At 62.7% G+C, this 54302-nt stretch carries 50 protein-coding genes (1 of these 50 only partly in view); 23 read left to right on the forward strand and 27 right to left on the reverse strand.

The window, feature by feature from the left end; translation table 11 throughout:
- The 4 genes from ACIQUS_RS08185 to rpsU form a co-directional block, all read right to left on the reverse strand.
- Positions 1–1183: the start of an EAL domain-containing protein gene (locus tag ACIQUS_RS08185; protein WP_403045278.1), read on the reverse strand. Its footprint begins 2561 nt before the window's first position; the window shows 1183 of its 3744 coding nt (coding positions 1–1183); the start codon lies at positions 1181–1183; its stop codon lies off the left edge, out of view.
- Between the two features lie 107 nt (positions 1184–1290).
- Complete coding sequence (rpoD, locus tag ACIQUS_RS08190; RefSeq protein ID WP_403045280.1) at positions 1291–3141, reverse strand: RNA polymerase sigma factor RpoD; 1851 nt, start codon at positions 3139–3141, stop codon at positions 1291–1293.
- Positions 3142–3208: 67 nt separating this feature from the next.
- Complete coding sequence (gene dnaG, locus ACIQUS_RS08195) at positions 3209–5179, reverse strand: DNA primase (protein ID WP_403045282.1); 1971 nt, start codon at positions 5177–5179, stop codon at positions 3209–3211.
- 304 nt (positions 5180–5483) lie between these two features.
- Positions 5484–5699: a 30S ribosomal protein S21 gene (gene rpsU / locus ACIQUS_RS08200; protein WP_002551877.1), complete on the reverse strand. Its 216-nt coding sequence runs from the start codon at positions 5697–5699 to the stop codon at positions 5484–5486.
- Positions 5700–5900: 201 nt separating this feature from the next.
- Between rpsU and tsaD the strand changes: the two genes are divergently transcribed.
- Positions 5901–6926: a tRNA (adenosine(37)-N6)-threonylcarbamoyltransferase complex transferase subunit TsaD gene (gene tsaD, locus ACIQUS_RS08205; protein ID WP_403045285.1), complete on the forward strand. Its 1026-nt coding sequence runs from the start codon at positions 5901–5903 to the stop codon at positions 6924–6926.
- A gap of 23 nt (positions 6927–6949) precedes the next feature.
- Here tsaD and plsY read toward each other — a convergent pair whose 3' ends face one another.
- Positions 6950–7519 (reverse strand): glycerol-3-phosphate 1-O-acyltransferase PlsY, encoded by a 570-nt coding sequence (gene plsY / locus ACIQUS_RS08210; RefSeq protein ID WP_403045288.1) that lies wholly within the window; start codon positions 7517–7519, stop codon positions 6950–6952.
- Positions 7520–7593: 74 nt separating this feature from the next.
- Between plsY and folB the strand changes: the two genes are divergently transcribed.
- Both folB and folK read left to right on the forward strand, forming a co-directional pair.
- On the forward strand, positions 7594–7947 hold the full coding sequence (gene folB / locus ACIQUS_RS08215; protein ID WP_403045291.1) for a dihydroneopterin aldolase: 354 nt from the start codon (positions 7594–7596) through the stop codon (positions 7945–7947).
- Positions 7938–8447: a 2-amino-4-hydroxy-6-hydroxymethyldihydropteridine diphosphokinase gene (gene folK, locus ACIQUS_RS08220; RefSeq protein ID WP_403045294.1), complete on the forward strand. Its 510-nt coding sequence runs from the start codon at positions 7938–7940 to the stop codon at positions 8445–8447. Before folB ends, folK begins: the two co-directional genes overlap by 10 nt.
- 49 nt (positions 8448–8496) lie before the next feature.
- Here folK and ACIQUS_RS08225 read toward each other — a convergent pair whose 3' ends face one another.
- From ACIQUS_RS08225 to ACIQUS_RS08275, 11 genes are all read right to left on the reverse strand, one after another.
- On the reverse strand, positions 8497–9726 hold the full coding sequence (locus ACIQUS_RS08225) for a multifunctional CCA addition/repair protein (protein ID WP_403045297.1): 1230 nt from the start codon (positions 9724–9726) through the stop codon (positions 8497–8499).
- Between the two features lie 56 nt (positions 9727–9782).
- A complete protein-coding gene (locus tag ACIQUS_RS08230) occupies positions 9783–11345 on the reverse strand; it encodes a SpoVR family protein (protein ID WP_403045299.1) in 1563 nt (520 codons plus the stop codon).
- On the reverse strand, positions 11342–12613 hold the full coding sequence (locus ACIQUS_RS08235) for a YeaH/YhbH family protein (RefSeq protein WP_403045302.1): 1272 nt from the start codon (positions 12611–12613) through the stop codon (positions 11342–11344). Before ACIQUS_RS08235 ends, ACIQUS_RS08230 begins: the two co-directional genes overlap by 4 nt.
- Before the next feature lie 104 nt (positions 12614–12717).
- Entirely contained in the window at positions 12718–14640 is a 1923-nt protein-coding gene (locus ACIQUS_RS08240; protein ID WP_285862850.1) for a PrkA family serine protein kinase, read from the reverse strand.
- 282 nt (positions 14641–14922) lie between these two features.
- Positions 14923–15252, reverse strand: a complete 330-nt coding sequence (gene glpE / locus ACIQUS_RS08245; RefSeq protein ID WP_403045306.1) for a thiosulfate sulfurtransferase GlpE — start codon at positions 15250–15252, stop codon at positions 14923–14925.
- Positions 15253–15266: 14 nt separating this feature from the next.
- The gene (locus tag ACIQUS_RS08250) at positions 15267–16142 is read right to left on the reverse strand and encodes a symmetrical bis(5'-nucleosyl)-tetraphosphatase (protein ID WP_403045308.1); all 876 of its coding nucleotides are present in this window, start codon (positions 16140–16142) and stop codon (positions 15267–15269) included.
- Complete coding sequence (gene apaG / locus ACIQUS_RS08255; protein ID WP_403045310.1) at positions 16142–16522, reverse strand: Co2+/Mg2+ efflux protein ApaG; 381 nt, start codon at positions 16520–16522, stop codon at positions 16142–16144. Before apaG ends, ACIQUS_RS08250 begins: the two co-directional genes overlap by 1 nt.
- Positions 16523–16626: 104 nt before the next feature.
- On the reverse strand, positions 16627–17433 hold the full coding sequence (gene rsmA, locus ACIQUS_RS08260) for a 16S rRNA (adenine(1518)-N(6)/adenine(1519)-N(6))-dimethyltransferase RsmA (protein ID WP_285862854.1): 807 nt from the start codon (positions 17431–17433) through the stop codon (positions 16627–16629).
- Positions 17430–18419, reverse strand: coding sequence for a 4-hydroxythreonine-4-phosphate dehydrogenase PdxA (gene pdxA, locus ACIQUS_RS08265; RefSeq protein WP_403045313.1), 990 nt, complete (start codon positions 18417–18419; stop codon positions 17430–17432). Before pdxA ends, rsmA begins: the two co-directional genes overlap by 4 nt.
- Positions 18416–19735 carry a peptidylprolyl isomerase SurA gene (gene surA, locus ACIQUS_RS08270; protein WP_403045315.1) on the reverse strand — a complete coding sequence of 440 codons (1320 nt, stop codon included), beginning with the start codon at positions 19733–19735 and terminating at the stop codon, positions 18416–18418. The genes pdxA and surA overlap by 4 nt, the downstream gene beginning before the upstream one ends.
- Entirely contained in the window at positions 19716–22565 is a 2850-nt protein-coding gene (locus ACIQUS_RS08275; protein ID WP_403045318.1) for an LPS-assembly protein LptD, read from the reverse strand. Before ACIQUS_RS08275 ends, surA begins: the two co-directional genes overlap by 20 nt.
- A gap of 129 nt (positions 22566–22694) precedes the next feature.
- Here ACIQUS_RS08275 and ACIQUS_RS08280 point away from each other — a divergent pair, with 129 nt between their 5' ends.
- From ACIQUS_RS08280 to ACIQUS_RS08290, 3 genes are read left to right on the forward strand one after another with little or no spacing between them, the layout of a single operon-like run.
- Entirely contained in the window at positions 22695–23720 is a 1026-nt protein-coding gene (locus ACIQUS_RS08280) for an aminoglycoside phosphotransferase family protein (protein WP_403045321.1), read from the forward strand.
- Positions 23717–24388 carry an N-acetylmuramate alpha-1-phosphate uridylyltransferase MurU gene (gene murU, locus ACIQUS_RS08285; protein ID WP_403045323.1) on the forward strand — a complete coding sequence of 224 codons (672 nt, stop codon included), beginning with the start codon at positions 23717–23719 and terminating at the stop codon, positions 24386–24388. Before ACIQUS_RS08280 ends, murU begins: the two co-directional genes overlap by 4 nt.
- Position 24389: 1 nt before the next feature.
- Positions 24390–25154 carry a TerB family tellurite resistance protein gene (locus ACIQUS_RS08290; RefSeq protein ID WP_403045326.1) on the forward strand — a complete coding sequence of 255 codons (765 nt, stop codon included), beginning with the start codon at positions 24390–24392 and terminating at the stop codon, positions 25152–25154.
- On the opposite strand, the gene ACIQUS_RS08295 is transcribed toward ACIQUS_RS08290, so the two are convergent.
- A complete protein-coding gene (locus tag ACIQUS_RS08295) occupies positions 25151–26155 on the reverse strand; it encodes an alpha/beta hydrolase family protein (protein ID WP_403045329.1) in 1005 nt (334 codons plus the stop codon). The two genes, ACIQUS_RS08290 and ACIQUS_RS08295, sit on opposite strands and share 4 nt — an antisense overlap.
- Positions 26156–26249: 94 nt before the next feature.
- Here ACIQUS_RS08295 and ACIQUS_RS08300 point away from each other — a divergent pair, with 94 nt between their 5' ends.
- From ACIQUS_RS08300 to trpE, 9 genes are all read left to right on the forward strand, one after another.
- Positions 26250–28640 (forward strand): PAS domain S-box protein, encoded by a 2391-nt coding sequence (locus ACIQUS_RS08300; RefSeq protein WP_403045331.1) that lies wholly within the window; start codon positions 26250–26252, stop codon positions 28638–28640.
- Between the two features lie 7 nt (positions 28641–28647).
- Positions 28648–29280 (forward strand): response regulator, encoded by a 633-nt coding sequence (locus ACIQUS_RS08305; protein ID WP_403045402.1) that lies wholly within the window; start codon positions 28648–28650, stop codon positions 29278–29280.
- A gap of 270 nt (positions 29281–29550) precedes the next feature.
- Complete coding sequence (locus ACIQUS_RS08310; protein WP_285862863.1) at positions 29551–30675, forward strand: ABC transporter ATP-binding protein; 1125 nt, start codon at positions 29551–29553, stop codon at positions 30673–30675.
- Between the two features lie 40 nt (positions 30676–30715).
- Positions 30716–31747 carry an ABC transporter substrate-binding protein gene (locus ACIQUS_RS08315; protein WP_403045334.1) on the forward strand — a complete coding sequence of 344 codons (1032 nt, stop codon included), beginning with the start codon at positions 30716–30718 and terminating at the stop codon, positions 31745–31747.
- Positions 31748–31811: 64 nt separating this feature from the next.
- Entirely contained in the window at positions 31812–33059 is a 1248-nt protein-coding gene (locus tag ACIQUS_RS08320; RefSeq protein WP_403045337.1) for an ABC transporter permease, read from the forward strand.
- Positions 33060–33070: 11 nt separating this feature from the next.
- Entirely contained in the window at positions 33071–33898 is an 828-nt protein-coding gene (locus tag ACIQUS_RS08325) for an ABC transporter permease (protein WP_403045340.1), read from the forward strand.
- 143 nt (positions 33899–34041) lie between these two features.
- The gene (gene rpe / locus ACIQUS_RS08330; RefSeq protein ID WP_403045342.1) at positions 34042–34716 is read left to right on the forward strand and encodes a ribulose-phosphate 3-epimerase; all 675 of its coding nucleotides are present in this window, start codon (positions 34042–34044) and stop codon (positions 34714–34716) included.
- Complete coding sequence (locus ACIQUS_RS08335) at positions 34713–35531, forward strand: phosphoglycolate phosphatase (protein ID WP_403045345.1); 819 nt, start codon at positions 34713–34715, stop codon at positions 35529–35531. Before rpe ends, ACIQUS_RS08335 begins: the two co-directional genes overlap by 4 nt.
- Positions 35532–35600: 69 nt before the next feature.
- On the forward strand, positions 35601–37082 hold the full coding sequence (gene trpE / locus ACIQUS_RS08340) for an anthranilate synthase component I (RefSeq protein WP_403045349.1): 1482 nt from the start codon (positions 35601–35603) through the stop codon (positions 37080–37082).
- Between the two features lie 48 nt (positions 37083–37130).
- Here trpE and estP read toward each other — a convergent pair whose 3' ends face one another.
- The gene (estP, locus tag ACIQUS_RS08345) at positions 37131–39026 is read right to left on the reverse strand and encodes an esterase EstP (RefSeq protein ID WP_403045351.1); all 1896 of its coding nucleotides are present in this window, start codon (positions 39024–39026) and stop codon (positions 37131–37133) included.
- 387 nt (positions 39027–39413) lie between these two features.
- On the opposite strand from estP, the gene ACIQUS_RS08350 reads away from it, so the two are divergent.
- The 4 genes from ACIQUS_RS08350 to ACIQUS_RS08365 are packed head-to-tail and all read left to right on the forward strand — an operon-like array spanning position 39414 to position 42668.
- Positions 39414–40007 (forward strand): aminodeoxychorismate/anthranilate synthase component II, encoded by a 594-nt coding sequence (locus tag ACIQUS_RS08350; RefSeq protein ID WP_403045354.1) that lies wholly within the window; start codon positions 39414–39416, stop codon positions 40005–40007.
- Between the two features lie 9 nt (positions 40008–40016).
- Complete coding sequence (gene trpD / locus ACIQUS_RS08355) at positions 40017–41066, forward strand: anthranilate phosphoribosyltransferase (RefSeq protein WP_403045357.1); 1050 nt, start codon at positions 40017–40019, stop codon at positions 41064–41066.
- On the forward strand, positions 41063–41911 hold the full coding sequence (gene trpC, locus ACIQUS_RS08360) for an indole-3-glycerol phosphate synthase TrpC (protein ID WP_403045360.1): 849 nt from the start codon (positions 41063–41065) through the stop codon (positions 41909–41911). The genes trpD and trpC overlap by 4 nt, the downstream gene beginning before the upstream one ends.
- A gap of 52 nt (positions 41912–41963) precedes the next feature.
- Positions 41964–42668: a biotin/lipoate A/B protein ligase family protein gene (locus ACIQUS_RS08365; RefSeq protein WP_403045363.1), complete on the forward strand. Its 705-nt coding sequence runs from the start codon at positions 41964–41966 to the stop codon at positions 42666–42668.
- On the opposite strand, the gene crp is transcribed toward ACIQUS_RS08365, so the two are convergent.
- Complete coding sequence (gene crp / locus ACIQUS_RS08370; RefSeq protein WP_403045366.1) at positions 42665–43309, reverse strand: cAMP-activated global transcriptional regulator CRP; 645 nt, start codon at positions 43307–43309, stop codon at positions 42665–42667. The two genes, ACIQUS_RS08365 and crp, sit on opposite strands and share 4 nt — an antisense overlap.
- 191 nt (positions 43310–43500) lie before the next feature.
- On the opposite strand from crp, the gene ACIQUS_RS08375 reads away from it, so the two are divergent.
- Entirely contained in the window at positions 43501–43923 is a 423-nt protein-coding gene (locus ACIQUS_RS08375; RefSeq protein WP_285862878.1) for an OsmC family protein, read from the forward strand.
- A gap of 49 nt (positions 43924–43972) precedes the next feature.
- On the opposite strand, the gene ACIQUS_RS08380 is transcribed toward ACIQUS_RS08375, so the two are convergent.
- From ACIQUS_RS08380 to hemJ, 6 genes are all read right to left on the reverse strand, one after another.
- A complete protein-coding gene (locus ACIQUS_RS08380; RefSeq protein WP_403045368.1) occupies positions 43973–45013 on the reverse strand; it encodes a DUF2157 domain-containing protein in 1041 nt (346 codons plus the stop codon).
- Between the two features lie 8 nt (positions 45014–45021).
- Positions 45022–45669 (reverse strand): 2-polyprenyl-3-methyl-6-methoxy-1,4-benzoquinone monooxygenase, encoded by a 648-nt coding sequence (coq7, locus tag ACIQUS_RS08385; RefSeq protein ID WP_403045371.1) that lies wholly within the window; start codon positions 45667–45669, stop codon positions 45022–45024.
- 65 nt (positions 45670–45734) lie between these two features.
- A complete protein-coding gene (locus ACIQUS_RS08390; protein WP_403045373.1) occupies positions 45735–46073 on the reverse strand; it encodes a histidine triad nucleotide-binding protein in 339 nt (112 codons plus the stop codon).
- 71 nt (positions 46074–46144) lie between these two features.
- On the reverse strand, positions 46145–46918 hold the full coding sequence (locus ACIQUS_RS08395; protein ID WP_403045375.1) for an SDR family NAD(P)-dependent oxidoreductase: 774 nt from the start codon (positions 46916–46918) through the stop codon (positions 46145–46147).
- A gap of 47 nt (positions 46919–46965) precedes the next feature.
- Positions 46966–47922 (reverse strand): NAD(P)H-dependent flavin oxidoreductase, encoded by a 957-nt coding sequence (locus tag ACIQUS_RS08400; RefSeq protein ID WP_403045378.1) that lies wholly within the window; start codon positions 47920–47922, stop codon positions 46966–46968.
- A gap of 33 nt (positions 47923–47955) precedes the next feature.
- Positions 47956–48381, reverse strand: a complete 426-nt coding sequence (gene hemJ, locus ACIQUS_RS08405; RefSeq protein ID WP_285862884.1) for a protoporphyrinogen oxidase HemJ — start codon at positions 48379–48381, stop codon at positions 47956–47958.
- Positions 48382–48523: 142 nt separating this feature from the next.
- On the opposite strand from hemJ, the gene argC reads away from it, so the two are divergent.
- Both argC and erpA read left to right on the forward strand, forming a co-directional pair.
- Positions 48524–49558, forward strand: a complete 1035-nt coding sequence (gene argC / locus ACIQUS_RS08410; RefSeq protein ID WP_285862885.1) for an N-acetyl-gamma-glutamyl-phosphate reductase — start codon at positions 48524–48526, stop codon at positions 49556–49558.
- Positions 49559–49717: 159 nt separating this feature from the next.
- Complete coding sequence (gene erpA, locus ACIQUS_RS08415) at positions 49718–50068, forward strand: iron-sulfur cluster insertion protein ErpA (RefSeq protein WP_010221479.1); 351 nt, start codon at positions 49718–49720, stop codon at positions 50066–50068.
- Between the two features lie 60 nt (positions 50069–50128).
- Here erpA and ACIQUS_RS08420 read toward each other — a convergent pair whose 3' ends face one another.
- A complete protein-coding gene (locus ACIQUS_RS08420) occupies positions 50129–51220 on the reverse strand; it encodes an anhydro-N-acetylmuramic acid kinase (RefSeq protein WP_403045383.1) in 1092 nt (363 codons plus the stop codon).
- A gap of 3 nt (positions 51221–51223) precedes the next feature.
- On the reverse strand, positions 51224–52675 hold the full coding sequence (locus tag ACIQUS_RS08425; protein ID WP_403045386.1) for a peptidoglycan DD-metalloendopeptidase family protein: 1452 nt from the start codon (positions 52673–52675) through the stop codon (positions 51224–51226).
- Between the two features lie 209 nt (positions 52676–52884).
- Between ACIQUS_RS08425 and tyrS the strand changes: the two genes are divergently transcribed.
- Positions 52885–54084 carry a tyrosine--tRNA ligase gene (gene tyrS, locus ACIQUS_RS08430; protein ID WP_403045389.1) on the forward strand — a complete coding sequence of 400 codons (1200 nt, stop codon included), beginning with the start codon at positions 52885–52887 and terminating at the stop codon, positions 54082–54084.
- Positions 54085–54302: the final 218 nt, after the last annotated feature.

Consider the following 54302-nt stretch of genomic DNA (forward strand, 5'->3'; position numbering starts at 1 on the left):
CGTCGGCGCAGATCACCCGGTAGTCGAGGCTGTGGTCGCGACCGGCCGCGGTTTCGCTGTCGCAATAGGCCTGGGCCCAGAGTGCGTCGTCGGGGTGGATGATGCTGCGCCAGAAGCCCGGACGCAGCCACTGGCTCAGCGGATAGCCGAGCAGGTCCTCGGCATGGGGCGACACGTAGCTGTAGGTAAAATCGTTGGCATCGGCCTCCCAGGCGATGGCTGACAGGCTTTCGACCAGGCCGCGGTAGTGATATTCGCTGCTGCGCAGTTCCTGTTCCAGGGCGATTCGGCGGGAAATTTCCGAGCTCAGTCGCCGGTTGATCCGGATGACGGCCGCCAGGATGGCCACCAGCAGCAATATGCCAGGCAAGCCGTAGAGCAACAGGTCGGACCAGAGGTTACGGTGGTCGATCACCTTTCCGACCCAGCGCTCCTGGATATCGCTGATTTCACTGGCGCTCATGTCGGCCATGACTTTGTCGAGAATGCCCACCAGGATTTTCTTTTCCTGGGGCACGGCCATGGCCAGTTGGTAGCGGTACGGGGTTTCACCGCTGACGTAAAGGCCTTCGAGCTTGAGCTGGCGCAGGCTCCAGATGCTGGAGGCGAGGTCGCCCACTACTGCATCGACTTCATCGGTGGCCAGCGCCTGCAGGACCGAACTGACATTGGCCAGGGCCACCAGGTTCAGGTCGGGATGACGGGAGCGCAGCAGTTCATGGGGGGCATAGTTTTCCACCACGGCGACTTTCAGCCCGTACAGGTCCTTGAGGGTGCGAGGCTGGGGGCCACCCTTGTGGGCCAGGATGACAATCGGGAAGTCCAGGTAGGGGCGGGTGAACGCCAGGTAGCTTTGCCGCTCCGGGGTCGACATGATGCCCGGGAGCAGGTCCACTTTGTTCTGCCGTGCCTGCTCCATGACAGCCGTCCAGCTGGTCGGCTCGACCGGCGTGAAGCTGACACCCAGGCGTTCCTGGATAAGGGCAATGTAATCGGCGGCCAATCCCTGGTAGCGGCCATCCTGGTCACGGTATTCAAAAGGTGGCCAGGACGCGTCGACGCCCAGGCGCAGCTGTGGGTGAGCGCTGAGCCAGGCGTGCTCTTCGTCGGTCAGGGTCAGGGCGCCGGCCGTTGCGCTCCAGCACAGCTGAAGCAGTAACAGGAGGGCCGGCATTCTGGGCATAGCGGCCTCGTCACACAGATGAATTGATTCGAGTGTAGACGGGTCGGTGAAGGTCCAGATGTTTTCTGTCGCGCAAGAAAAACCCCGGCCTGGGCCGGGGTTTGTCATCACTCGTCGAGGAAGGAGCGCAGGTGCTCGCTTCGCGTCGGATGGCGCAACTTGCGCAGCGCCTTGGCTTCAATCTGACGGATCCGCTCACGGGTCACGTCGAACTGCTTGCCGACCTCTTCGAGGGTGTGATCGGTGTTCATGTCGATACCGAAACGCATGCGCAGCACCTTGGCTTCGCGCGCGGTCAGGCCCGAGAGCACGTCACGGGTCGCTTCCTTGAGGCTTTCGACCGTGGCGACATCGATTGGCGACTGCATGGTCGAGTCTTCGATGAAGTCACCCAGGTGCGAATCTTCGTCGTCACCGATCGGGGTTTCCATGGAGATCGGCTCTTTGGCGATCTTCAATACCTTGCGGATCTTGTCCTCTGGCATTTCCATGCGCTCACCCAGCTCTTCCGGGGTCGGTTCGCGACCCATTTCCTGGAGCATCTGCCGGGAAATACGGTTGAGCTTGTTGATCGTCTCGATCATGTGCACCGGAATACGGATGGTGCGCGCCTGGTCGGCGATCGAGCGGGTGATCGCCTGGCGGATCCACCAGGTGGCGTAGGTCGAGAACTTGTAGCCGCGACGGTATTCGAACTTGTCCACCGCCTTCATCAGGCCGATGTTGCCTTCCTGGATCAGGTCGAGGAACTGCAGGCCGCGGTTGGTGTACTTCTTGGCGATCGAGATCACCAGACGCAGGTTGGCTTCGACCATTTCCTTCTTGGCGCGACGAGCCTTGGCTTCACCGATCGACATGCGACGGTTGATGTCCTTGATCTCGGCGATGGTCAGGCCGGTTTCGCTTTCGAGGTCGATCAGCTTCTGCTGGCAGGCCACGATGGCGTCGCTTTTCTCACCCAGTGCAGCGGCCCACTTGGTGCTGCGCTTGGCCAGGTCGCTGGCCCAGGTCTGGTCGATTTCGTTGCTCGGGAACAGGCGCAGGAAATCGGCACGCGGCATGCGCGCATCACGGACGCACAGTTGCATGATCGCGCGCTCTTGCTGACGCAGGCGGTCAAGGGAGCTGCGTACGCGCTCGACCAGGCTTTCGAACTGCTTGGGTACCAGCTTGATCGGCATGAACAGCTCGGCCAGATCCAGCATTGCCTGGAGGCTGTCCTTGTGCGTGCGGCCGTTCTTCTTCAGCACCTTGAGGGTGGCGGTCAGTTGTTCCTGAACGGCACCGAAACGCTGGCGTGCGACTTCTGGATCGGGACCGCTTTCGGTCTCTTCCTCGTCATCGCCACCTTCTTTCTCTTCGTCCTCGTCGTCCTCGGCTTCGGCCTTGGCCGGTGCCTTGGCGTCGAGCGGCGGCGGCACTTCAGCAGGCGGCGCAATGCCATCGTCCGGGTCGATATAACCGCTCAGGACGTCGGACAGGCGGCCACCTTCGCTGGTGACGCGATCGTATTCGGAGAGGATGTACTCGACGGTACCGGGGAAGTGGGCGATGGCGCCCATGACTTCACGGATACCTTCTTCGATACGCTTGGCGATTTCGATCTCGCCTTCACGGGTCAGCAGCTCGACGGTACCCATTTCGCGCATGTACATGCGCACCGGGTCTGTCGTGCGACCAATATCGGTTTCCACAGCCGCCAACGCAGCAGCGGCTTCTTCAGCTGCGGCTTCGTCGGTGTCGGCTTCGGCCAACAAAAGGGCATCCGCATCCGGAGCACTCTCGAATACGTTGATCCCCATGTCGTTGATCATGCGGATGATGTCTTCCACCTGCTCCGGATCTGAAATATCCTCTGGCAGGTGGTCGTTGACCTCCGCGTAAGTCAGGTAGCCCTGCTCACGACCGCGGGTGATCAACTCTTTGATGCGAGACTGCTGTTGCGCTTTTCCGGACATAACACCCTATCCACTGAAGGTCTTGGCGGGCAAAAAACAAGCCGAGGATTATACCCGAGCATGGACCTCACGCGCCAGTTGAGGTCGGGGTTTGTGCGGGAACATTCCGGCTTAGCAGGTCACGCAGCTGATTTTTTTCCTCTGCGCTCAACTCACTTTGACGTGCTTTCCTGAGCAGATGTTCCAGGCTGCGCTCGCGTTGGCGAGCGGACAAGCTAGTTATAGTGTCGAAAAACTGTTGTTCAAGGTTGTCGGCATCGATCAGCCATTCCTTTTCCGCCAGTGCCCGCAACAGGCGCCCCTGTTCGGTGCCGTGCCAGCGTGCGATCAGCTGTAAAGAGCGTAGCTCAGGATTCTTTTGCAAGGCCTCGAGCAGGGCTACCAGCAGCTGGGCGTAGACGTGTTCCTCCGCGGCGAAATGGCCGGCATCCTCGACTTTCTTGGCCAGCTGCGGATGGTGCAGCAGAGTGCGCAGGGCGCTCAAGGTCGGTGGTTCCACCGAGGTCGGTACCCGCGGCGGGGCGTCCTGGCGCTGGCCATTGCGCTCCCAGGGTTTGCCTTTCTTGTCCCACGGCTTGCCGTCCCATTTCTTCTTGCCGCCCTTGTTGGGCGTCCACTGCTGCTGGGGTGGCGCGTACTCCGGCTGGTGAAAATCGCCGTAGTCCGGGGTGTAGTCGGGAATGGCGTCGTAATCGATGCCAGGATCGTAGCTGGGCGGCGCTTCGACCGGCGCACTGTGGCTCAGTTGCTCGACCTGCTGGTTGTCCAGCCCGGTGATTTCCTTGAGGCGATTGCGCATCAGTGCGCGCAGGTTGGCGCCTGGCACTTTTTCGATCAACGGTGCTGCCAGGGTGGCCATGTGCGCCTTGCCTTCGAGCGAGCGCGGGTCGGCTTCCTCGGTCAACTGCTGGAAGAAATAGTCGGCCAGGGGCTGGGCGTGCTGGTTGATCCGGGCGCGGAAGGCATCGGTGCCTTCCGCGCGGATCAGGGTATCCGGGTCTTCGCCTTCGGGCAGGAACAAAAAGCGCGCCTTGCGGCCATCCTGCAGGCTCGAGAGGGTCGCTTCCAGCGCGCGCCAGGCGGCATTGCGGCCGGCCTGGTCGCCATCGAAGCAGAACAGTACGCTGGGTACCACGCGGAACAGACGCTTGAGGTGCTCTTCGCTGGTGGCTGTGCCCAGGGTCGCCACCGCGTTGCGCAAGCCTTGCTGGGCCAGGGCAATGACGTCCATGTAGCCTTCGACCACGATGATCTCATCGAGGTTGCGATTGAACTTGCGCGCCTCAAACAGTCCGTACAGCTCCTGGCCCTTGTGGAACACCGGGGTTTCCGGGGAGTTCAGGTACTTGGGCTTGTCATCGCCCAGCACCCGGCCACCAAAGGCGATGACCCGGCCGCGGCTGTCGCGGATCGGGAACATCACCCGGTCGCGGAAGCGGTCGTAGCGCTTGCCGGTTTCGGCGTTCTCGATCAGCAGGCCGGCATCGATCATGGCCTTCTGCTGCAGCGTGTCGCTGCTCAGGTGCTTGAACAGGTTGTCCCAGCCCGGCGGGGCGTAACCCAGGCCGAAATCGCGCGCGATTTCACCGGACAGGCCGCGACCCTTGAGGTATTCCACGGCCGAGCGGCGCGTAGGATGGCCTTTCAGTGCCTGGCGATAGAACTCGGCGGCGGCTTCCAGCAGCGGGTACAGCGGGGAGTCGACCGGTTGGCGGGGTTTGTGCCCGCGGCCGCCTTCCTCGCGCGGTACTTCCATGCCGGCGGCCTTGGCCAGTTCCTCGACTGCCTGGGGAAAATCCAGGTTGTCGTGGTCCATGATGAAGCCAAGGGCGTTGCCGCCCGCGCCGCAACCAAAGCAGTAATAGAACTGCTTGTCGGGGCTGACACTGAAGGACGGGGTTTTTTCCTTGTGGAACGGGCAGCAGGCGGTGAGGTTCTTGCCGGCCTTTTTCAGTTGCACGCGCGAGCTCACCACATCGACGATGTCGGTACGGTTGAGGAGGTCGTCGATGAAACTCTGGGGGATCAGCCCGGCCATGGCTTTCTCGTCATCAGGCGATAAACAAGTGTAATCGCTAATGCTGCAGGAACGACGGCGCGTTCGAGCGATGTCGAATGGCGTAACACAAAATTCGGAAAGACGTGCTCGTCTGCAGCCGGTGAGGGCTCGTCAGTAACGACGTGCACAGCTGGCGTTGAGGCCAGTTCTGACGATTCAGGCAGGTTGTCCGCATTACAGGGTAACGGGACGCCTCTGGTCCGAAGACCCGAGGGTAAAGCGGCGACTGCCGGCAGCCCGGCTTTGGGCCGGGCGAGGCAGAAGCTTGCGTCGAGCGTCTGTATTAGTACAGACGAACGGCGCGGCGCTGTTCGCGCTGAACTTTCTTGGCGTGACGTTTGACAGCGGCTGCTGCCTTGCGCTTACGCTCGGAAGTCGGCTTCTCGTAAAATTCGCGGCTACGAACTTCAGCCAGAACACCGGCTTTTTCGCAGGAGCGCTTGAAACGACGCAGAGCTACGTCGAAGGGTTCATTCTCTTTAACTTTGACGGCTGGCATCCAGAGCTACCTTCATTCATTACCGGGGTCAACGAACTCGTGGCAAAAACGTGCACTGGAGATCGTCGGTTTTTAAGGGTTGCGGATGTTAACCCTTAGACGGCCGGAATGCAAAGCCTCTGATCGAAAACCGCTGGTCGGCACCCGGAGTGGGGACTATCATGCGCGGCTTCGAATTCAGCCTCAACAAGGCACAGACCCATGCTAGTACTGGGATTGGAAACATCCTGCGACGAAACCGGCGTCGCATTATACGACAGCGAACGCGGCCTGCTGGCCGATGCGCTGTTCAGTCAGATCGACCTGCACCGCGTCTATGGCGGCGTGGTGCCGGAGCTGGCCTCGCGTGATCACGTCAAGCGTATGCTGCCGTTGATCCGCCAGGTGCTGGACGAGGCCGGCTGCGTGGCCACCGAGATCGATGCCATTGCCTACACCGCAGGCCCCGGCCTGGTCGGTGCATTGCTGGTGGGCGCCTCCTGTGCCCAGGCCCTGGCGTTCGCCTGGGGTATCCCGGCGCTGGGCGTGCACCACATGGAAGGTCACCTGCTGGCGCCGATGCTCGAGGAGCAGCCGCCGGAATTTCCGTTCGTCGCCTTGCTGGTGTCGGGCGGGCATACGCAACTGGTGCGGGTGGACGGTATCGGCCGCTATGAGCTGCTCGGCGAGACCCTTGACGATGCGGCGGGCGAGGCGTTCGACAAGACTGCCAAGCTGATGGGCCTGAATTACCCGGGCGGTCCGGAAATCGCCCGCCTGGCGGCCCAGGGCGTTGCCGGGCGTTTCGTCTTCCCGCGGCCGATGACCGACCGGCCGGGCCTGGATTTCAGCTTCAGCGGCTTGAAGACCTTCGCCCTGAACACCTGGCAGCAGTGCCAGCAGGCTGGAGACGACGGCGAACAAACCCGTTGCGACGTGTCGCTGGCCTTCCAGCAGGCGGTGGTGGAGACTCTGACCATCAAGTGCAAGCGGGCCCTGAAGCAGACCGGCCTCAAGCGTCTGGTGATCGCTGGCGGCGTCAGTGCCAACAAGGCCTTGCGCGCCTCGCTGGAAGAGATGCTTGCGGGTATCAAGGGCAATGTGTACTACGCCCGTCCGCAGTTCTGCACCGACAACGGCGCCATGATCGCCTATGCCGGTTGCCAGCGCCTGGCGGCGGGGCAGCAGGAAAGCCTGGCGATCAGCGTGCAGGCGCGCTGGCCGATGGAGCAGCTGGCGCCGCTGTGATGAACCGGGCTCATGCCGTGGATTCAGAAATGCCGTTCGCGGCCGGCAAAAAGGTCGCGTAGATTGCCGCGGTGGCGCCAGACGATCAGCACGGTCAGCACGCTGATCGGCAGCAGGGCCGCAGGCTCGCGCCAGGCCAGCAGTGGCAGGGTCAGGGGCGTGGCGATCAGTGCGGCCAGCGAGCTGGTGCGGGTCAGGTAGAAGGTCAGCAGCCAGGCGCTGATGGCCAGCAGGGCGGCTGGAGGGTAGAGCCCCAGCAGCATGCCGGCGGCGGTGGCGACACCTTTGCCGCCGCGAAAGCAAAAGTACAATGGGAACAGATGGCCAATCACCGCACACAAGCCGATCCAGGCCTGTTGTTGCAGGTCGAGGCCGGCAAGATTGGCGATCAGCACGGGCAACAGGCCCTTGCACAGGTCGCCCAGCAGGGTCAGGACCGCCAGTTTGCGGCCGGCCAGGCGCAGCATGTTGGTTGCTCCGGCATTGCCTGAACCGCTCATGCGTGGGTCCGGGCTGCCATTGAGGCGGCTCAGGACAATGGCGAAGGACAGCGAGCCGAGCAGGTAGGCGAGCAGCGCCAGTAACCAAAACATGCTAACTATTCCGGGCGAGGACGCCCTGATTCTAACGGCGCCAGTCGCCCTTGTCGTGCAGTGGAGAGAAGTGCTTGGACAGAGTGTTCATCGAAGGCCTGGAAGTCGATACCGTGATCGGTGCCTATGACTGGGAGCGTGGCATTCGCCAGTGCCTGCGCCTGGACCTGCGTTTTGCCTGGGACAACCGCCCGGCAGCGGCGGGCGACGACCTGACCCTGGCCCTGGACTACGCCAGTGTCTCGGCCCGGATCCAGGCATTTGCCGAGCAAGCCGAGTTCGAACTGGTGGAGACCTTTGCCGAGCGTCTGGCGGCCGTGCTGATGAGCGAGTTCCAGATCCCCTGGCTGAGCCTCAAGCTGACCAAGCCCGGCGCTGTCGCGGCCGCCACCGGCGTGGGTGTGGAGATCGAGCGCGGATGTCTCTGAACCGGGTTTACCTTGGACTTGGTAGCAATGTCGAGCGCGAGCGGCACCTGTGTGCAGGGCTTGAGGCGCTGGCCGGCCTGCTGACCGACATGCACTGTTCGGCGGTGTTCGAGAGCCAGGCGGTGGGGATCAAGAGCGGCCCGTTCTTCAACCTGGTGGTCACCGGGTTGACCGCGTTGCCGCTGATGGAGCTGGATCGCCGGCTCAAGTTCATCGAGGCCGACAACGGTCGCTATGCCCCTGATCGCAAGGGCTTGCCGCTGGATATCGACGTGCTGATGTACAACGATCTGCATGGCACCTTCGACGGGCTGGTGTTGCCCCGGGCCGAAATTCTCAAGAATGCCTTCGTGCTGTGGCCCCTGTCGCTGATTGCACCGCAGCTGGTGCATCCGGGGGCAGGCAAGCGCATGAGCCAACTGTGGGATGAGGCGCGGATCGAGCAGGAGCTTGCGCCGGTACCGTTCGAGTGGCGTGGGCAGCAGTTGACCCGCATGTGAGTCCGTGTCGTATTCAATCGCGGGGCAAGCCTTCCTGCCCCGCGATGATTCACCCCCTGGCAGCGTCCCGGAAGGCCTTCAGCGCCTTCAATCGCTCGCCCTTGAGTGCTTCCCCCAGTGCCTGCCCGGTCAGCCCCTGCTGCACCAGCGGCTGTACCTGCACCGCCCGTGCTGCCGCCGCCGCCCCGCGCAGGTAATCCGCCTGTGGATAATCCCGCTGTTCCAGCCCCTTGCGCCCACGCGCGTCCATCTCGCAGGCGGCGATGAATTCCTCGAAGCGTTGCGGGCGCCGATAGACATCGAAGCTCTGCAGCAATTCGAGCAAGGTCGAAGCCTTGAGTTCCAGGGCGCGGTGGCAGTGGGTGTGGTACTCACCGACCAGCATGGCCAGCTCCTGGCACTCCCGTGGCGCCTTGAAGCGCTGGTTCACCGCCTTGATCAGCTTCAGCCCGCGGTGCTCGTGAGCGATATGCCGTGGCCATTCCTCTTCGGGGGTTAGGCCTTTGCCCAGGTCATGCAGCAAACAGGCCCAGCGCACGCTCAGGGGCTGCTGGTGCAGGGCGGCTTGCTCCAGGACCGACAGGGTATGGATACCACTGTCGATTTCAGGGTGATGGGCCGCCGGTTGCGGCACGCCGAACAGTGCATCGAGCTCGGGCATCAACGCCTTGAGGGCGCCGCAGTCGCGCAGCACCTGGATGAACACCTGAGGTTGATCCTCCATCAATGCCCGGGCGATTTCCTTCCAGCTGCGTTCGGCGGTCAGCGCCTGGAGTTCGCCGGACTCGCTGAGCTGGCGCATCAGCTCGATCGTTTGCGGGGCTACCCTGAACCCCAGTCCGGCGTAGCGGGCAGCGAAGCGCGCGACGCGCAATACACGCAAGGGATCTTCGGCAAACGCCGGGGATACATGGCGCAAGATGCGAGATTTTAGGTCTTTCTGGCCGTGATAAGGATCGTAGACCGTGCCCTGTTCGTCTTCGGCCATGGCGTTGATGGTCAGGTCGCGACGGATCAGGTCCTCTTCGAGCGTCACCTCGGGGCTGGCGTGGAACGTGAAACCACCGTAGCCACGACCGCTCTTGCGTTCGGTTCGCGCCAGGGCATATTCCTCGCCGCTCTGCGGATGCAGGAACACCGGGAAATCGGCGCCGACGGGCCGGTAACCCAGCGCCTGCATCTCTTGCGCCGTGGCGCCGACCACGACCCAGTCGATGTCACTGACCGTTCGGCCGAGCAGGCGGTCGCGCACGGCGCCGCCGACTTTGTAGATCTGCATGAAAAACCTCCGTTGATGCCACAGGATACCCTGTCTGGCAGCAACGGAGGGCCGGTCTAGAGGTGTACCACGGCCAGGTCCATGCGACCGTAGTCGGCTTCACCGTGTTCGCCCCGTGGCGGCACGTGGTGGGTTTTCATGATCTGCTCGCCCTGCAGGGTCTCCAGGTGGATATCGAAGCCCCAGAGGCGATGCAGGTGCTTGAGCACCTCTTCGGTGGAGTCGCCCAGTGGCTTGCGGTCGTGTTGCTGGTGGCGCAGGGTCAACGAGCGGTCGCCACGGCGGTCGATGCTCCAGATCTGCACGTTGGGCTCACGGTTGCCCAGGTTGTACTGGGCCGCCAGGGTTTCGCGGATGATCCGGTAGCCGCCCTCGTCATGGATGGCCGGCACCAGCAGGTCTTCGCGCTGGTCGTCATCGAGGATGCTGAACAGCTTGAGGTCGCGGATCACGGTGGGTGACAGGTACTGCAGGATGAAGCTCTCATCCTTGAAGCTGCTCATGGCGAACTTGATGGTCGACAGCCAGTCGCTGCCGGCGATTTCGGGGAACCAGCGGCGATCCTCCTCGGTGGGGTGCTCGCACATGCGACGGATGTCGCGGTACATGGCAAAGCCCAGGGCGTAAGGGTTGATGCCGCTGTAATAGGGGCTGTCGAAGCCGGGCTGGAACACCACGCTGGTGTGCGACTGCAGGAACTCCATCATGAAGCCTTCGGTGACCAGGCCTTCGTCGTACAGGTCGTTCATCAGGGTGTAGTGCCAGAAGGTGGCCCAGCCCTCGTTCATCACCTGGGTCTGGCGTTGCGGGTAGAAGTACTGGGCGATCTTGCGCACGATGCGCACGACCTCGCGCTGCCAGGGCTCGAGCAGCGGGGCATGCTTCTCGATGAAGTAGAGAATGTTCTCCTGGGGTTCGGCCGGAAAGCGTGCGTTGTCCCGCTCGCTGTTCTTGTCGGCACCCTTGGGAATGGTGCGCCACAGGTCGTTGATCTGCTTTTGCAGGTGCTCTTCGCGCTCTTTCTGCCGCCGCCGTTCCTCCTCGGCGGAAATCGGGTAGGGCCGCTTGTAGCGATCCACGCCGTAGTTCATCAGGGCGTGGCAGGAATCCAGCAGGTCCTCGACCGCATCGATGCCATGGCGCTCTTCACACTGGGTGATGTACTGCTTGGCGAATACCAGGTAATCGATGATCGAACTGGCGTCGGTCCAGGTGCGGAACAGGTAATTACCCTTGAAGAAGCTGTTGTGCCCATAGCAGGCATGGGCAACCACCAGTGCCTGCATGCACATGGTGTTTTCTTCCATCAGGTAGGCGATGCAGGGGTCGGAGTTGATCACGATCTCGTAGGCCAGACCCATCTGTCCGCGGCTGTAGGACTTCTCGGTGCTGAGGAAGTGCTTGCCGTAGGACCAGTGGTGATAGCCCAGGGGCATGCCGACGGAGGCGTAGGCATCCATCATCTGCTCGGCGGTGATCACTTCGATCTGGTTGGGGTAGGTGTCCAGGGCATAGCGCTCGGCCAGGCGGCTGATTTCCCGGTCATAGGCCTGGATCAGTTCGAATGTCCATTCGGACCCGGTGGAAAGGGGGTGGCGCTTCTGCTCTCTGGCGGTCATGTCGCTAACCTGCGCTGGAAGAGTTCACGGAAGACCGGATAGATATCGCCGGCCGACACCAACTGTTGCTGGGCGAACGTATCGGCAAAGGCTTCGCCGATGCGTTCGTACTCGAACCACAATGCCTGATGTTCGCGAGGGGTGATCTCGACATAAGTGTAGTACTGGACGAACGGCATGATCTGCTTGGTCAGGATCTCGCGGCAGATCGGCGAGTCATCGTTCCAGTTGTCACCGTCGGAAGCCTGGGCCGCGTAGATGTTCCACTCGTTGGCCGGGTAGCGTTCGGCCATGATTTCCTGCATCAGCTTCAGGGCGCTGGAGACGATGGTGCCGCCGGTTTCCCGGGAGTAGAAGAACTCCTCTTCGTCGACTTCGCGGGCGCTGGTGTGATGGCGGATGAACACCACCTCGATCTTGTCGTAGTTGCGCTTGAGGAACAGGTACAGAAGGATGAAGAAGCGCTTGGCGATGTCCTTGGTGGCCTGGGTCATGGACCCGGAAACGTCCATCAGGCAGAACATCACCGCCTTGGAGCTGGGGTTGGGCTGCTTGACCAGCAGGTTGTACTTGAGGTCGAAGGTGTCGAGGAACGGCACCCGGTTGATCCGTGCGCTCAAACGCTCGATTTCCGCTTCGATTTCCTGGATATCGCCGAAGTTGTCCGGCTCTTCGCGTTTCAGTCGCGCCAGTTCCTCCTGGGCCTCGCGCAGTTTGGCGCGGCTGCTGCCGGACAGGGCGATGCGTCGGGCATGGGCAGAACGCAGAGTGCGGATGATGTTGATCCGCGAGGGGTTGCCTTCGTTGCTGATCCCGGCACGCACGGTCTTGAAGGTGTCGGTACCGGCCAGGTGACGCTTGACCAGGTTGGGCAGTTCGAGGTCCTCGAACATGAATTCGAGAAACTCCTCCTGGGTGATCTGGAACACGAACTCATCCATGCCTTCGCCGGAATTGCCCGCCTTGCCGCGGCCACCCCCGCCGCCACCGCCCTGGGGCCGGGCGATATGCTCGCCTGCGGTGAATTCCTTGTTGCCCGGGTGCACGATGGTCTGCTTGCCGCCGCGCCCATGGTGCAGCACCGGCTCGTCGATGTCGCGACCGGGTATGCTGATCTGCTCGCCATGCTCCATGTCGGTGATGGAGCGGCGACTTACGGCCTCCTCGACGGCTTTCTTGATGTGGTCACGGTAACGCCGCAAAAAGCGCTGGCGGTTGACCGTGCTCTTGTTCTTGCCGTTCAGGCGTCGGTCGATCACATAGCTCATAGGCCCCTCCGGGGAGCTGAAGACTCAAGCTTCAAGCCGCAAGCCGTGCCAGGCGATGTAACGCTGCCTGGCCGGGGACTTGCGGCTTGCCACTTACAGCTCGGTCACTGCGATTTTCTGACCCGCAGGTACCATTCCGAGAGCAGCCGAACTTGCTTGTCTGTGTAACCGCGTTCCACCATTCGGGTGACGAAGTCGTTGTGTTTCTGCTGATCTTCTTTGCTGGCCTTGGCGTTGAAGCTGATGACCGGCAGCAGGTCTTCGGTGTTGGAGAACATTTTCTTCTCGATCACCACCCGCAGCTTCTCGTAGCTGAGCCAGGTCGGGTTCTTGCCATTGTTGTTGGCCCGGGCGCGCAGGACGAAGTTGACGATCTCGTTGCGGAAATCCTTCGGATTGCTGATACCCGCCGGTTTCTCGATCTTCTCCAGTTCTTCGTTGAGGGCGATGCGATTGAGGATCTCGCCGGTTTCCGGGTCGCGGTATTCCTGGTCCTGAATCCAGAAGTCGGCGTACAGCACGTAGCGGTCGAAGATGTTCTGGCCGTACTCGCTGTAGGACTCAAGGTACGCAGTCTGGATTTCCTTGCCGATGAACTCGATGTAGCGCGGTGCCAGGTATTCCTTCAGGTAGCGCAGGTAGCGCTCGCGTACCTCGGCCGGGAACTGCTCCTGTTCGATCTGCTGTTCCAGCACATACAGCAGGTGCACCGGGTTGGCGGCGATCTCATGGGGGTCGAAGTTGAAGACTTTCGACAGGATCTTGAAGGCGAAGCGGGTCGAAAGACCGTTCATGCCTTCATCGACACCGGCTGCGTCGCGGTACTCCTGGATCGACTTGGCCTTCGGATCGGTGTCCTTGAGGTTTTCGCCGTCATAGACCCGCATTTTCGAGTAGATGTTCGAGTTTTCCGGCTCCTTGAGGCGCGACAGCACAGTGAACTGGGCGAGCATCTTCAGGGTGTCCGGAGCGCAATGGGCCTTGGCCAGCGAGCTGTTGAACAGCAGCTTGTCGTAGATCTTGATCTCGTCGCTGACGCGCAGGCAGTACGGGACTTTGACGATGTAGATCCGGTCGATGAAGGCCTCGTTGTTCTTGTTGTTGCGGAAGCTGTGCCATTCCGATTCGTTGGAGTGCGCCAGCAGGATCCCGGAGTAGGGGATCGCGCCCAGACCTTCGGTACTGTTGTAGTTACCTTCCTGGGTAGCGGTCAGCAACGGGTGCAGGACCTTGATCGGCGCCTTGAACATCTCGACGAATTCCATCAGGCCCTGGTTGGCCCGGCACAGTGCGCCCGAGTAGCTATAGGCGTCGGCGTCGTTCTGTGGATACTCTTCGAGTTTGCGGATATCGACCTTGCCCACCAGGGCGGAGATGTCCTGGTTGTTCTCGTCACCCGGTTCGGTCTTGGCCACGGCGATCTGGTTGAGGATCGAGGGGTACAGCTTGACCACCTTGAACTGGCTGATATCACCGCCGAATTCGGCCAGTCGTTTGGTCGCCCAGGGTGACATGATGGTGTTCAGGTAGCGCCTTGGGATGCCGAAGTCTTCTTCGAGAATGGCGCCATCTTCGGTGGCGTTGAACAGCCCCAGGGGCGACTCGAATACAGGCGAGCCCTTGATGGCATAGAAGGGCACCTTCTCCATCAGTTGTTTGAGTTTTTCAGCCAGCGAGGATTTACCGCCCCCCACAGGGCCGAGCAAATAAAGGATCTGTTTCTTCTCTTCCAGGCCCTGAGCGGCATGGCGGAAGTAAGAGACGATCTGGTCGATGCATTCTTCCATGCCATGGAAGTCTTCAAAGGCCGGATAGCGACGGATCACCTTGTTCGAGAAAATCCGCGACAGCCTTGAATTGTGCGAGGTGTCGACCAGCTCCGGCTCGCCGATAGCCATCAACAGGCGTTCGGCTGCCGAGGCATAAGCACTGCGATCGCTCTTGCAGAGTTCGAGATACTCTTGCAGCGAGAGTTCTTCCTGACGGGTGGACTCGAAACGTTGTTGGAAGTGGCTAAAAATACTCATGACGTCACCTCGCTCGATACGTGGAGCCGACGCCGGATCAGTCAGCTGATGCTGGCATGCAATCGGCGCTACCGATTGCTGTATACCCCCCAGAACACCTGTAAAGTCGCTACCGATGACCCGCACGCCGGTGTACCGGCTCTCCCCTTTTTGGATGGCCTGGGCTTAAGGATAGTTCGTTCTCGGCGAGGTCAAGGGCCGTTGAATGAATTGTTGACGGCGACCGTTCGTCTGGTCAGGCGCAAGCCCGCACGGGACGCGGGCTGCAGGAGCTGAAAAAAATTATTCGGCAGAGCCTTGAGCGGTTTCGGCAGGGTAGGTGCCGCGCCACAGCTCGAAGCCGCCGTCGAGGCTGTAGACGTCGGAGAAGCCCTGGCCGACCAGATAGGCCGCGGCGCTCTGGCTGGAGTTGCCGTGGTAGCAGACCACGACTGTCGGTGCGTCGAGGTCGGCATTGCGGATGAATTCCGCCACCGAGTGGTTGTCCAGGTGCTTCGCGCCAGTGATATGGCCGCTGGCATAGGCTTGCGGGTCGCGAATATCGACCACGACCGCACCTTGCTCGCGCAGGGCCTGGGCCTGCTCGGGAGGGATGCGTTTGAATTCGCTCATGGGTACGGTTTCCTTCAGGGCTGGTCGTTCATTCTATCCGGTTCTGGCGCTGCTGACTGGGGCCGTACGGCGCCCTGGCCATTGCATTCGCAACGATGGAATTCACCGCTGTCGACGTTGTACAGGGTCATTGCCCCGCCCCAGACGCAGCCGGTGTCCAGGGCGACGACCCCGGGCTCCTTGCAACGTCCTTCCAGGGCCGCCCAGTGGCCGAAGAGGATCTTCACATGACGCGAGCGACGGCCCTTGTGCGCGAACCAGGGCTTGTAGCCCGGCGGGGCAGTTTCAACGCCTTCCTTGCCCTTGAGGTCGAGCTTGCCCTCGCTGGTGCAGAAGCGCATGCGGGTGAAGTAGTTGGTGATCACCCGCAGGCGAGTCACGCCGCTGAGGTCCTTGCTCCACTTGTTCGGCTCATTGCCGTACATGCCATCCAGGTAGGGCTTGAGGCGGTTGTCATCATGCAGCACCTCTTCCACCTCGGCTGCCAGCGCCAGGGCCTTGCCCAAGGTCCATTGTGGCGGGATGCCGGCATGCACCAGGACCACGCCACGCTGCTCGTCGTAATGCAGGAGTTTCTGCCGGCGTAGCCAGTCGAGCAGATCGGCCGCATCCGGGGCCTCGATGATCTCGCGCAGGGTGTCGCTCTTTTTCAGGCGCTCGATGTTGTGCCAGGCCGCCAGCAGGTGCAGGTCGTGGTTGCCCAGCACGCACACCAGCGAATCGCGGATCGAATAGAGAAAACGCAAGGTTTCCAGCGACTCCGGGCCGCGGTTGACCAGGTCGCCCACCAGCCACAGGCGGTCGACGGCCGGGTTGAAGTTGACCCGTTCCAGCAGGCATTTGAGCGGTTGCAGACAGCCTTGCAGGTCGCCGACAGCGTACACCGCCATCAGTGCAGCGCTCCGGGCACGGCCAGGCGGAAGGGGGCGATGGTGGCCTCGAAACGCTTACCGTCCTCGGCGAACATCTGGTAGGTGCCCTGCATGGTCCCCACCTTGGTGCTGATCACCGCGCCGCTGCTGTAGGTGTGGCTCTTGCCGGGCTCGATCAGTGGCTGCTGGCCGATCACGCCGGCGCCGCGCACTTCTTCGACCTGGCCGTCGCCGTTGGTGATCAGCCAATGGCGGGACATCAGCTTGGCAGGGACCAGGCCGTTGTTCTGGACAGTGATGGTGTAGGCGAAGGCGAAACGGTCGTTTTCAGGATCGGATTGTTCTTTGAGAAAGCGGGTCACGACACTGACGTCGATCTGATAGCGGGGATCTGACATGCAAGGGGCCTTGGAAACAGACGCAAATACGGCGATTGCGTCAGTCTAGGCTATTGGCGGGGGTGCCGGCCAGTCATGTGCTCATGACTGGCCAGGCGCGGGCCTTACTGAGCGCCTTGCTGTTCGGCCAGCTTGTCGGCCAGGCGTACGAAGGCGGCCAGGTCCAGTTGCTCCGGGCGCAGGCTGCCGTCGACGCCGGCGGCTTCGATGGCTTCGCTGTTGAGCAGGGCCTTGAGGGTGTTGCGCAAGGTCTTGCGACGCTGGTTGAAGGCTTCGCGAACGATGCGCTCCAGCAGGCGGTGGTCCTTGGCCGGGAAGGGCAGGGTTTCGTGCGGCACCAGGCGGACGATGGCCGAGTCGACCTTGGGTGGCGGGTTGAACGCGCCAGGGCCGACGTTGAACAGGTGCTCGACTCGGCAATGGTACTGGACCATGATCGACAAGCGGCCCCAGTCACCACCGCCCGGGCCTGCGGCCAGGCGCTCGACCACCTCCTTCTGCAGCATGAAGTGCATGTCGCGGATCAGCTCGGCGTTATCGAGCAGGTGGAAGATCAGCGGGGTGGAGATGTTGTACGGCAGGTTGCCGACCACCCGCAGGCTGCGCGGCGCGGCGCCCAGGCTGGTGAAGTCGAACTTAAGGGCGTCGCCCTGGTGCAGGCGGAAGTTGTCGCGACCAGCGAACTGCTGGTTGAGGATCGGCACCAGGTCCTTGTCCAGCTCGACCACGTCCAGCTGCGCGCCGCTGCCCAGCAGGCCTTCGGTCAAGGCACCCTGGCCCGGGCCGATTTCCAGCATACGGTCGGCAGACTTGGCGTTGATCGAGCGCAGGATGCGGTCGATGACGCCGGCGTCGTGCAGGAAGTTCTGGCCGAAGCGCTTGCGCGCCCGGTGTTGGTATTGCTCACTCATAGTCGGGTCTCGGCCATCTGGTAGGCGGTTTCCAGGGCGACCTGAAGGCTGCCGGTATCGATCTTGCCGCTGCCGGCCAGATCGAGGGCGGTGCCGTGGTCGACCGAGGTGCGGATGATCGGCAGGCCCAGGGTCACGTTTACCGCAGCGCCAAAGCCCTTGTACTTGAGTACGGGCAGGCCCTGGTCGTGGTACATCGCCAGCACTGCGTCGCAATGCTCCAGATATTTGGGGGTAAACAGGGTATCGGCAGGCAACGGGCCGCGCAGGTCCATGCCTTCGCTGCGCAGGCGCGCCAATGTCGGTTCGATGGTGTCGATTTCTTCATGGCCCAGGTGGCCGCCTTCACCCGCATGGGGGTTGAGGCCACAGACCAGGATGCGTGGGCTGGCGATGCCGAATTTCTGTTGCAGGTCGGTATGCAGGATCCGCGTGACCCGCTCCAGGCGTTCCGGGGTGATGGCGTCGGCGACATCGCGCAGGGGCAGGTGAGTGGTCACCAGCGCCACGCGAAGGCCGCGGGTGGCCAGCATCATCACCACTTGGGTGGTGGCGGTCAGGTCGGCGAGGAATTCGGTATGGCCGGAAAAGGCGATGCCGCTCTCGTTGATCACGCCCTTGTGGACGGGGGCGGTGATCATCCCGGCAAAGTCTCCGTCCAGGCAGCCTTGGCCCGCGCGGGTCAGGGTTTCCAGGACGAATGCGGCGTTGGCCTTGTCCAGCTGCCCGGCAACCACCGGGTTTTGCAGTGGCGTATCCCAGACATACAGGCTGCCGGCGGCGGCAGGCTGGTCGGGGAAGGCGTCAGGGGTTACCGGCAGCAAGGTGACGGCCACCCCCAGCTGCGTGGCCCGCTCGGCGAGCAGGTCACGGCTGGTGATGGCGATCAGGGGGTGAGGCTGGGCTTGCGTGGCAAGCAGCAGGCACAGGTCGGGACCTATGCCGGCTGGCTCACCGGGGGTGAGGGCGAAGCGCTTGAGTTTCACTGGGAGGCCTGGTCGGCGCCGGGAAGCTTGATTTCAACGTAGGCTTCGTCGCGAATCTGGCGCAGCCAGGTCTGCAGCTCTTCGTCGTACTTGCGGTTGCGCAGGACGTTCATCGCTTGCTGCTCACGCGCCTGTTCGGTGCTGTCGGTTGCGCGACGGCCGAGGACTTCCAGCACGTGCCAGCCGTATTGGGTCTGGAACGGCTGGGTCACTTGACCTTGCGGGGCATTGGCCATTTGCTCGCGGAATTCTGGCACCAGGACGTTCGGGTCAACCCAGTTGAGGTCGCCGCCGTTGAGCGCCGAGCCCGGGTCTTCCGAGAAACTCTTGGCCAGCTCGGCGAAGTCTTCACCGTTCTGGATACGCTCGTAGAGTTTCTCCGCCAACTGCTTGGTCGCTTCCGGGCTACGGATTTCGCTTGGCTTGATCAGGATGTGGCGCACGTGAACTTCGTCGCGCACCACGCTGCTGCCAGCACCGCGTTTTTCCTCGAGCTTGAGGATGATGAAGCCATTGGGGATGCGGATAGGCTGGGTGATGTCGCCGATCGACATGCTGCTGAGCATCTTGGCGAAGTCTGGTGGCAGCTGGCCGGCTTTGCGCCAGCCCATCTCGCCGCCTTCCAGGGCGTTATCGCTGGCCGAACTGGCGATCGCCATCTGGGCGAAGTCGGCACCGCTGCGCAGGCGCTGGTAGACCTCACCGGCTGTCCGGGCCGCTTTCTGGATCTGCTCCGAGTTGGCGCTTTCCGGCGTCGGGATCAGGATGTTGGCCAGGCGGTACTCTTCCGACAGCTGCATTCTGCCCAGGTCGGAGTTGAGGAAGTTCTTCACTTCCTGTTCCGACACCTGGATGCGCTCGGCCACACGGCGCTGGCGCACGCGGCTGATGATCATCTCGCGACGTACCTGCTCGCGGGCGTCCTCATACGACAGGCCGTCGCGGGCAAGGGCTGCGCGGAACTGCTCCAGGCTCATGCCGTTGCGCTGGGCAATGGTGGCGATGGCCTGGTTGAGTTCTTCGTCGGTGATGCGAATGCCCGAACGATCGCCGATCTGCAGTTGCAGGTTCTCGACGATCAGGCGCTCGAGCACCTGCTGGTCCAGCACGCTGGTGGGCGGAGCGGAGCCGCCGCGCTTGGCGATGGTCTGCTGGACTTCGCGCACGCGCTGGTCCAGCTGGCTTTTCATGACCACGTCGTTGTCGACGATGGCCACGACGCTATCCAGGGGCTGAACGGCGGCATGTACCGCGCCGCTCAGCAATACAGCGCCCAGCAACAGCGGGCGCAGACAATCAGTAAGCTTGGTCTTCACGTGTACGATAACCTTGAATGCCCTGGTCGAGGAACGACTCGACCTTGTTGCCCACTACGCCGCCCAGGCCTTTCAGCACAATCTGCAGGAAGACGCCGTGGTCGCCTTTTTCGTTTTGCGGAGTCGCCTGGCTGAAGTCGTCGTAATCGATCCAGTAACGGTTGATCAGACGCAGTTTCCAGCAGCAGCTGTCGTACTCGAAACCACCGAATGCTTCCAGCGTGCGGTTGCGGTTGTAGTCGTGCTGCCAGCGGGCGATTGCGGTCCATTGTGGAACGATCGGCCACATGACCGAGAAGTCATGCTGTTCGATCTTGTAGTAGTCCTTGATGTAGCCCGGTTCGCCTGGGGTCAGGTAGTCGCCGCCACCGACCTGCCAACGACCCGTGGTGCTGTTGTAGGTCACCATGTCGTTGCGGTAGCGATAGCCGAGGTTGACTACCTTGTTCACGTTATCTTCAGGCTGGTAGTGGAACATCGCGCTGCCCGAGCGGGTGCTGCGGCTGTCCGGATCCCAGTTGAAATCGGAGTTGAAGCGCCAGTCGCGGTTGAACTTGTACTCGTACTCCAGTGCGTACGGCGATACATCCGACTGGGCATCCTTGCGGTCGTCGAAACTGACGCCTGGCAGTTGCACCTTGCGGTCCCTGAAGTACAGGGCCTGGCCCACGGCAAGGCGTTGGCGCTCGAAGCCGTTTTCTTCAATCCAGCGGTTGGTCACACCCAGCGACAGCTTGTTCTCGTCACCGATACGGTCAATGCCGGAGAAGCGGTTGTCGCGGAAAAGCGAGGCGTAGCTGAAGGTGTTTTCGCTGGTGTCGAAGACCGGGATGTCGCGCTGGTCTTCATAAGGCACATAGAGATAGAACAGGCGCGGTTCCAGCGTCTGCCGGTAGTTCTTGCCGAACCATTGGGTGTTGCGATCGAAGTACAGGCCGCTGTCGACGCTGAAGATCGGCACGTTGCGGTTCTGCGAGCCGTTGAACTCACCCTGCAGCGCCAGGGTTTCCGGGCTGGCGGTCGCCAGGTCGTTCTTGCCCTTGCCGTCCAGATCAAGATCGTAATGAGTGGTCATGTACTTGATCGAAGGCGTCAGGAAGCCATAGGTTTCCCTGAGCGGCAGGCTGATCATCGGGGCGGCATTCAGGCGGGTGCCGTTCGAACGCGCAACACCGAAGATGTTCTCGTCAAGTCGCTTGCCGCCGAGAACATTGCCGGATGCATCGGTCACGAGCCCGGCGGTAGGGTCAGGGTTGCCATCTTCATCGAAGACCAGGTCATCTTTCAGGTTACGGTCGAAACGAACCGCTTCGGTCTCGTAGCTGAAGTCGAATCCGCCCGGATGATACGGCAGCATCCCGTTGAAGGTTACCTGAGGCAGCCGGTCATACGGGGTGATCTGGGAGATGGTCGCAAGTTCAGTGGCCTGAACGTTCAGGCGCGCGGTGTAATCGTCACCGCGGTAGGTCATGGCGCCCTGCTGGTTGAGGTAGTCCCGGCTCTCGACGCCAATCTGGTCGGTTTCCAGGTCCTGGAAATAGAACGGATCGCTGATGTCGGTGTAGTCGACCTCGGTAAACACGCGGGAATCCAGGCCTCCCTTGTGCTGCCAGTTGACCATCCAGCGTTTTTCTTCGTAGTCGGTCTGCAGCTTGCGCTCGTCTTCCTTGTCGCTCAGGTAGGCACCGCCGAACTGGCCCTCGCTGGATTCGGTCAGGTAGCGGAACTCGCCTTCCATCAACAGGCCACGTTTGGCCATGTAGCGTGGATACAAGGTGGCGTCGTAGTTCGGCGCCAGGTTGAAGTAGTACGGCGTGACCAGGGTGAAACCGGTGTCACTGCTGGTGCTGAACGACGGCGGCAGGAAGCCGGACTGGCGACGGTCGTCGATCGGGAAGTAGATATACGGTGTGTAGAACACCGGGACATCCTTGACCCGCAGGGTGACGTTGGTCGCGGTACCGAAACCGGTAGCCGGGTTCAGGGTGATGTTGTTGCCCTTGAGCTGCCAGGCGTTGCTGTTCGGCTCACAGGTGGTGTAGGTACCGTCCTTGAGGCGAATGATGGCGTTCTCGGCGCGCTTGGCGTACAGCGCGTTACCGCGGATGCGCGATTTGTGCATCACGTACTCGGCGTTGTCGACCTTGGCTTCGCCGGTATCGAGCTGGATGTCGGCGTGATCGCCCACCACCAGCGAGCCATTGTCACGGATCTTGACGTTGCCGCTGAGCTCGCCACGGTTCTCGGCCTGGTACAGGTTGGCCTCGTCGGCTTCGACCTGCATGCTGCCCTGGCGCATGACCACGTCACCGGCGAGGGTGGCGATCTGCTGTTCTTGCTGATAGCGGGAAACCTTGGCGCCGATGAAGGTCGGTGCTTCGTCCTTCGGCGTGGTGTCGTCCATGCCCGGACGAATCGGCTCGACATAGGCGCCGGCGCAGTATGGGCCGGTTTCGGCGAGCTGGGCCGGGGTCAGTTGGTCACGTGGCACCCAGTCCAGGTGGCTGTAGTCGGCACTGCGGGTCTTCAGGCCGCGGCCCTTGCTCTCGGTGACCAGCATTGGCGTCTCGCCAGGCGCTTCGACGGCTTCGCCGGTGGCTGCGGTGGTCTCGCCAGCGGAACTGGCGGCCGCACCCTGATGCACCGGGCGTGGTGGCAGAGGCGCAGCGTTGGTCTTGGGCTTGCAGTCCCAGCCTCCGGCAGCGGACACTTGGCAGTCGAACTGCTCGGCGGCGACCACATGCGAAGTGGCCAGCGGTTGCAGCGCCAGCAGACCGCCGGTGACCAGCAACGGGAATTTTTTACGAAACGCGGGGGATTTCAATGCCATCTTATTAGTCCGGGCTTCCTGCGTGCCATCTGCCCGCGGTGGGGCCGCACGCCTCTCGATGGTCTGAAAAAGATGCTGGATAATAAAGCATGACCCGCTTGACGGCTAGGGCCGTCGGAGACCCTTGTAATGCCTGAACACGATGTACGCCTGCAACAACTGGAAGCCTGGCTCGCCGAACAACTGGCGCAGCTGTTTCAATCACAGGGCTGGGGGGCCGTTCCGACCGGCACCCTGACCGCCGCCAGCAGCGACGCCAGCTTCCGTCGCTACTTCCGCTGGCAGGCCGATGGCCGCAGCTTCATCATTATGGACGCTCCGCCTCCGCAAGAAAACTGCCGTCCCTTCGTCGATATCGCACAGCTGCTGGCCAGCGCCGAGGTCAATGTCCCGGTCATCCACGCACAGGACCTGGAGCGAGGATTCCTGCTGCTCAGCGACCTGGGCACCAAGACCTACCTCGATGTGATCGATGCCGATAACGCCGATGGGCTGTTCGCCGATGCCGTTCAGGCACTGCTGGCTTTCCAGCAACTGCCGATGGACGCCCCCTTGCCCAGCTATGATGTAGCGCTGCTGCGCCGTGAACTGGAACTGTTCCCCGAATGGTATGTGGGGCGCGAACTCGGCCTGGGCCTGACCAATGTGCAACTGGCCGCCTGGCAACGCATCAGTACCCTGTTGATCGACAGTGCCCTGGCCCAGCCCAAGGTGCTGGTGCACCGGGATTTCATGCCGCGCAACCTGATGCAGAGCACGCCGAACCCCGGGGTGCTGGATTTCCAGGACGCGGTGTACGGGCCGGTCACCTATGACATCACCTGCCTATTCAAGGATGCGTTCCTGAGCTGGCCGCAGGCGCGGGTCGAAGGTTGGCTGAAGAACTACTGGGAGCAGGCTCGGGACAAGGGTATCCCGGTGCAGGCCGACTTCGAGGATTTCTGGCGTGCCAGCGACCTCATGGGCGTACAGCGCCACCTCAAGGTGATCGGCATCTTTGCCCGGATCTGTCACCGCGATGGCAAGCCGCGCTACCTGACCGATGTGCCACGCTTCTTTGCCTATATAGATGAAGTGATAGCCCGCCGTCCGGAACTGGCCGAGCTCGACGAACTGATCGAGAGCCTCCAGGCCACTGCCGGGGAGCGTCCATGAAGGCGATGATCCTGGCGGCTGGCAAAGGCGAGCGCATGCGGCCGCTGACCTTGCACACGCCCAAACCGCTGGTGCCGGTTGCCGGCGTACCCTTGATCGAATACCACCTGCGCGCCCTGGTGGCAGCGGGCTTCAAGGACGTGGTGATCAACCATGCCTGGCTCGGGGCGCAGATCGAGGCCCACCTGGGCAACGGTTCGGGGTGGGGGCTGAATATCAGCTATTCCGCAGAGGGAGAGCCGCTGGAGACCGGCGGCGGGATCTTCAAGGCCCTACCGTTGCTGGGCAATGAGCCCTTCGTGCTGGTCAATGGCGATGTCTGGACCGACTACGACTTCAGCCGGCTGCCGCAAAAGCCTGCCGGCCTTGCGCACCTGGTGCTGGTGGACAATCCCGGCCACCACGGCAAGGGCGATTTCTGCCTGCAGCAGGGGCAGGTCAGCGACGGCCATGAAGCAGCAAGCACCCTGACCTACAGCGGTATTGCGGTGATCGATCCGCAGCTGTTCAAAAACTGCACAGTCGGTGCATTCAAGCTGGCACCGTTGCTGCGTCAGGCCATGGCCGAAGGCCTGGTGTCGGGGGAGTACTTTGACGGGCACTGGGTAGATGTCGGCACCCTGGAGCGGCTGGCGGAAGTCGAACGTCTGATCGCCGGGCGTCGCTGAAATGTTGTGGCCGAGCACAGTGATGGGTGCCGGGGTCGGTTTCGCCATCGCCAGCATTCCAGGCGCATTGCTGGGGGCGTTGCTGGGCCAGGCGATGGATCGTCGGTTGCAGTTGCACAGTTGGGCGCATTTGCGTGAACGTCTGGGTGGGCGCCCGGTGTTGCGCGATGACGAGGTGCTGTTCGTACTGCTCGGTCGCCTGGCCAAGTGCGACGGGCGTGTGGTCGATGGCCATATCCAGCAGGCTCGCCAGGAGATGCAGCGCCTGGAAATGAGCGAGCCGGTACGACGGCGGGCGATTGCCGCGTTCAATCGCGGCAAGAGTGGCAAGGATCGCTTGGGTCATTACCTGCGTCGTCTGAAACAACAGCCCCATGCCGCCGAAGGCATGCTGCGCGCGTGCTGGCGCATGGTCTGGGCCGATGGCCGGGCCGGGCGCCAGGAGCGCGAACTGCTGCTGGACTGGGGACAGCAACTGGGCTGGTCGGCCAGCAAAGTCCAGGCCCTGGCACTGGAATACGAACCCCAGCGCCCCGCTCTGGCCAGCGCCAGCTTTGGATATCAGGACGCCTTGCGCGTGCTCGGCGTGGCTGTCGAAGCCGAGCCCGGGCAGATCAAGCAGGCCTATCGGCGCCTGCTCAGCCGTCACCATCCGGACAAACTGGTTGGCAGCGGCGCCAGCCCGTCACAGGTGCGCGAGGCGACCGAGCGCACCCGTGAGCTGCATCAGGCCTACGCGATCATCCGTAAGCGTCGCGGGTTCTAGTCGACGTTTTCCGGGCTCAACCAACCACGGACACGGCGGAACAACTGCTCCTGCTCCGCCTTGTTGTTTCCGGGCATGGCGGTCAGGGCCACTTGTCGATAGGTGTTGTCCTTGAGCCGTTTACTGGCCTGCAGGCGCAGTTCGGCGGCGCGACGGGCCTGGGCCTGGTTGCTGTAGTAGAAATCACCGGTCGGCACTTTCAGCGAAGGCGCCAGGCTGTCCAGGCTTTGCTGCGCTTGCGCCGGTGTCTGCGCTGCGATCATCACCAGTTTTTGCACCTGCGCCGGTTGCCGTTCATTGAGGTAGCGGGCAGCCCAGTACGCGCCGCTGCCACTGCCGGCCAGGGCAATCGTGCGGGCGTTGTGCTGCTGCGCGTAGGCCACGGCGGCGTCGAGTCGGGCGAAGATGCGCTCGGCGTCGGCCTTGTCATTGTCGTTGCCGGGCGCTGCTGGCGCGGCACTTTCGGCGGCCTCGTTGTCGACGGCCGTGGCCTGCTCGACGCTGGCATTGGCATCATCCGGGGTGTCCTTGGCCGGTGCGCTCTGGCCCTGGGGGGCGGGCTGTTCTGGCGGTGGTGCAGCTTCGACACGGGCTTGCGGGCTGTCTTGCAGCAGGTCCGGCAGGCCCAGGCTCAGGCTGTGCCAGCCGGCGTCCGGGAACTTGCGGCGCAAGGGGCCGACCGTTTTTGGCCAGTCAGCGGTTTCGCCGGCGCCGGCGAGGATGATCAATGCCCCCTCGGGATCGCTGCTGTTGGCCGGCTTCCACAACGCCAGGAAGGCATCGTTGCCCGCTTGCAGCATCTGCTGCTCGGACTTGGGCACCTGGCGCTCAAGGGCCTGGGCCTCTTCCTGGCTGCGTTCGACCAGCGGCTGGCGCTGAGCTGCGGCAGGCGGGGTGTCGGTAGCCGCTTCTGGCGTTTCGCCAGTAGCCGCGTATGCGCTACAAGGTAATATCAATGAAAGGCAGAACGCGGGAAGCGTCGTACGATACAGTGAGAACATGGATCGATCCAAGCCAGAATAATACCGGCAGCCTAATAGTATTTGTCCGGGACGGCCATGCTCGCTGGCCATCCTTCCTTTGATGAGAGTGCAGATGAAGTCATTGCGCTGCCTGTTGCTTATCGGCTGTTTGTGCCTGCCCTTGATCATATCGGCAGCACCCGTCGCGCCACCCGCTGCCGTGGTGCTTGAGCCGGCGCAGCAGCAGTGGCTTGAGCAGCATCGCAGCCTGCGGGTCGGGCTGGTGTTGCAGGCGCCTTTCGCCCAGTTCGACCGGCGCCTGCAGCAGCTGTACGGGGTCAATGTCGAGCTGATGAACTGGGTGGGCCGCTCGCTGGGGCTGGACCTGACCTGGCGCAACTTCCCTGATCAGGCGTCGCTGGAGCGCGCCCTGGTCGCCGGCGAAGTCGACCTGGCGCCTGGTCTGACCCAGACCCCGGCCGGCCTGCGCCTGTGGTTGTTCAGCGACCCGTACATGCGCGTGCCGCAACTGATCGTTGGCTCGCGTACCGGTGCGGTGGCAGTGGACCTGGAAAAGCTCGCCGGCAACGAGCGGGTCGCGGTACGCATGCCCAGTGCAGTGGCCGACTACCTGCGCGCCACCTATTCGAACCTCAACCTGCAAGGTGTTCCGCAGGAGCGCCAGGCCTTGCAACTGGTGCTCAGCGAACAGGCCCGCTATGCCGTGGTGGATGAAGCACAACTGAGCCGGTTGTCGCGGGAAAGCGAGTTCAGCGACCTGGCCGTGGTCGGCGATATCGGCTTGCCGCAGTTGCTGCGCGTGGCGTCGCGGCGCGACTGGCCGCAACTGGCGCAAATCATCGAACTCGGCCTGCAGGCCATTCCGGCCAAGGACCTGGAACAACTGCACCAGCGCTGGCTGGAGCCCAAGTACCCGCGCCTGAGCGAGTCGCCCGGTTTCTGGCAAAACCTGGGGTTGCTGCTGGCCGTCTTGCTGTTGAGCTGCATGGCCATCGTGGTCTGGCAACGGCGCCAGTTGCGTCAGTTGGAGCACAACCTGCTGACCGCCCGCGAGACCATCAACCAGCGCCAGGCACGTGAGGAGGCCCTGCGCCTGAGCCAGTTCTCCATCGACCAGAGCACGGTGGGTATCCTTTGGGTCAACTGGGACAGTCATGTGCGCTACGCCAACCGGGCCGCCGAGAGCATGCTCGGTTACCCGGAAGGGGCGGTGATCGACCGGCCCTTGATCGATTTCGAACCCAACCTGCACATGGACCGCTGGCTGGAACTCTGGAAACGCGCCCGGGCCAGCAACGACACCGCCCAGCATTTCGAAACCCAGTGCCTGTGCGCCGACGGCAGCCTGCTGCCGGTGGATGTGTCGCTGAGCTTCCTGCGCTTTCGCGATGCCGAGTACCTGGTGGTGTTCCTCACCGATGTCACCGAACGCCGTCGCGCCCTGGCGGCCTTGCGCGAAAGCGAGGCCAGGCTCAAGGGCATCGCTGGCAACGTGCCGGGGCTGGTGTTCCGGCTGGAGCGCAACCCGGCGGAAGGCGACCTTGAGTTTCCCTACATCAGCGAGGGCAGTGAGGCGCTGGTCGGTTACTCACCGGCGGTTCTGCAGCATCCGGACATGGGCTTGCGCAATCTGGTGCACCCGGAGGACCGGGCCGATTACCACAAGGTCCAGGACCTGGCCCTGGCCACCGACCGCGACTGGTCCTGGCAAGGTCGTATCCTGACCCGCGACGGTGAACAGCGCTGGGCCGACATCAAGGCCAGTACCCGCAGCCTGGGCGATGGCCGGGTGGTCTGGGACGGCGTGGTCTGGGACATTACCCAGAGCAAGCGGGCCGAGCTTGAGCTGGCGCGTTCCCAGGAACAGCTGCGTGAGTTGTCGGCGCACCTGGAAAGCGTGCGTGAAGAGGAAAAGGCGCGCATCGCCCGGGAAGTGCATGACGAGCTGGGGCAGATGCTGACGGTGCTCAAGCTGGAAACGTCCATGTGCGAATTGGCCTACGCCGACCTCGATCCCGGCCTCAATGAGCGCCTGGCCAGCATGAAGCGCCTGATTGCCCAACTGTTCCAACTGGTACGCGATGTGGCCACGGCCTTGCGCCCGCCGATCCTGGATGCCGGCATCGCCTCGGCCATCGAATGGCAGGCACGGCGATTTGAAGCACGCACACAGATTCCTTGCCTGGTGCAGGTGCCGGAGAATCTGCCACCCTTGAGCGATGCCAAGGCCACCGGCTTGTTCCGCATCCTGCAGGAGGCCCTGACCAATGTCATGCGCCACGCCCGGGCGCATACTGTGCAGATCAACCTGGGCCTGGATGGGCAGACCTTGCGCTTGACGGTGATCGACGATGGCATCGGCTTTACGCCGGAGCAGAGCCGCCCGGCCTCTTTCGGCCTGGTCGGCATGCGTGAGCGGGTCTTGATGCTGGGCGGGCAAATGACCCTGGAAAGCGAGCCGGGCGAGGGCACCAGCCTCAGCGTGGGCATTCCTCTGAAATAGGAGCGGTATCGTGATTCGAGTTCTGGTAGCCGAAGACCACACCATCGTCCGCGAAGGTATCAAGCAACTGATCGGCCTGGCCAAGGATATGCAGGTGGCGGGGGAGGCCGCCAATGGCGAGCAGTTGCTGGAGACCTTGCGCCATACCGAATGCGAGGTGGTGCTGCTGGATATCTCCATGCCTGGCGTCAATGGCCTGGAGGCTATTCCGCGGATCCGTGCGCTGAACGATCCGCCGGCGATCCTGGTGCTGTCGATGCACGACGAGGCGCAGATGGCTGCACGGGCGCTGAAGGTCGGGGCGGCGGGCTATGCCACCAAGGACAGCGATCCGGCCCTGCTGCTGGCGGCGATCCGGCGGGTGGCCGGGGGCGGTCGCTATATCGATCCGGAGCTGGCCGACCGCATGGTCTTCGAGGTCGGCCTGACCGATGCCCGGCCACTGCACTCCTTGCTGTCCGAGCGTGAGTTTTCGGTGTTCGAACGCCTGGCCCAGGGCGCCAATGTCAACGACATCGCCCAGCAACTGGCGCTGAGCAACAAGACCATCAGCACCCACAAGGCGCGCCTGATGCAGAAGCTCAACGTGAACTCGCTGGCGGAGTTGGTGAAGTACGCCATGGAGCACAAGCTGGTCTGAGTGTTCCAATTGCGACATCGCGGTGCCGCCATCGCTGGCTACGCCAGCTCCCACAGAGAGCACGCATGTGGGAGCTGGCGTAGCCAGCGATGGTAATGCTGAAGCCGGTAAAGCCCTCGGGTCTTGTCTGAAAACGTCATCCATGTAGGGCAATCCCTACCCCAACCCTTCCATGCGGCTGATATCAATCTCTCTCCACCCCCGATTTCCGGGGGCTTGCACCTTCTCTAGGCTGTGACTACGGCAGTCATCCAACAAGAAGGTACAGGTATGAGTGAGGTGAATTCGAGCGCTGCAGCCGGCGAAGTGCTGGTCAGCTTCCGTGGTGTGCAGAAGAGCTACGACGGCGAGTCGCTGATCGTCAAAGACCTCAACCTGGATATTCGCAAAGGCGAGTTCCTGACCTTGCTCGGCCCCTCCGGCTCCGGCAAGACCACCAGCCTGATGATGCTGGCCGGCTTCGAGACGCCGACCGCCGGCGAGATCCAGCTGGCCGGCCGTTCGATCAACAACGTGCCACCGCACAAGCGCGACATCGGCATGGTGTTCCAGAACTACGCCCTGTTCCCGCACATGACCGTGGCCGAGAACCTGGCGTTCCCCCTGACCGTGCGCAACCTGAGCAAGACCGACATCAGCGAGCGGGTCAAGCGCGTGCTCAACATGGTCCAGCTCGACGCTTTCGCCAAGCGCTACCCGGGCCAGTTGTCCGGTGGCCAGCAGCAGCGTGTGGCCCTGGCCAGGGCGCTGGTGTTCGAGCCACAGTTGGTGCTGATGGACGAGCCGCTCGGCGCCCTCGACAAGCAACTGCGCGAACACATGCAGATGGAAATCAAGCATCTGCACCAGCGCCTGGGTGTCACCGTGGTCTACGTGACCCACGACCAGGGCGAGGCGCTGACCATGTCCGACCGCGTGGCGGTGTTCCACCAGGGCGAGATCCAGCAGATCGCCGACCCGCGCACCCTCTACGAAGAGCCGAAGAACACCTTCGTGGCCAACTTCATCGGCGAGAACAACCGTATCAACGGTCGCCTGATCAGCCAGGATGGCGACCGTTGCCATGTGCAGCTGGCGCGTGGTGAGAAAGTCGAAGCGCTGGCGGTGAATGTCGGCCAGACCGGCGAACCGGTGACCCTGTCGATCCGTCCCGAGCGCGTGCGCCTCAACGGCCATAGCGAAAGCTGCGTCAACCGCTTCTCCGGTCGGGTGGCCGAATTCATCTACCTGGGCGACCACGTGCGGGTCCGCCTGGAAGTCTGCGGCAAGGCCGATTTCTTCGTGAAGCAGCCGATTGCCGAACTCGACCCGGCCCTGGCCGTGGGCGATGTGGTGCCGCTTGGCTGGGAGGTCGAGCACGCCCGCGCGCTCGACCCGATCCAGGAAGCCAATTGAAGGTTTGCTTCACCAACCCTGTACTGTGGAGAGAATAATAATGCTCAAACACTTGAAGTTGACCGCCCTGACAGTGGGTATCTTTGCAGCGGCCCAAGCCATGGCTGCCGACCTCACCGTGATCTCCTTCGGCGGTGCCAACAAGGCCGCCCAGGTCAAAGCGTTCTACGAGCCATGGGAGAAGGCTGGCAAAGGCAAGATTGTCGCCGGCGAGTACAACGGTGAAATGGCCAAGGTCAAGGCCATGGTCGACACCAAGAGCGTGTCCTGGAACCTGGTGGAAGTCGAATCGCCGGAGCTGGCCCGTGGTTGCGACGAAGGCATGTTCGAAGAGCTCGATCCGGCCCTGTTCGGCAACGAGGCCGATTACGTGCCAGGCGCCATCCAGCCCTGCGGCGTAGGTTTCTTCGTGTGGTCCACGGTCATGGCCTACAACGCCGACAAACTGAAAACCGCACCGACCAGCTGGGCCGACTTCTGGGACACCAAGCAGTTCCCGGGCAAGCGTGGCCTGCGCAAAGGCGCCAAGTACACCCTGGAATTCGCCCTGATGGCCGATGGTGTTGCGCCCAAGGATGTGTACAAGGTGCTCGCCACCAAGGAAGGCCAGGACCGCGCCTTCAAGAAACTCGACGAACTCAAGCCGAGCATCCAGTGGTGGGAAGCCGGCGCCCAGCCGCCTCAGTACCTGGCCTCGGGTGACGTGGTCATGAGCTCGGCCTACAACGGTCGCATCGCCGCGGTGCAGAAAGAGAGCAACCTGAAGGTCGTCTGGAACGGTGGCATCTACGACTTCGACGCCTGGGCCATTCCGAAAGGGGCGAAGGATGCAGAAGAGGCGAAGAAATTCATCGCCTTCTCGGTCCAGCCCGAGCAGCAGAAGACCTACTCGGAGAACATCGCCTACGGTCCGGCCAACTCCAAGGCGGTGAGCCTGCTCGCCGATGCGGTCAAGAAAGACATGCCGACCACCCCGGAAAACATTGCCAACCAGGTGCAGATCGACGTCGCCTTCTGGGCTGACAACAGCGAGCAACTGGAGCAACGCTTCAACGCCTGGGCTGCCAAGTAAGGTTGGCTGATGGAGCGTCGGCGTGCTGCCGGCGCTCCCTGTTCTCAAGATTTCGGAGTTCGCTATGGCCATCGCAGTGCCCCTCAAAGAAGGCGCCGGATCCACACTCAAGCAGCGTCTGGCGCATGCCGAGCGGGTCAACCGCTGGAAGGCGCAGGCCCTGATTGCGCCGCTGGCGCTGTTCCTGCTGCTGGTTTTCCTGGTGCCCATCGCGGCGCTGCTCTACAAGAGCGTCGGTAACCCGGAAGTCGTCAACGGCCTGCCGCAGACCGTGGAGGCGGTGGCGCAGTGGGATGGCAAGGGCTTGCCGGGCGAGCCGGTGTACAAGGCGCTGAGCGAAGACCTCGGCCAGGCACGCAAGAACCAGACCCTGGGCGATACCTCCAAACGCCTGAACATGGAGCTGGCCGGCTATCGCAGCCTGCTGGCCAAGACCGCCCGCGCCTTGCCGTTCAAGACCGAGCCGGCCTCCTATAAGGACGCCCTGCAGGAACTGGACGAGCGCTGGGGCGATCCGGCCTACTGGCAGGCCATCCGCCGTAACACCAGTAGTGTCACCCCGTTCTACCTGCTGGCGGCCCTGGATCATCGCATCGATGACCTTGGCGAGTTGGCCAAGGCTACCCCGGACCAGGCCATCTACCTGGATATCTTCACCCGCACCCTGTGGATGGGCTTCGTGATCACCGCCATCTGCCTGGTGCTGGCCTACCCGCTGGCGTACCTGCTGGCCAACCTGCCGACCCGGCAGAGCAACCTGCTGATGATCCTGGTGCTGCTGCCGTTCTGGACCTCGATCCTGGTGCGGGTTGCGGCCTGGATCGTGCTGTTGCAGTCCGGTGGCCTGATCAACAGCGCGCTGATGGCCCTGGGGATCATCGACAAGCCGCTGGAGCTGGTGTTCAACCGCACCGGTGTGTACATCTCCATGGTCCACATCCTGCTGCCGTTCATGATCCTGCCGATCTACAGCGTGATGAAAGGCATCTCGCCGACCTACATGCGAGCAGCGATCTCCCTGGGTTGCCATCCATTTGCCAGCTTCTGGCGGGTGTACTTCCCGCAGACCTACGCCGGTGTAGGTGCAGGCTGCCTGCTGGTGTTCATCCTGGCCATCGGTTACTACATCACCCCGGCGCTGCTCGGCAGCCCCAACGATCAGATGGTCAGCTACTTCGTGGCCTTCTATACCAACACCAGCATCAACTGGGGCATGGCCACTGCGCTGGGCGGTCTGCTGTTGCTGGCTACCGTGCTGTTGTACCTGATCTATAGCTGGCTGGTCGGCGCCAGCCGCCTGCGTCTGAGCTGAGGAGCGTTGTCATGCTGAGCCCCTACATGTCGCCCGTCGAGCGGGTCTGGTTCTACAGCTTGCGCATCCTTTGCGGGCTGATCCTGTTGTTCCTGGTACTGCCGGTGCTGGTGATCATTCCGTTGTCGTTCAACTCCGGCAGCTTCCTGGTGTACCCGCTGCAGGGCTTCTCCCTGCAGTGGTACCACGACTTCTTCGCCTCGGCCGAGTGGATGCGGGCCCTGAAGAACAGCATCATCGTCGCCCCGGCGGCCACGGTGCTGGCGATGGTCTTCGGCACCCTGGCCTCGATCGGCCTGACCCGGGGCGACTTCCCCGGCAAGTCGCTGATCATGGCCCTGGTGATTTCGCCCATGGTGGTGCCAGTGGTGATCATCGGTGTTGCCAGCTATCTGTTCTTCGCCCCGCTGGGCATGGGTAACAGCTTCATCTCGCTGATCCTGGTCCATGCCGTGCTGGGTGTGCCGTTCGTCATCATCACCGTGTCGGCGACGTTGCAGGGCTTCAACTACAACCTGGTGCGTGCTGCAGCCAGCCTCGGCGCCTCGCCGCTGACGACCTTCCGTCGGGTGACCTTGCCGCTGATTGCCCCCGGGGTGATTTCCGGCGCCCTGTTCGCCTTTGCCACCTCGTTCGACGAAGTGGTGGTGACCCTGTTCCTCGCCGGCCCCGAGCAGGCGACACTGCCACGGCAGATGTTCAGCGGCATCCGCGAAAACCTCAGCCCGACCATCGCCGCCGCGGCAACCTTGCTGATTGCCTTCTCGGTGCTGCTGTTGCTGACCCTGGAATGGCTGCGCGGACGCAGCGAGAAGCTGCGCACCCAGCAGCCGGGCTGACTGTATCGCGGGGCAAGCCCGCTCCTACAGGTGCGTAGGAGCGGGCTTGCCCCGCGATGGTCGGACTGTTTGATACCGGTCAGCTCTTGGCCGGTTCCCTGAGGTACAATGCGCGCCACCGTGATTTTGCCCTAAGGTGCGCCATGCAGCCCTACGCTATTGCCCCCTCCATTCTTTCTGCCGATTTCGCCCGCCTGGGCGAGGAAGTCGATAACGTGCTGGCCGCTGGTGCCGACATCGTCCACTTCGACGTGATGGACAACCACTACGTGCCAAACCTGACCATCGGTCCGATGGTCTGCACCGCGCTGCGCAAGTACGGCATCACTGCGCCGATCGACGTGCACCTGATGGTCAGCCCGGTCGATCGCATCATCGGCGACTTCATCGAAGCCGGCGCCAGCTACATCACCTTCCACCCGGAAGCCAGCCTGCACATCGATCGTTCGCTCCAGTTGATTCGCGACGGTGGCTGCAAGGCCGGCCTGGTGTTCAACCCGGCCACCCCGCTCGACACCCTCAAGTACGTGATGGACAAGGTCGACATGATCCTGTTGATGAGCGTCAACCCGGGTTTTGGTGGCCAGAAGTTCATCCCTGCCACCCTCGACAAGCTGCGTGAAGCCCGTGCGCTGATCGATGCCAGCGGTCGCGATATCCGCCTGGAAATCGACGGCGGCGTGAATGTGAACAACATCCGTGAAATCGCCGCGGCCGGTGCTGACACTTTCGTTGCAGGTTCGGCGATCTTCAACGCCCCGGACTACCAGGAAGTCATCGCCAAGATGCATGCCGAACTGGCCCTGGCCCGCCCATGAGTGGCTTCGAGCAGCTGTTCCCCGACGCATTGCCCAGGCTGGTGATGTTCGATCTGGACGGTACCCTGATCGACTCGGTACCTGACCTGGCGGCGGCGGTGGATCGCATGCTGCTCGAAATGGGGCGCAAGCCCGCAGGCCTTGATGCGGTACGCCACTGGGTTGGCAATGGGGCTCCGGTGCTGGTGCGCCGGGCCCTGGCCGGTGGCCTGGATCATGCCTTGGTCGATGACGACGAAGCGGAAAAAGGCCTTGAGCTGTTCATGCAGGCCTATGCCGACAGCCATGAACTGACCGTGGTCTACCCCGGTGTGCGCGACACCCTCAAGTGGCTGCACAAGCAGGGCGTGGAAATGGCCCTGATCACCAACAAGCCGGAACGCTTCGTTGGCCCTTTGCTCGACCAGATGAAGATCGGTCGTTACTTTCGCTGGATCATCGGCGGCGACACCTTGCCGCAGAAAAAGCCCGATCCGGCAGCCCTGCTGTTCGTGATGAAAATGACCGGCGTGCCGGCCGAACAGGCCCTGTTCGTTGGCGACTCGCGCAGTGATGTGCTGGCAGCCAAGGCCGCCGGGGTCAAGTGTGTGGGCCTCACCTATGGCTACAACCACGGGCGGCCGATCAGTGAGGAAGCGCCGTGCCTGGTGATCGACGACCTGCGTGCACTGTTGCCAGGTTGCTTAGATCCAGCCACTGGGATAACGTTGTCGGACGTCAATCCCCCCTCAGATCGAGATTCCATCGTGGCGGTATCCGGCAAACTCTGGATGAAAGTCATCAAGGCCCTGGCCCGCTGGCGTTGGCGCGCCTGACGTTCGTCTGCCGGCCGTTGCCGGCCCGTTTGCCTGCCTGACCCCATTGCTGCTTGCCACGAGGCTATCATGACCCGCGAAGAATTCCTGCGCCTGGCCGCTGCCGGCTACAACCGCATTCCCCTGGCCTGCGAAACCCTGGCCGACTTCGATACGCCGCTGTCGATCTACCTGAAACTGGCTGACCAGCCCAACTCCTACCTGCTCGAATCGGTGCAGGGCGGCGAGAAGTGGGGGCGTTACTCGATCATCGGCCTGCCGTGCCGCACCGTGATGCGGGTGCACGACCACCAGGTGCGGATCAGCCACGACGGCGAAGAGATCGAAACCCACGAAGTCGAAGACCCGCTGGCTTTCGTCGAAGGCTTCAAGGATCGCTACAAGGTGCCGACCATCGCCGGCCTGCCGCGTTTCAACGGTGGACTGGTCGGTTACTTCGGCTATGACTGCGTGCGTTATGTCGAGCGGCGCCTGGGCAAGTGCCCGAACCCCGATCCATTGGGGGTTCCGGACATCCTGCTGATGGTGTCCGATGCCGTGGTGGTGTTCGACAACCTGGCGGGCAAGATGCACGCAATCGTGCTGGTCGACCCCGCTCAGGAGCAAGCTTACGAAAAGGGTCTGGCGCGCCTGGAAGCGTTGCTGGAGCAACTGCGCCAGCCGATCACTCCGCGCCGTGGCCTGGAGCTGGGCGGCCCGCCCGCTGCCGAGCCGGCCTTCCGTTCCAGCTTCACCCAGAGCGACTACGAGCGGGCGGTCGATACCATCAAGGAATACATCCTGGCCGGGGACTGCATGCAGGTGGTGCCGTCGCAGCGCATGTCCATCGACTTCAAGGCCGCGCCCATCGACCTGTACCGGGCGCTGCGCTGCTTCAACCCGACACCGTACATGTACTTCTTCAACTTCGGCGACTTCCATGTGGTCGGCAGCTCGCCGGAAGTGCTGGTGCGCGTCGAAGACAACCTGGTCACCGTCCGGCCAATCGCCGGCACCCGGCCACGGGGTGCCACCGAGGAGGCCGACCGGGCGCTTGAGGAAGACCTGCTGTCGGATGACAAGGAAATCGCCGAGCACCTGATGCTGATCGACCTGGGCCGCAACGACACCGGTCGGGTGTCGGAGACCGGCTCGGTCAAAGTCACCGAGAAAATGGTGATCGAGCGTTATTCCAATGTCATGCACATCGTCTCCAACGTCACTGGCGAACTGAAGCAGGGGCTCAGTGCCATGGACGCGTTGCGCGCCATCCTGCCGGCCGGGACCTTGTCCGGGGCACCGAAGATCCGCGCCATGGAAATCATCGACGAGCTGGAGCCGGTCAAGCGCGGGGTCTATGGCGGGGCCGTCGGTTACTTTGCCTGGAACGGCAACATGGACACCGCAATTGCCATTCGTACCGCGGTGATCAAGGACGGTGAGCTGCATGTGCAGGCGGGCGGCGGTATCGTTGCCGACTCGGTGCCGGCCCTGGAGTGGGAAGAAACCATCAACAAGCGCCGGGCCATGTTCCGTGCGGTGGCACTGGCGGAACAGACGCCACGCAGCTGACGGTGATAAAAAACGGCGCTCCAGGTGGGCGCCGTTTTTTTTCGGGGATCAGAAATCCAGGCTTACAGCCAGGTCGATCCCCTGCTGGGTCAGCTCATCGCTCTTGCGCCAGTTGTAGCTGCCTCGTAGAGCAAGCCCCGGCGCCAGGGCCTGGCTGATACCGAGCGTTGCCCGGTCCATGTTGCTCTGGGGGGTGTAACCGGTCAGGGTGAAGTCATTGCCCGGCACGCTGTTGAGGTGAATGCCCAGGTCCTGGCGATCGTCCTCGAACTCGTGCTCGTGAGCAGCCTCGGCAAACAGCAGTGTTCCCGGCGCCGCCTGGTACTTGCCTTGCAACCCGACACCCAGGCGTCGCGACTCGCGGTCCTGGTCGTCGAAGCTCAGCGCGGTGGCGCGGGTGCCTTTTTCTGAATAGGCATCGACCTCAACCCGTGCATAGTCGGCGCTGACAAAGGGTGACATGCTCCACTCGCTGCCAGGGGCGGCCAGGTCATAACCCAGACGTGTGGCAAAGGCCCAGAGTTCGCCGTTGGTATCGCCTTTTTCGCTGCGATCGTTGATGCCCAGGGCGAAGGTCCGCTTCAGGTCGCTGTAATCCAGGTGGCCGCCGGTCAGGGCGGCGTCGGCCCACCAGTGGTTCTGCTGGAACTGGACGAAGGCGGTCGCCAGGTAGCTGTCGAGCTTGTAGTCGGAGTCCTGCTCGCCTGCTTCAAGTTTCTGCTGGTAGGCACCGGCCGCGACACCCAGGCGCCAGGCGTCATCCAGGCGATAGCTGCCGCCCAGGGTGAGGTTGTAGCCTTGGCCGTCGGCACTGGCCGAACTGCGCTGGCTGTCGATATCCAGGTCTTGTCCGCCGGCTGCAACAATAGCCTGCCACTGGCCGACCGGCTGCCACTGGCCTTGCCACTGGTTGCGTAGCTCGTCCTGGTGGGCACGCAGGCTAGCGTGGGCCATTTCCGGAAGTAACGTCAGCTCCCACGGGGCCGAGAGAATCGAAAAAGCGTAGTCCGCGATCAGATCCTGGCCTGCGCTGGTGGGGTGAACCCCGTCGTTGAACAGCAGTTTGCTCGGGTCGGGGGTGGCGCTGTTGATGCCATACAACGGGTTTTCCCGGCAGCCATTGCCGCTGAAGCAGGTGCCCACCAGGTTCTGCCCGCTGGCCAGGCCGAACTGTTCCGGGTTGGCCAGGCTTTCCTGGAGCAGCAGGGGGACGTTCAGGGGAATGACCTGTGCGTCGATGTGCGCCAGTTGGCCGATCAGCTGCTGGTTGAACAGGCTGCTCAGTTGCGAGGCCGCGCCTTGCTGGGGCGTGCCGTTGATAGCCGGGGTCAGGCCCAGGTCGGGCAGCAGCCAGACCATGATGTAGTTCGCCCCCGCCTGCTGCAGGACCTGGGCGCTGGCGGCCAGGCGATTGGCCGCCGCCGCAGCCGTTGCCGGGCTGGTGATTTGCCCCTGGAGAAAGTCGTTGCCGCCACCGGTCAGGTAGTAAAGGGCATTGGGATCGGCACGCAAGCCTCCGGCCAGGTAGCCGGGGCGTTCGCGCAGCACGGTTCCGGCGCCGGGATTACCCGGGGATATCACCACGTCGGAGGTGCCGGTGATCGAGTCGAGGATCTGGTCGGTGCGATATCCACCTACCGCCCAGTTGTTGCCGTCGGGGCGGCCCAGGGCTGCGTTCACCGGAGAGGTGGAGGGGCCCAGCTCGCCGGGTGCGATTCCCAGGTGGGCGCCGAGCAGCATCGGGGATACGGCGGCGTACTGGCCATTTGCATCGCGGTTGGTAAAGCGCAGGCCATTGCCACCGGGGTCGGGGAATTGTCCTGCATCACTGAGGCTGTCGCCGAAGACGATAAGGGTCGAATAGGGGGATGGTGCCGCGATGGCCTGGCTGCCGGTCAGGAGCAATATGCTGAGTAACGAACGGAAAAATGGCGGTTTTTGCATTGAAGGCGTCCCTTTTCATTATTTTTATAGAACTCGCCCTTACGACCTTAGCAAATCAGGGGGCATCGTTTTCCCTGCCATTCGTTTCTCCATGTTTGCGGCCATATTGCGTGTACCGCTGCGGTAGGCTACTGTGCGGGAACGTATGAACGAGACCTACCCCGTGTTGATCGTCAGCAAACTCTTGATGCGCGTTATCAAGGCCCACGCCCGTTGGCGTTGGCGCGCCTGACTTTATCTCCTGCCGGATCTCCCGGCCCAGTACCACTTTGTCTTTTCAAAACCGCTGTCGCTGTCACTGCGCCGTCGCACACAGAGCGGTTCGCGTGCGTCCTTCGCACGCAAGGCATGTCATCAAAGTCAGTCGATGCAAGAGGTTGAACCCAGATGTTACTGATGATCGACAATTACGATTCCTTCACCTACAACGTCGTGCAGTACCTCGGCGAGTTGGGTGCAGAGGTCAAGGTCATTCGCAATGACGAACTGACCATCGCCCAGATCGAAGCCCTGAACCCCGAGCGCATCGTCGTCTCCCCGGGCCCATGCACCCCGACCGAAGCCGGTGTGTCGCTGGAGGCCATCCTGCATTTCGCCGGCAAGCTGCCCATCCTGGGCGTCTGCCTGGGCCACCAGTCCATCGGCCAGGCGTTCGGTGGCGATGTGGTGCGTGCCCGCCAGGTGATGCACGGCAAGACCAGCCCGGTGTTCCACAAGGACCAGGGCGTATTCGCCGGCCTCAACAATCCGCTGACCGTGACCCGCTACCACTCGCTGGTGGTCAAGCGCGAAACCTTGCCCGACTGCCTGGAGCTGACCGCCTGGACCGCCCTCGAAGACGGCTCGGTGGACGAGATCATGGGCCTGCGCCACAAGACCTTGAATATCGAAGGGGTGCAATTCCACCCCGAGTCGATCCTCACCGAGCAGGGCCACGAACTGTTCGCCAACTTCCTCAAGCAGACCGGCGGCCGCCGCTAAGGATCGATCATGGATATCAAGAGCGCGCTCAGCCGCATCGTCGGCCACCTGGACCTGAGCACCGAAGAAATGCGCGATGTCATGCGCGAGATCATGACCGGCCAATGCACTGAAGCGCAGATCGGGGCCTTCCTGATGGGCATGCGCATGAAGAGCGAGAGCATCGACGAAATCGTCGGCGCGGTGTCCGTCATGCGCGAGCTGGCTGACAAGGTCGAGCTGCAGTCCCTCGACGGCGTGGTCGACATCGTCGGCACCGGTGGCGATGGCGCCAACATCTTCAACGTGTCCACCGCCTCGGCTTTCGTCCTGGCGGCGGCAGGCTGCACGGTGGCCAAGCACGGTAACCGTGCTGTTTCCGGCAAGAGCGGCAGCGCGGATCTGCTGGAGGCCGCCGGCATCTACCTGAACCTGACCCCCGTGCAGGTTGCTCGCTGCATTGATAGCCTCGGTATCGGTTTCATGTTCGCCCAGACCCATCACAAGGCCATGAAGTTCGCTGCTGGCCCGCGTCGCGAGCTGGGTCTGCGCACCTTGTTCAACATGCTCGGTCCGCTTACGAATCCGGCCGGCGTGAAGCACCAGGTGGTCGGGGTCTTCACCCAGGCCCTGTGCCGCCCACTGGCCGAAGTGCTGCAGCGCCTGGGCAGCAAGCATGTGCTGGTGGTGCATTCCAAGGATGGCCTGGACGAGTTCAGCCTGGCTGCACCGACCTTCGTCGCCGAACTGAAGAATGACCAGATCACCGAGTACTGGGTCGAGCCGGAAGACCTCGGCATGAAGAGCCAGAGCCTGCACGGCCTGGCAGTAGAAGGTCCGCAAGCGTCGCTGGAGCTCATTCGCGATGCGCTGGGCCGCCGCAAGACCGAGAACGGCCAGAAGGCCGCCGAAATGATCGTACTCAACGCTGGTGCGGCGCTCTATGCCGCCGATCACGCGATGAGCCTCAAAGCCGGTGTAGAGCTGGCCCACGACGTTCTGCACACCGGGCTTGCCTGGGAGAAGCTGCAGGAGCTGGGCGCCTTTACCGCAGTATTCAAGGTGGAGAATGAAGCATGAGTGTGCCGACGGTTCTGGAGAACATCCTCGCGCGCAAAGTCCAGGAAGTGGCCGAGCGCAGTGCCCGGGTCAGCCTGGCAGAGCTTGAACAACTGGCTGGATCGGCCGATGCACCTCGTGGATTTGCCAACGCGCTGATCGAGCAGGCCAAGCGCAAGCAGCCGGCAGTGATTGCCGAGATCAAGAAGGCCTCGCCGAGCAAGGGCGTGATCCGCGAGCACTTCGTGCCGGCCGAGATTGCCGTCAGCTACGAAAAGGGCGGTGCCACCTGCCTGTCGGTGCTGACCGACGTCGACTACTTCCAGGGTGCCGACATTTACCTGCAACAAGCGCGTGCAGCCTGCACGCTGCCGGTGATCCGCAAGGACTTCATGATCGATCCTTACCAGATCGTCGAAGCCCGCGCCCTGGGTGCCGACTGTGTGCTGCTGATCGTTGCCGCGCTGGACGATGTGAAGATGGCAGAGCTTGCCGCCACGGCCAAAAGCGTCGGCCTGGACGTGCTGGTCGAGGTGCATGACGGCGATGAGCTGGAACGTGCCCTGAAGACCCTCGACACCCCGCTGGTCGGCGTCAACAACCGCAACCTGCATACCTTCGACGTCAGCCTGGAAACCACCCTCGATCTGCTGCCACGCATCCCCCGTGATCGCCTGGCCATCACCGAGAGCGGCATCCTCACCCGGGCCGACGTCGAGCTGATGGAAATCAACGAGGTCTACTCGTTCCTGGTGGGCGAAGCGTTCATGCGCGCCCAGAATCCGGGTGTGGAGCTGCAGCGCCTGTTCTTCCCTGAGCGTCCGGTACAACACCAGGTACCTAACCCGGAACAAGATCCGGAGTGACTCATATTGAAGCCGGCATTGCCGGCTTTTTTGTATCTACAAGGTTGCTGTGATGACTGATCAAATACTGGATGTGACTGTCGAGGCCGGGCTGCATGCCGAACAGGATCTGCTGGCGGCGGTGTGCAAAGGTGAAAAGGACCATGGCCTGTTGTTCTGGCGGCCTACCGATCGCGCCCTGGTCATGCCGCGGCGCATGAGCCGCCTGGAGGGCTTCGAGGCTGCCTGCGCCGAGCTTGCGATCGGTGGCTGGCCGGTGCTGTTGCGCGAAACCGGTGGTGAGCCGGTGCCGCAGTCGCCTGCGGTGATCAATATCGCCCTGGTCTACGTGGCGCCGCGCAGCGAGGGCGATCACGGTCGGATCGAGAACGCCTATGAGCGCCTGTGCCTGCCGTTGTGCGATGTGTTGCGCGAATGGGGTGGGCTGGCTTCGGTCGGGGAGATCGAAGGGGCGTTCTGCGATGGTCGCTACAACGTCAACCTCAACGGTCGCAAGCTGGTGGGCACGGCCCAGCGCTGGCGCCAGGGGCTGGGAGGCAAGCGTCCGGTGGTGCTGGTGCATGGTGCCTTGCTGCTGGATAACGAGCGCGAGTCGATGGTGGCCGCGGTCAACCGCTTCAACGAATGTTGCGAACTGGAGCAACGCTGCCTGGCCGACAGTCACATCGCCTTGCATGAAGTGGTTCCACACGCGCCGTTGCTCGAGCGCCTCGGCAGCGCCTACGCTCAGGTGATCGAGGGCATCGCCCGGGACTAGCGGGTGCCGAAGACCACCATGGTCTTGCCTTTGACGTGAACCAGGCTGCGTTCTTCAAGATCCTTGAGCACGCGGCCGACCATTTCCCGGGAGCAGCCAACGATACGGCCGATTTCCTGGCGGGTGATCTTGATCTGCATGCCGTCGGGATGAGTCATGGCGTCGGGTTGCTTGCACAGCTCCAACAGGCAACGGGCGACACGGCCAGTGACATCGAAGAAGGCCAGGTCACCGACCTTGCGCGTAGTGTTGCGCAGGCGCTGGGCCATCTGGCTGCCCAGGGCGTAGAGAATATCCGGGTCCTGGCGCGCCAGTTCGCGGAATTTGTCGTAGCTGATTTCCGCCACTTCACACTCGCTCTTGGCCCGCACCCAGGCGCTGCGCGTCTGCTCCTGCCCTGAGGGTTCGAACAGGCCCAGCTCGCCGAAGAAATCACCGCTATTGAGGTAGGCAATGATCATCTCATGGCCATCATCGTCCTCGATCAGGATGGTGACCGAGCCCTTGACGATGAACGACAGGGTATCGGCCTTGTCGCCGGCGCAGATGATATTGCTCTTGGCGGCATACCGACGCCGCTGGCAATGAGCGAGCAGCTTGTCGATGTTTTTGATCTTGGCTGATAGAGCTGATGCAACCATGGCTGAATCCCGGTAAGAGGCGACGCTTCATCACTTTTATAGAGTGCCTGGCGCCAGGCGCCAGTGATTTGGCGTCAGCTTATCAGACACTTGTCGTTGTATCGGCAGATTTACTCGCACGCTTGAGCTTTTCCACGGGGCCGTCTGGGTCTAAGCTGGCAGCCTTTTTTCAAGCAAGTGGAGTCCGGGTGATGAAGGCGCGTATCCAGTGGGCAGGTGAAGCCATGTTTCTGGGCGAATCAGGCAGCGGCCATGTCGTGGTCATGGACGGTCCTCCCGATGCCGGTGGGCGTAACCTGGGTGTGCGGCCCATGGAAATGCTCCTGCTGGGCCTGGGTGGCTGCAGCAACTTCGATGTGGTCAGCATCCTGAAGAAGTCCCGTCAGGCAGTAGAAAGCTGCGAGGCCTTTCTGGAAGCCGAGCGTGCCACTGAAGATCCCAAGGTGTTTACCAAGATCCACCTGAACTTCGTGGTCAAGGGCCGTGGCCTGAAAGAGGCCCAGGTCAAGCGTGCAGTCGAGCTGTCGGCAGAGAAGTACTGCTCGGCCTCGATCATGCTCGGGCGGGCGGGGGTTGAAATCACCCACAGTTACGAGATTGTCGAGCTTGGTTGATTGAACAAAGGGCCCATCAAGGGCCCTTTTGTTTTGTCCTGTCGAGCTGTCAGCGACGCAATCCCGGCAGCAGCTGCAGCAGGCCGGCGGGAAGTTGTGCCCTCAGGCGTGCACTCAAGCGTTCGCGATGCTTCTGGTAGAGCAGGCCAAGGCCGATGACCCCCAGGCCGATCAGGGTCAGTACCAGCGGGAACAGCAAGGACTCGGCAAACACTTCGTACGACAGGTAACCCAGGTACGCGGCCACGCCCATGGCGCCAAAGACCATGAAGACCGGCCTGCGTAGCAGCACCGCAAGCCCCATCAGGCCAAGGTTGACCAGGCAGTACAGTGCCTTGCCCAGTTCACTGCCGCTGTCCATCAGGGTCAGTCCCAGCCAGAACGCCAGCAGTCCGGCCAGGTAGCCCCAGAAGGCATAATCCTGGCGGGTGCGGCCATCGATCACCAGGAAAGCCACGAGCAAGGCCAGGCCGAACCACAACGAGACCGTACGCCGTTGTTCCCAGTCGAAGACGTCGCCGTAGACCCACTCGCTCAGGTCCATGGACATGAACCAAAGCGCCACGGCAATCGGCATCACGATGAACGGGAAGGGAATCAGGCGCAGCATCAGCAGGCCGGCGAGCACCGTTGCCGCTTCCATCAGCAGCCAGCCGCCCTGCACGTAGGTGTAGTAGTTGTGATAGTTGCTCTGGCTGTCGTCCAGTGGCCAGAAGCCGGTCAGGCGCTCCACGGCGAACACCGCCAGCGGCACGATGCTGACTGCAACCGCGCCGAGCACGCCGGCAGGGATGCTCTGACCACGGCGCTGCATCAACAGCCCGGCCAGGGTCAGGCCGCCGATGTAGGCCAGGGCGACCAGCAGCAATGCGCTGTCGCCAATGCGCATCCAGGCTTCACTGAGCAGCCAGCCCATGGCGCCCATGATCAGCAGGGCACCGAAGTAGAAAGCTACATGGGCCAGCTGGAAGCTGGCCTGCGTGGTTGGCTGGCGCTTGAGGAATTCAAGCAGGGCCTGGTCCTGGCCGGGGTTGAGAACGCCGGCGCTGACAGCGCGGGCCAGGTCCTTGGCATCGAAGCGTTCCGTCATGGCGTGTCCTAGATGCGATAGGTGCTCTTGGTCATGACCTTGGCCATCAGGCTCATGCCAAAGCGCACCGGGGCCGGGAAGCGAAAGCCGCCAGCCTCGAGGGCCGATTCGGCGTGTTGTTCTTCGTCGATGCGCATTTGCTCGAGAATGGCCCGGGACTTTTCATCCTCGCTCGGAATCTGCTCCAGGTGCTCGTCCAGGTGCTTGCACACCTGATGTTCGGTGGCGGCGACGAAGCCCAGGCTGACCTTGTCGCTGACCAGGCCGGCCAGGGCGCCGATGCCGAACGACATGCCATAGAACAAAGGGTTGAGTACGCTGGGGTGGCTGCCGAGCTGGCGGATACGCTGCTCGCACCAGGCCAGGTGGTCGATTTCTTCTTCGGCGGCGTGCTCCATGGCCTTGCGCACCTGCGGAAGCTTGGCCGTCAGTGCCTGGCCCTGGTACAGCGCCTGGGCGCAGACTTCACCTGTGTGGTTGATGCGCATCAGCCCGGCCACGTGGCGGGTCTGGGTGTCGTCCAGGTCTGCGTCCGGCTGGATGACCGCCGGGGAGGGGCGGGAAGGTTGGCCGCTGAAGGGCAGCAAGGTGCGCATGGCGGTATCGGCCTGCAGCAACAAGCGGTCGAGCGGCGAATAGTGACGTTCGGTAGCCATCGGGCACCTCCGCAAGAATGTGCCCGACAGTTTACCGCAATCGAGATGATCGGGCTTGCCCTGGATCAGCCCGGCGGCCAGTGCATCTGGCGCTGACCCAGCACGTGCATGTGGATGTGGTAGACCGTCTGGCCACCCAGTTCGTTGCAGTTCATGACCACGCGGAAACCTTCTTCACAGCCCAGTTCTTTCGCCAGGCGTTGGGCGGTGAACAGGATGTGGCCGGCCAGTCCCTTGTCCTCTTCGGTCAGGTCGTTGAGGGTGCGGATCGGCTTCTTCGGGACGACCAGAAAATGCACGGGTGCCTGCGGGGCGATATCGTGGAAGGCCAGAACCTGGTCGTCCTCGTAGATGATCTTGGCCGGGATCTCCCGGTTGATGATCTTGGTGAACAGAGTTTCCACTACGGTTGCTCCATGAGAGTGATCGGGCCTGAGTGTACTCAGGCTGGGGGCTGACGCCCAGCCCTGCACGTTCAGCGCGGGCAATAGGCCTGGTTGATGGCGCCGGCCAGTTTGCGCGCCAGCCAGCGCGAAAGCAGCCGGGGGCTGAAGGCCAGCCAGCGGTTGCGTCGCCCGGGAATGATCAGCGCGCGGTTCTTGTCCAGGGCGCGGACGGTGTACAGCGCCACTTCCTCGGGGCTGAGGCTGCGCTTGCCCTTGTCCAGGCGGGGAATGCGCCGCAAGGGGGAGCGCACCGGGCCCGGGCACAGCACCGAGACCTTGATGCCGGTACGCTTGAGTTCTTCGCGCAGGCCTTCGGAAAAGTGCAGCACGTAGGCCTTGCTGGCGGCGTAGCTGGCCATCCAGGGGCCGGGGGCGAAGGCGGCCAGCGAGGCGACGTTGAGGATCTGCCCGCCACCCTGGACCGCCATGGCATTGCCCAGCGCATGGCAGAGGCGGGTCAGGGCGAGGATGTTCACTTCGATAAGGTCCTGTTCATCTGCCCACTCCTGGGCCAGGAACGGGCCGTAGGAGCGAATGCCAGCGCAGTTGACCAGCAGATCGATCTGCCGCTCGCCTTCCTCCAGCTCCAGCAGGAACCCCGACAGGCGCAGCGGCTCGCCCAGGTCGCAGGCGCGGAACAGTACCTCGACACCAAAACGCTGGGTCAGCTCGATGGCAATGGGTTCCAGCAGATCGCGCTGCCGCGCCACCAGAATCAGGTTGCGCCCCCGACGCGCCAGGGCCTCGGCCAGCGCCAGGCCCAGACCGCTGGAGGCACCGGTGATCATGGCGTAACGGGTCATGCAGTACTCCAGTGGGGGATAGGGTCAAAGCGCCCAGTTTACAGGAATCAGCCGGGCCAGCGCTGGCCCAGGGATGCTGCAGCGGCTTGCGCCTGGCGGTATTCGGCATCCAGGCGGGCGATGAGTTCGGCGGCAGGGCACAGCTCATCGATGGCGCCGACGCCTTGCCCGGCGGACCAGACCGTCTTCCAGGCCTTGGCCTCGTCATCGATGGGTTTGAGTTTGGTCTCGACATTGCCGCGCAGGGCCGCCATGTCGAAGCCGGCATTCTCCAGGCTCTGGCGCATGAAGCTGGCAGGCACTCCGGACACTGCGGCGGTGTGGATGATATCGGCTGCCTGGGCGCCCAGCATCATTTCCTTGTAGGCGTCTGGCGCGCGGCTTTCGTGGGTGGCGATAAAGCGTGTGCCGAGGTAGGCGAGGTCGGCGCCGAGCAACTGTGCAGCGAGGATTTCATGACCGCGGTTCAGGCAGCCGGCCAGCAGCAGGGTCTTGTCGAAGAACTGGCGGATCTCGGCGACCAGGGCGAACGGGCTCCAGGTGCCAGCATGGCCGCCAGCCCCGGCGGCCACCGCAATCAGGCCATCGACGCCTGCTTGGGCAGCCTTCTCGGCGTGCCGGCGGGTGGTGACGTCGTGGAACACCAGTCCGCCATAGCTGTGCACCGCGTCGACCAGCTCCTTCACCGCGCCCAGGCTGGTGATCACGATCGGTACCTTGTGCTCGACACAGATCGCCAGGTCCGCCTGCAAGCGCGGGTTGCTCTGGTGGACGATCAGGTTGACGGCGTAAGGCGCGGGGTTGTCCAGCACGGCAAGGCCCGCTTCGACTTCCTCCAGCCAGGCCTTGAAGCCTGCACTGTCGCGCTGGTTCAGCGCCGGGAAGCTGCCCACCACGCCATTGGCGCAGCAGGCCAGCAGCAGTTGCGGGTTGGAGATCAGAAACATCGGCGCCGCAACCACCGGCAGACGCAAGCGTTGTTCGAGCAGGGCAGGCAATGACATGACGGGCTTCCCGAGGCTGAGTGATTACTGAGATTAGAACGGTTTGACCACCACCAGAATGACGATGCCAAGCAGGATCACCACGGGGACTTCATTGAACCAGCGGTAATAGACATGGCTGCGGGTGTTTTCACCGCGGGCGAAGCGTTTGAGTTGGGCGCCGCACATATGGTGATAGCCGGTGAGCAGGACGATCAGGGTGAGCTTGGCGTGCATCCAGCCCTGGCTCAGGAAGCCCGGGGTCAGGCTCAGCAACCAGATGCCGAAGATGAAGGTGGCGATCATCGCCGGGCCCATGATGCCGCGGTAGAGCTTGCGCTCCATGGTCACGAAGCGTTCCTGGCTGATGCTGTCCTGGCTCTGGGCGTGGTAGACGAACAGTCGCGGCAGGTAGAACAGGCCGGCAAACCAGCAGACCACGCTGACGATGTGCAGGGCTTTGATCCATAGGTAAAGCATGGGGTTGAGTTCCTTCAGGGTTCACGGTCGTCAGATAGTAGAGGCTGAGGGCCTGGCGGGCCATCTCAACAGTTGTGAGCGTGTTGCAGGACCCCTATCATCGTGGGCTTTCCAGTCGGTTCGTTGATAAGGGGCACGCGTTATGGTCAAGGTCGGTATCGTTGGCGGCACGGGTTATACCGGGGTCGAGCTGCTGCGTCTGTTGGCACAGCATCCACAGGCAGAGGTTGCAGTCATTACCTCGCGATCCGAAGCGGGCCTGGCTGTTGCCGACATGTACCCGAACCTGCGCGGCCACTACGACGGCCTGGCGTTCAGCGTACCGGACGTGAAAACCCTGGCGGCCTGCGATGTGGTGTTCTTTGCCACTCCGCACGGCGTTGCCCATGCCCTGGCCGGCGAATTGCTGGCTGCCGGCACCAAGGTCATCGACCTGTCCGCTGACTTCCGCCTGCAGGATGCCGATGAGTGGGCCAAGTGGTACGGCCAGCCCCATGGCGCGCCGGAACTGCTCAAGGATGCGGTCTACGGCCTGCCTGAAGTCAATCGCGAGCAGATCCGCCAGGCGCGCCTGATCGCTGTGCCAGGTTGCTACCCGACTGCGACCCAGCTGGGCTTCCTGCCATTGCTCGAAGCCGGCATCGCCGATGCTTCGCGCCTGATCGCCGATTGCAAGTCCGGGGTCAGTGGCGCCGGCCGCGGTGCTTCCGTCGGTTCGCTGTTCTGCGAGGCCGGTGAAAGCATGAAAGCCTACGCGGTCAAGGGTCACCGCCACCTGCCGGAAATCACCCAGGGCCTGCGCCGGGCCGCGGGCGGCGACGTGGGCCTGACCTTCGTCCCGCACCTGACCCCGATGATCCGTGGCATTCACTCCACCTTGTACGCCACCGTCGCCGACACCTCGGTCGACCTGCAGGCGCTGTTCGAGAAACGTTATGCCGATGAGCCGTTCGTCGACGTAATGCCAGCCGGCAGCCATCCGGAGACCCGCAGCGTGCGTGGCGCCAACGTCTGCCGCATTGCCGTTCATCGGCCGCAGGGTGGTGACCTGGTGGTGGTGTTGTCGGTGATCGACAACCTGGTCAAAGGCGCGTCGGGCCAGGCGGTACAGAACCTCAACATCCTCTTCGGCCTGGATGAGCGCCTGGGCCTGTCCCATGCGGGCTTGCTGCCATAAGGGCAGTCGCTTGCCAACGGGCCCGCCTTGTGCGGGCCTTGTTGTTTCTAGCGGGGCAAACCAGACGAAAGCCGCACAATTGTTGACCGATTTTCTCGGGGAAGCGGATAATGCGCGTCATCACGCATTATGGCGGCATAGCGCCGGGAGATAGTCAGCATGAGCGTCGAATCCTTCACCCCTGTGGCATTGCAGTTCACTGAGGGTGCAGCGCACAAGGTGAAGACCCTGGTCGATGAAGAAGGCAATGATCGCCTGAAGTTGCGAGTGTTCGTGACCGGCGGCGGTTGCTCGGGTTTTCAATACGGTTTCACGTTCGATGAAGACGTCGCTGAAGACGACACCATCGTCGAGCGTGAAGGCGTGGCCCTGGTCGTCGATCCAATGAGTTTCCAGTACCTGGCAGGAGCCGAAGTGGATTACCAGGAAGGCCTGGAAGGCTCGCGTTTCGTCATCAAGAACCCGAACGCCACCACGACCTGTGGTTGCGGTTCTTCGTTCTCGATCTGATCGCAGGGCAGGTTGCACCGCAAACGCCGCGCTCATGCGCGGCGTTTTGCTATGTGCGGGTCAGGCTGGATAGATAGCGCCGAGTACGCGCAGGCCGCGGGCGCCGGTGACGCTGGGGCGATTGCCGGGGATGCCTTGCAGGCAGCAATGGGCAAGCCAGGCGAAGGCCATGGCCTCGACCCAGTCCGGATCGATGCCCAGGGCGGCAGTGCTGCTCACCCGGGCGGCGGGCAACAGCGCGGCCAGGCGGGCCATCAGGGCGCCGTTGTGGGCGCCGCCGCCACACACCAACAGGGCCTGGGTGTCCACCTGCGCGGTTTGCAGCGAGCTGACAATGCTGTGAGCGGTCAGCTCCAGCAGGGTGGCCTGGACGTTGGCATCGGCAATCAGCGGCAGTGTTGCCAGGTGATGCTTGAGCCATGGCAGGTTGAACACCTCCCGGCCTGTACTTTTAGGGCCGGTGCCGGCGAAGAACGGGTCGCTGAGCAGGGCGGCAAGCAGGCTGGAGTTGATCTGGCCACTGGCAGCCCAGGCGCCGTTGGCGTCATAGCCCTGGCCCTGTTTCTCGTGTATCCAGGCGTCCAGCAGGACGTTGCCAGGGCCGCAGTCGAAGCCACTGACAGGCTTGTCCTGCTCGATCAGGCTCAGGTTGCTGAAACCTCCGACGTTCAGCACCGCCAGGCGTTCGCCCTGATGCTCGAACAGGGCCTCATGGAAGGCTGGAACCAAGGGTGCGCCCTGGCCGCCGGCCGCTACATCGCGGCGGCGAAAATCACTCACCACGCAAATGCCGGTCAGCTCGGCAAGCAGGGCCGGGTTGCCGATCTGCACGGTGAAGCCGCGTGCAGGCTCGTGGCGAATGGTCTGGCCGTGGCTGCCGATGGCGCAGATATCCGCGGGTTTGAGGTTTTGCGCAGCCAGCAGGTGCTCGATGCCCTGGGCTGCCAGGCGTACCCACTGTGCCTCGGCAAGCGCCGCACGGGCGATCTCGTCGGGGCCGCTGGCGCACAGGTCCAGCAGGTCCTGGCGCAGGCTGGCGGGCATGGGAATGTAGTGGGTAGCGAGCAGCCGGGTGCGCTGCTGCTGTTCGATCAAGGCGATGTCCAGGCCATCGAGGCTGGTCCCGGACATCACACCCAGATAGAGCGCCATCGCTTAGCGCTTGTTGGAAGCGACCATGGTCGCTTTTTCCTGGTTCATGCGGGCAACCAGGGGCTGGCTTTGCTGCAGGAAGCGCTGGCGTTCAGCCTTGGCGATCGGGTCGGCCATCGGCAGCTTCTGGCCCAGGGGATCGACGTGCACGCCGTTTACCTGGAACTCGTAGTGCAGGTGCGGGCCGGTCGACAGGCCGGTGGTGCCGATGTAGCCAATGACCTGGCCCTGTTTGACGGTACCGCCGGTCTTCACGCCCTTGGCGAAGCCCTGCATGTGCCCGTAGAGGGTCTGGTAACGGTTGCCGTGCTGGATGATCACGGTGTTGCCGTAGCCGCCACGACGACCGGCCAGCAGTACCTTGCCGTCACCGGCAGCCTTGATCGGCGTGCCGCGGGGCGCGGCGTAGTCGACGCCCTTGTGGGCGCGGATCTTGTTGAGGATCGGGTGCTTGCGGCCGGCCGAGAAGCGCGAGCTGATGCGGGCGAAATCAACCGGGGTGCGGATGAAGGCCTTGCGCATGCTGTTGCCGTCAGCGGTGTAGTAGTTGGTATTGCCCTGCTTGTTGGTGTAGCGAACGGCGGTAAAGGTCTTGCCGCGGTTGGTGAAACGCGCGGAAAGGATGTTGCCGGTGCCGACCACCTTGCCATTCATGACCTTTTGCTCGTAGATCACGTCGAATTCGTCGCCCGGGCGGATGTCCTGGGCAAAGTCGATGTCGTAGCCGAAGATCTTCGCCATATCCATGGTCAGGCCGTGGGGCAGGCCGGCACGCTGGCCGGACGCTGACAGCGAGCTCTTGATGGTGCCGTGGGCGTAGGCCGAGCGCATGACCGGTTTGCTGATCTCGCGGTTGAAAGCGTAACCGTTTGCGCTCTTGGTCAGGCGGATGGTTTCCAGGTCGCTGACCTTGCTGTGCAGGCTGGCCAGCTGGCCGTCCTTGTCCAGTTCGATCTGCAGCACCTGACCGCTCTTGAGCTGGCTGAACTGCTTGGCCTGCTTGTTGCTGGCCAGCACTTCATGCACGGCAGCAGACGGCAGGCCGACCTTGGCGAACAGGGTCGACAGGGTGTCGCCACGGCCGACGGTCACTTCGCGGTGGCTCGGTTCCTTGGCGGCAGCAACTTTTGCAGCGGGTTCGGGGGCTGCCTGTGGCGCAGGGGCGGGCTCGACCTTGGCGGTTTCCTCGGTCGCAGCAGCACTGTTGTCGATCTGGGCGAACGGCGAGTCGCTGGTCGCTTCCGCGCTCTGGGCCAGTGGCGCGCTCGGCTCCTGCTTGAGCTGCTCGGCAGGGCTCTCCAGCTCCAGCTCCAGGTTCAGGGTGGTTTTCTTGGCTTCTACCTCGCTGGAGGGAAACACCAGCAAGGCCAGGCTGAGTAAGGCGGCGATGCCGCTGGCGGCCAACAGATGGCTCTTCGGATAAAGCGGGGGCGCTTTAGGCGGTGAGTTGGTCATAGATGAACTGACTTGAAAAAGATGAAATGGAAAAGATGAATGACATGATGAAGATGAAATAACTGTATAAAATATAACCAAATCCCTTTCAGCGCAAGCGCGCAGACGTCATCAGTCGGCTTCGGGGTCACATCCCGGGCAAAAACTTGTAATTGATGGCTGATCTTGTATGGTTGGGGCCCTTTGAATCTGAGCCTTGCGGGTCTGTTATGAAGTCGGTTGAAGAGCAGCTAGCGCTGATCAAGCGTGGTGCGGAAGAGGTACTGGTAGAGTCCGAACTGGTCGAGAAGCTCAAGCGCGGGCAACCGCTGCGGATCAAGGCGGGTTTTGACCCGACGGCGCCCGACCTGCACCTGGGGCATACCGTCCTGATCAACAAACTGCGCCAGTTCCAGGACCTGGGGCACCAGGTGATCTTCCTGATCGGCGACTTCACCGGCATGATCGGTGACCCGAGCGGCAAGAGTGCCACGCGTCCGCCGCTGACCCGCGAGCAGGTGCTGGAAAACGCCGAGACCTATAAGCAGCAGGTGTTCAAGATCCTTGATCCGGCCAAGACCGAGGTGGCGTTCAACTCCACCTGGATGGACAAGCTGACCCCGGCCGACTTCATTCGCCTGGCTTCGCAGTACACCGTGGCGCGCATGCTCGAGCGCGACGACTTCGACAAGCGCTATACCACCAACCAGCCGATCGCCATTCACGAGTTCCTCTACCCGCTGGTGCAGGGTTATGACTCGGTGGCGCTCAAGGCCGACGTCGAGCTGGGCGGTACCGACCAGAAGTTCAACCTGCTCATGGGGCGCGAGCTGCAGCGTGCCTATGGCCAGGAAGCTCAGAACATCGTGACCATGCCGCTGCTCGAAGGCCTGGATGGCATCAAGAAGATGTCCAAGTCGCTGGGTAACTATGTCGGTATCCAGGAAGCGCCGGGCGTCATGTACAGCAAGCTGGTGTCGATCCCGGACACCCTGATGTGGCGTTACTTCGAGCTGCTGAGCTTCCGCTCTATGGAAGAGATCGATGCGTTCCGGGCTGACGTCGATGCCGGTGCTAACCCGCGCGACATCAAGATCAAGCTGGCTGAAGAGATCGTGGCGCGCTTCCATGGTGAAGAGGCTGCGGCCAATGCGCACCGTGCTGCCGGTAACCGTATGAAGGAAGGCGAGCTGCCGGAAGATCTGCCGGAGATCGAAGTGACTGCGGCGGAAGACCTGCCGATTGCTGCCGTGTTGAATCGTGCTGGCCTGGTGAAGAACTCGGCGCAGGCACGTGACTTGCTCAGTGGTGGTGCGGTCAAGGTTGATGGTGCGGTGGTCGAGCGTGACTTCGTGTTTGTGCTGGGGGCAACCCATGTGTGCCAGGCGGGCAAGAAGTCGTTTGCGCGGGTTACCCTCAAGGCTGAGTGATGGCCGGTAGGTGCAGCTATATATAGAAGCGGGGAGGCCGGTAGGCCTCCCCGCTTTGTTTTTCAGCGATATTAACGTTTCGTGAAATTAAGGGTTGACGGGGTTTCGAATCCCCTTATAATGCGCCCCACTTCCGGCGTAGTCGAAACGGAAAACTCCTTGAGAATCAACGAGTTGAATGTTTCAGGTGGTGCCGGAAGGGCTTCGATCGAAAGATC

Source organism: Pseudomonas sp. NPDC090755, assembly GCF_044769005.1.
Classification (GTDB): domain Bacteria; phylum Pseudomonadota; class Gammaproteobacteria; order Pseudomonadales; family Pseudomonadaceae; genus Aquipseudomonas.

Excerpts from the sequence above, each read along its gene's own strand:
- rpoD (WP_403045280.1), bottom strand. The coding sequence starts at position 3,141 with ATGTCCGGAAAAGCGCAACAGCAGTCTCGCATCAAAGAGTTGATCACC.
- dnaG (WP_403045282.1), bottom strand. The coding sequence starts at position 5,179 with ATGGCCGGGCTGATCCCCCAGAGTTTCATCGACGACCTCCTCAACCGT.
- rpsU (WP_002551877.1), bottom strand. The coding sequence starts at position 5,699 with ATGCCAGCCGTCAAAGTTAAAGAGAATGAACCCTTCGACGTAGCTCTG.
- tsaD (WP_403045285.1), top strand. The coding sequence starts at position 5,901 with ATGCTAGTACTGGGATTGGAAACATCCTGCGACGAAACCGGCGTCGCA.
- plsY (WP_403045288.1), bottom strand. The coding sequence starts at position 7,519 with ATGTTTTGGTTACTGGCGCTGCTCGCCTACCTGCTCGGCTCGCTGTCC.
- folK (WP_403045294.1), top strand. The coding sequence starts at position 7,938 with ATGTCTCTGAACCGGGTTTACCTTGGACTTGGTAGCAATGTCGAGCGC.
- ACIQUS_RS08225 (WP_403045297.1), bottom strand. The coding sequence starts at position 9,726 with ATGCAGATCTACAAAGTCGGCGGCGCCGTGCGCGACCGCCTGCTCGGC.
- ACIQUS_RS08230 (WP_403045299.1), bottom strand. The coding sequence starts at position 11,345 with ATGACCGCCAGAGAGCAGAAGCGCCACCCCCTTTCCACCGGGTCCGAA.
- ACIQUS_RS08235 (WP_403045302.1), bottom strand. The coding sequence starts at position 12,613 with ATGAGCTATGTGATCGACCGACGCCTGAACGGCAAGAACAAGAGCACG.
- ACIQUS_RS08240 (WP_285862850.1), bottom strand. The coding sequence starts at position 14,640 with ATGAGTATTTTTAGCCACTTCCAACAACGTTTCGAGTCCACCCGTCAG.
- glpE (WP_403045306.1), bottom strand. The coding sequence starts at position 15,252 with ATGAGCGAATTCAAACGCATCCCTCCCGAGCAGGCCCAGGCCCTGCGC.
- ACIQUS_RS08250 (WP_403045308.1), bottom strand. The coding sequence starts at position 16,142 with ATGGCGGTGTACGCTGTCGGCGACCTGCAAGGCTGTCTGCAACCGCTC.
- apaG (WP_403045310.1), bottom strand. The coding sequence starts at position 16,522 with ATGTCAGATCCCCGCTATCAGATCGACGTCAGTGTCGTGACCCGCTTT.
- rsmA (WP_285862854.1), bottom strand. The coding sequence starts at position 17,433 with ATGAGTGAGCAATACCAACACCGGGCGCGCAAGCGCTTCGGCCAGAAC.
- ACIQUS_RS08275 (WP_403045318.1), bottom strand. The coding sequence starts at position 22,565 with ATGGCATTGAAATCCCCCGCGTTTCGTAAAAAATTCCCGTTGCTGGTC.
- ACIQUS_RS08280 (WP_403045321.1), top strand. The coding sequence starts at position 22,695 with ATGCCTGAACACGATGTACGCCTGCAACAACTGGAAGCCTGGCTCGCC.
- murU (WP_403045323.1), top strand. The coding sequence starts at position 23,717 with ATGAAGGCGATGATCCTGGCGGCTGGCAAAGGCGAGCGCATGCGGCCG.
- ACIQUS_RS08290 (WP_403045326.1), top strand. The coding sequence starts at position 24,390 with ATGTTGTGGCCGAGCACAGTGATGGGTGCCGGGGTCGGTTTCGCCATC.
- ACIQUS_RS08295 (WP_403045329.1), bottom strand. The coding sequence starts at position 26,155 with ATGTTCTCACTGTATCGTACGACGCTTCCCGCGTTCTGCCTTTCATTG.
- ACIQUS_RS08300 (WP_403045331.1), top strand. The coding sequence starts at position 26,250 with ATGAAGTCATTGCGCTGCCTGTTGCTTATCGGCTGTTTGTGCCTGCCC.
- ACIQUS_RS08310 (WP_285862863.1), top strand. The coding sequence starts at position 29,551 with ATGAGTGAGGTGAATTCGAGCGCTGCAGCCGGCGAAGTGCTGGTCAGC.
- ACIQUS_RS08315 (WP_403045334.1), top strand. The coding sequence starts at position 30,716 with ATGCTCAAACACTTGAAGTTGACCGCCCTGACAGTGGGTATCTTTGCA.
- ACIQUS_RS08320 (WP_403045337.1), top strand. The coding sequence starts at position 31,812 with ATGGCCATCGCAGTGCCCCTCAAAGAAGGCGCCGGATCCACACTCAAG.
- ACIQUS_RS08325 (WP_403045340.1), top strand. The coding sequence starts at position 33,071 with ATGCTGAGCCCCTACATGTCGCCCGTCGAGCGGGTCTGGTTCTACAGC.
- rpe (WP_403045342.1), top strand. The coding sequence starts at position 34,042 with ATGCAGCCCTACGCTATTGCCCCCTCCATTCTTTCTGCCGATTTCGCC.
- ACIQUS_RS08335 (WP_403045345.1), top strand. The coding sequence starts at position 34,713 with ATGAGTGGCTTCGAGCAGCTGTTCCCCGACGCATTGCCCAGGCTGGTG.
- trpE (WP_403045349.1), top strand. The coding sequence starts at position 35,601 with ATGACCCGCGAAGAATTCCTGCGCCTGGCCGCTGCCGGCTACAACCGC.
- estP (WP_403045351.1), bottom strand. The coding sequence starts at position 39,026 with ATGCAAAAACCGCCATTTTTCCGTTCGTTACTCAGCATATTGCTCCTG.
- ACIQUS_RS08350 (WP_403045354.1), top strand. The coding sequence starts at position 39,414 with ATGTTACTGATGATCGACAATTACGATTCCTTCACCTACAACGTCGTG.
- trpD (WP_403045357.1), top strand. The coding sequence starts at position 40,017 with ATGGATATCAAGAGCGCGCTCAGCCGCATCGTCGGCCACCTGGACCTG.
- trpC (WP_403045360.1), top strand. The coding sequence starts at position 41,063 with ATGAGTGTGCCGACGGTTCTGGAGAACATCCTCGCGCGCAAAGTCCAG.
- ACIQUS_RS08365 (WP_403045363.1), top strand. The coding sequence starts at position 41,964 with ATGACTGATCAAATACTGGATGTGACTGTCGAGGCCGGGCTGCATGCC.
- crp (WP_403045366.1), bottom strand. The coding sequence starts at position 43,309 with ATGGTTGCATCAGCTCTATCAGCCAAGATCAAAAACATCGACAAGCTG.
- ACIQUS_RS08375 (WP_285862878.1), top strand. The coding sequence starts at position 43,501 with ATGAAGGCGCGTATCCAGTGGGCAGGTGAAGCCATGTTTCTGGGCGAA.
- ACIQUS_RS08380 (WP_403045368.1), bottom strand. The coding sequence starts at position 45,013 with ATGACGGAACGCTTCGATGCCAAGGACCTGGCCCGCGCTGTCAGCGCC.
- coq7 (WP_403045371.1), bottom strand. The coding sequence starts at position 45,669 with ATGGCTACCGAACGTCACTATTCGCCGCTCGACCGCTTGTTGCTGCAG.
- ACIQUS_RS08395 (WP_403045375.1), bottom strand. The coding sequence starts at position 46,918 with ATGACCCGTTACGCCATGATCACCGGTGCCTCCAGCGGTCTGGGCCTG.
- ACIQUS_RS08400 (WP_403045378.1), bottom strand. The coding sequence starts at position 47,922 with ATGTCATTGCCTGCCCTGCTCGAACAACGCTTGCGTCTGCCGGTGGTT.
- hemJ (WP_285862884.1), bottom strand. The coding sequence starts at position 48,381 with ATGCTTTACCTATGGATCAAAGCCCTGCACATCGTCAGCGTGGTCTGC.
- argC (WP_285862885.1), top strand. The coding sequence starts at position 48,524 with ATGGTCAAGGTCGGTATCGTTGGCGGCACGGGTTATACCGGGGTCGAG.
- erpA (WP_010221479.1), top strand. The coding sequence starts at position 49,718 with ATGAGCGTCGAATCCTTCACCCCTGTGGCATTGCAGTTCACTGAGGGT.
- ACIQUS_RS08420 (WP_403045383.1), bottom strand. The coding sequence starts at position 51,220 with ATGGCGCTCTATCTGGGTGTGATGTCCGGGACCAGCCTCGATGGCCTG.
- ACIQUS_RS08425 (WP_403045386.1), bottom strand. The coding sequence starts at position 52,675 with ATGACCAACTCACCGCCTAAAGCGCCCCCGCTTTATCCGAAGAGCCAT.
- tyrS (WP_403045389.1), top strand. The coding sequence starts at position 52,885 with ATGAAGTCGGTTGAAGAGCAGCTAGCGCTGATCAAGCGTGGTGCGGAA.